The following is a 57,378-nucleotide window of genomic DNA, read 5'->3' on the forward strand; positions in this document are numbered from 1 at the left end:
TTTTCAATTATTCCCAAAGCTTCCTCAAAGTTCACTACTTTTTTATGCCTTTCTAAATCATCAACCACAATAATACAATGTCCTTCAAATTTTTGGATTATCGTTTTCAGTAAATCCCGTTCTGAAAAATGACTTTCCAAAATAGTATTTATATTTTTTATCTTTTCATTGAAATTTCCAAAAATCTTAGTTATATCCTTACACCACTCAACTAATTTTCCACCATTCTCTGTATGAAGAAGCAGTTGATATAAAATATCATGATATATTTGCTGAGCACTTTCCAGCCCAAACAGCGATACATAAAAAGCCTTATCTTTCTTGTCCTCTAAGGCTTTTCTTACCATATAGGACTTTCCAATGCCCCAAGTACCATCAACCAAGATGCACTTATAGGTATAAGACTTCTCATCAATATTTCGAATGATATTTTCAACATAGTCAGCATTCATTGATTCTACCTCACACGAAAAGAAACTACTTTTATATCATTGTTGCAGTATGCTTCTTTAGCCCATTTCGCCGCCGCATTCGTTGCAGAAAGCAGCCGTGATCTCAAAAGTATATTCCTTTTCCCGGATGGTCTGGTTGATTTTGATTTTCTTCAGGGTGTAGTTCGTTTCTCTGCGGCATTCTGTGCAGAAGTCCCTCTGATTTTCCATGGCGGCACGCTCCCTTCCGGTTTTACATTCTTTTTTATTATTGTATCCCTACCTTTGTTTTTCGTCAACAATAAAGCCGCTGACAGTCTGCCGCTCGCAGAAACCATCAGTGGGTTTCATGAGTCTTCAAATCCCCTAGACGCAAAAAATCGGCACCCGCTTTTCAGCGAGTGCCGATTTTGTTACCCTATAGTGCGCTTTGATTTTTGGCGTAAGTGGCGTAAGTTTGGCGTAAATCCGCTTTTGCGCGCTCCAAAAATCAAGGATTCATGCGGTTTTTAGGCAATTATTAGTACATGCCGCCCATGCCGCCCATATCGCCGCCGGCAGCAGGAGCAGCCGGGGGTTCGGGCAGGTCGGCCACGAGGCTCTCGGTGGTCAGCACCATCTCAGCGACAGAAGCTGCGTTCTCCAGAGCGGAGCGGGTGACCTTGGTGGGGTCAACGATGCCTGCGGCGATCATATCCTCCACGTAGACCTCATTCTGGGCGTCGAAGCCGTAGTTGGGCTTGTTGGCAGAGACGATCTTGTCGATGATGACGCTGCCCTCGAGGCCGGCGTTCTTGGCGATCTGGCGCAGAGGAGCCTCCAGAGCCTTCAGGACGATCTTTGCGCCGGTGCGCTCGTCGCCTTCCAGCGTGTCGCACAGCTCACGGACTGCGGGGATGGCGTTGATGGGGGCAGTGCCGCCGCCAGCGACGACGCCCTCCTGAACAGCTGCCTTGGTGGCGTTCAGAGCGTCCTCGATGCGGAGCTTCTTGTCCTTCATCTCGACCTCAGTGGCAGCGCCGACCTTGATGACGGCCACGCCGCCCGCCAGCTTTGCCAGACGCTCCTGCAGCTTCTCGCGGTCAAAGTCGCTGGTAGCAGCCTCGATCTGGTTGCGGATCTGTGCGATGCGGGATGCGATGGCGTCCTTGTCGCCTGCGCCGCCCACGATGGTGGTGTTCTCCTTGGTGACCTTGACCTGACGGGCGTGGCCCAGCATATCGACGGTAGTGTCCTTCAGCTCGTAGCCGAGGTCAGCAGACACGACGGTGCCGCCGGTCAGGATGGCGATGTCCTGCAGCATCTCCTTGCGGCGGTCGCCGAAGCCGGGGGCCTTGACGGCGCAGACGTTCAGGGTGCCGCGCAGGCGGTTGACGATCAGGGTGGACAGAGCCTCGCCCTCGATGTCCTCTGCCACGATCAGCAGCTTCATGCCGTTCTGCATCACCTGCTCCAGCAGGGGGACGAGATCCTGAATGACGCTGATCTTCTTATCGGTGATGAGGATGGCGGCGTTGTCCAGCACAGCCTCCATCTTGTCGGTATCCGTGACCATATAGGGGGTCAGGTAGCCGCGGTCGAACTGCATACCTTCGACGATCTCGTTGTAGGTCTCAGCCGTGGTCTTGTTCTCCTCGATGGTGATGACGCCGTCGGAGGTGACCTTCTCCATGGCCTCTGCGATGAGGCGGCCGATCTCGGGATCACCGGCAGAAATGGTGCCGACGCGGGCGATGTCATTGGAGTCCTTGACCTTCTGGCTGTGGGCCTTGATGGTCTCGACAGCCTTGGTGACAGCCTTGCTCATGCCGCGGCGGATGTCCATCGGGTTTGCACCGGCGGTGACATTCTTCATGCCCTCGGTGACCATTGCCTGTGCCAGAACGGTAGCGGTGGTGGTGCCGTCGCCTGCGGCGTCGTTGGTCTTGGTGGCGACCTCACGCACCAGCTGTGCGCCCATGTTCTCAAACTCGTCCTTCAGCTCGATCTCCTTGGCGATGGTGACACCATCGTTGGTGATGACGGGGGCGCCGAACTTCTTGCTCAGCACCACGTTGCGGCCCTTGGGGCCGAGGGTGATCTTAACGGTATCTGCCAGAGTGTCGATGCCGGCACACAGTGCCTTGCGGGCTTCCTCGCCCTGCTTGATCTGCTTAGCCATATTCTTATCGCTCCTTTATAAAAGCTTGATGATCCAGTGATGAGGGAAAGACGCTTACTCCACGATGGCCAGGATGTCGGCCTGACGCACGATGGTGCACTCTTCGCCGTCCACCTTGACCTCGGTGCCGGAGTATTTGCTGGTGAGCACCTTATCGCCCACCTTGACGGTCATCTTGACTTCCTTGCCGTCCACGACACCGCCGGGGCCGACGGCCACGACCTGTGCCACCTGCGGCTTCTCCTTGGCGCTGCCGGTCAGGATGAGGCCGCCCTTGGTGGTCTCCTCGACCTCAACAGTCTTGATAACAACACGGTCTGCAAGAGGAATGATCTTCATCGTTCTTGCCCTCCTATTATAAAAAATAAAAGTGAAACTTTTTCATGGCCCGGGGCTTCTCCCTCCGGGTGTTTAGCACTCCATTTCCCTGAGTGCTAAGTGTATTGTACTCATCTCCGGCAGAAAAATCAAGGGTTTTTGCAAATTTCTTTGTTAATATTTTATGACAGCAAAAAAGCGCCCCCGGCAGGGCGCTTCGCAGTCTTTCCGTTTATACGCTGGCACGCTGAGCCATGAACCGCTCGTAGGCGGGCTTTGGCAGCAGGACGTGCCCCGCCAGCGGCCTGAGCCGGGCGGTGATGGCCTCGCAGGGGGCGCACTCGCCGTCCGCCGTCGCCACGATGGGGCCTCGCCCATCCGCAGGGCGCAGGGAGACGCACTTGGCCCGGCGGTAGAGGAAGTAGGGCTTCGCCTGCTCGGTCAGCGCACCGTCCCGGAAGTGCTTCCCGCCCTTGTACATCCCCAGCAGCCGGGCGATGGTCAGTCGGCCCACCCTGCGGATGATAAAGACGTCCAGCCAGCCGTCGTCGGGCCGGGCCTCCGGCGCGGCGTAGAAGCCGCCGCCGTAGGTGCGGCCATTGCAGACCGCGCACATCAGGCAGTCCACCGTCAGCTCCTCGCCGTCGATGGTGAACGCCACCTTCCGGCCGATGTGGCCGCAGAGCTGCCGGACGATGGAGAGGGCGTAGGCCATCTCGCCGCCGCAGAAGGGGATGCGCCGGAACTGGGGGATGCCGTAGGCCACCTGTGCGTCCAGCCCGGCGGCGCAGATGGTGGCCGAGAGGCCGAGGTCGGTCTCCATCAAATCAATGTCCACCGCCCCGCCCGCGAATTGCGCGTCAAGGTCGCCGAACTCCTCCCTCGTGCCGTAGGTGCGGAGGAAATCGTTGCCGCTGCCGAAGGGCAGACACCCCACGGCGGCAAGGGCGCACCCATTGGCACCCGTCAGCGCCTCATTGAAGGTGCCGTCGCCGCCCGCCGTCCAGATGCGCACCGGCTCGCCCTCGGCCTCGGCGGTGCGCGCCGCCTCCGCAGCCAGTGCACGGGCATGGCCCGCGTACTGGGTCACGACGACCTGCAGCTTCTCCGGCGGGATGCCCGCCCGTCCGGCGGCGGCATGGATGGCCGGGGTCAGCCCGGTGGTGCAGTCCCGCTTGCCTGCGGCGGGGTTGAGCAAAAACAGATAGCGCATTCGGTTTCCTCCTCTGGTGATTCCTGCCCTCTATCATAGCGGAAAACCAGAGCAGATGCAAGAGCTTTTCACCCGACGCCCGCCGTCTGCGTCTCCTCCACCACGATGGTGCCGTCGGCGGTGCAGTCTGCCGTCCAGCGCTGGCCGAGGCTCACGCTGCCGGAGGCGATCTGGTCGGCGAAGGCCTGCTCCACGGCACGGTCCACCTGTCGGCGCAGCTCCCGCGCCCCGTAGGGCGAGCGGGCCTTTGCGGCCAGCGCCGGGCCGACCCGGGCCGTGTGGGTGAGCTGGTAGCCGCTGCGGGCCGCACGCTCTTCCAGCTGGCCCAGCAGCTTTTCGGCGATGGAGCAGAGGCTCTGCTCCTCCAGCGGGCGGAAGACGATCAGCTCATCCAGCCGCCCCACCAGCTCGGGCCGGAACCACTTTTTCGCCTCGGCGACGGCGGCCTCCGACTGCTTTTCAAAGGCGGCCTCGCTGCCCGCCCCAAAGCCCAGCGGTGCGCTCTGCCCCGCAAGGAACCGTGCCCCGAGGTTGGACGTCAGCAGGACGATGGTGTTCCGGAAATCGGCCTTCCGGCCCATGGAGTCGGTGAGCTGGCCGTCCTCCAGCATCTGCAGCAGGATGTTCTGGATGTCGGGGTGGGCCTTTTCGATCTCGTCGAAGAGGACGACGCTGTAGGGGCGGCGGCGGACGGCCTCGGTGAGCTGTCCGCCCTCGTCGTGGCCCAGATAGCCCGGAGGCGCACCCAGCAGACGGGCCACCGTGTGCTGCTCCTGATACTCTGACATATCGAACTTGAGCAGGGCTTTCTCGCTGCCGAACCAGCTCTCGGCCAGCGCCTTTGCCAGCGCCGTCTTGCCCACACCGGTCGGCCCGAGGAAGAGCAGCGCCCCGATGGGCCTGCCCGGCTCGCCCAGCCCCGTTCGGCTGCGCCGGATGGCTCCGGCCACCGCAGCCACGGCCCGGCTCTGCCCCACCACCTCGGCGTTCAGCCGCTCCTCGAGGCGGGCCAGACGCTCCCGCTCCTTTTCGCTCACCCGCTCGGCGGGCACGCCGCTGGCCTGCGCCACCACCCGGGCGATCTCCTTCCGGCTCAGGACGGGGTCCTTCTCCCCCTCCCGCTCGGCCCGGATGCGCACCGCTGCGCAGGCCTCGTCCACAAGGTCGATGGCCTTGTCCGGCAGGCAGCGCCCCGGCAGGTACCGCACCGAAAGCTCCACCGCCTCCCGCAGGGCCTCATTGGGCAGGCGGACGCCGTGGTAGCGCTCGTAGCGGGGGGCCAGCCCTTCCAGAATGTCCACCGCCTGCTTCGGGGTCGGCTCCTCAATTTGCACCCGCCCGAAGCGGCGCTCGAGGGCGGCGTCCTTCTGGATGTGGGTGCGGAACTCCTGATTCGTCGTCGCGCCGATGAGCTGCAGCTCGCCCCGGGCCAGCACCGGCTTTAAGATGCTGGCTGCGTCGATGGCCCCCTCTGCCGCGCCTGCGCCCACGATGGTGTGGAACTCATCCACAAAGAGGATGGCGCTGCCGTCCCGGACAAGCTCTTCCAGCAGGTTCTTGAACCGCTCCTCGAAGTCGCCCCGGTACTTGGTGCCCGCCACGAGGCTGGCCATATCCAGCGCCAGCAGCCGCCGGCCCTGCAGCATCCGGGGCACCTGCTTGTCGGCGATGCGCTGGGCCAGACCCTCGGCCAGCGCGGTCTTGCCCACGCCCGGTTCCCCCACGAGACAGGGGTTATTTTTCTGGCGGCGGCATAATATCTCTACCATCCGGTCCAGCTCCTTTTCCCGGCAGAACACCGGGTCCAGCTCCCCGTCCGCCGCCCGGCGGGTCAGGTCGCGGCAGTATTTGTCGCTGGCCCGGCTCCCTCGCGGCAGAGGCGGGGACGTCCGGGGCTGGATGGGCAGGATGAACTGCCCCGAGAGCTGGCGGCACTCCCGCACCGCCTCGGTGAGCTGGACGCCCATCGAAGCCAGCATGACCCCGGCGGCGCAGTCGGCGTCTTCCAGCATAGCGCAGAGCAGGTGTTCCGGCTCGGCCCGGCTCAGGTGGGCGTTCTGTGCCCCGATGACGGCGTAGTCCATCGCCCGGCGCAGGTCTGCCGCCATGTCGCCCCGGGCCAGCCGGAGGGCCGTGCCGCTCCGCCCGGCGGAAAGCTGCCGCCGCACCTCCAGCTCCGAGATGTTCTTCCCGGCCAGAAAACGGGCCGCCGGGCCGCCGTCCGATTGCAGCATCGCCCACAGCAGATGGCCGGTGTCCGCCTTTTTGCAGCCCAGCCCTCCGGCCAGCTCCACCGCCTTGTCCAGCAGCTGCCCCGCCTCCCGGGAAAAGCCCTTGTACCGTCCTTTGCCGAATGCATCCCAAATGCTCATTTGCGTGGCTCCTATCTTCTGCATGGCTCCTATCTTCCGTATTGCCCTGTTGCATCAAAGAACAGTATAGCCCCGCCCGCCGGAAAAAAATCAGAAGTTTGTGTCACACCGGCCCAAAAGCAAAGCAAAAAAGCCATCTGAGCGAATCAGATGGCTTCTTGGTTGGGGATGAGAGAATCGAACTCCCACAAGTAGAGTCAGAGTCTACCGCACTACCACTATGCAAATCCCCAATATTCTGTTGTGTTTCGCGGCGGTGAGCCGGTCAACGTGTGCTATTATACCCGCCTCCGGGCGCTTTGTCAAGCGGAAATCTAAAAAAATTTGCGGATTTTTGGAAACAGACGCACTTCCGAGATAATTTTTCGGCCTTTGCACCCAGAGGTGGCGGTCTCTTTTTGCGTCATCCAGAATCTGGCATTTTCTGCGTCCTCTGCACCATATAATAAAGTAAACTATGTTATTCTGCCCTTATTTTATGGTACACAAACTTCAAAAGGAGGACGCCTTATGCTGCAAGCCCACCCCAAGACCGCCCAGACGCTGCTTTCGCCCCGCATTCCCCGCGACAACGAGCACGAGCGCTATGACCCCGAGCTGGAAGAAGAGCTGAAAGAGTGCCTGTTCTGCCTGCAGCGAAACGCGATGATGTTCGACCTCGAGGTGGACTCCGACCTCATCGAACAGCGCATCTACGAGCGGCAGGCCCTTTTGTGCCGCTACCGCTACCTGCTGGCCCGCGCCCGGGAGCTGGGGCTGCACACCATCCTGAAAAAGTATCAGCCTCTGGGCTAAAAAAACGCCGCGCGGAATCTTGACAGAATCCCCACATCGTGTTATCATACATAAAGATAACACTGTATACAGAGCGCTGTATGCAAAACTTTGGAGCTTAGAGAGGTTTTCAATTATGGAACGTATTAAGACTATCGCTACTCGTGACCTGACCAAGAGCGTCGTGACCGGCGGCTGCGGCGAGTGCCAGACTTCCTGCCAGTCTGCCTGCAAGACCTCCTGCGGCGTCGCAAACCAGCAGTGCGAGAACAGCAATAAGTAATCATTGCAGACCCTATGCCGCCTTTGCAGGGCGGCATTTTTTTATGGCAACAATAGATTGGAGAATGAAATGGTACACCAGTATCAACTGAACGGATATAACATCGTGCTGGACACCTGCAGCGGCTCGGTGCACGTCGTGGACGACGTGGCCTACGACGTCATTGCGATGTACAAAGAGCACTCTGCCGACGAGATCGTGGCCGCTCTGCTGGCCAAGTACGGCTCCCGCCCCGACGTCACCGAGGCCGACCTGCGCCAGTGCCTCGAGGATGTGGCCTCTCTGGAGTCCGCAGGCAAGCTGTGGGCACCCGACGTCTACGAGAACATGGCCTTCGACTTCAAGAACCGCCAGACGGTGGTGAAGGCCCTCTGCCTCCACGTCGCCCACACCTGCAACCTCAACTGCTCCTACTGCTTCGCCTCGCAGGGCCGCTATCAGGGCGACCGCGCCCTGATGAGCTTCGAGGTGGGCAAGCGGGCCATGGACTTCCTCATCGAGAACTCCGGCACCCGCCGCAACCTCGAGGTCGATTTCTTCGGCGGCGAGCCGCTGATGAACTTCGACATGGTGAAAAAGCTGGTGGCCTACTGCCGCGAGCAGGAGAAAATTCATAATAAGAACTTCCGCTTCACCATGACCACCAACGGCGTGCTCATCGACGACGACGTCATCGACTTCTGCAACAAGGAGTGCCACAACGTCGTCCTGAGCCTCGACGGCCGCAAGGAGGTCCACGACCGCTTCCGCAAGGACTACGCCGGCCATGGCAGCTATGACACCATCGTCCCGAAATTTCAGGAGTTCGTGAAGAAGCGCGGCGACAAGAACTACTATATGCGCGGCACCTACACCCACTACAACACCGACTTCACCAACGACATCTTCCACATGGCCGACCTCGGCTTCACCGAGCTGAGCATGGAGCCTGTGGTCTCGAAGCCCACCGACCCCAGCGCCCTCACCGCTGAGGATCTGCCCATCCTGAAGGAGCAGTACGAGATCCTGGCCAAAGAGATGATCAAGCGCGACCGCGAGGGCCGGGGCTTCACCTTCTACCACTACATGATCGACCTCACCGGCGGCCCCTGCATCTACAAGCGCATCTCCGGCTGCGGCTCCGGCACCGAGTACATGGCCGTTACCCCGTGGGGCGACCTCTACCCCTGCCACCAGTTCGTCGGCGACCCCAAGTACCTGATGGGCGACATCTGGAAGGGCGTCACCAACACCGCCGTGCGGGATGAGTTCAAGCACTGCAACGCTTACGCCCGCCCGGAGTGCAAGGACTGCTGGGCCAAGCTCTACTGCTCCGGCGGCTGCGCGGCCAACGCCTACCACGCCACCGGCAGCATCACCGGCGTCTACGAGTACGGCTGTGAGCTGTTCAAAAAGCGCATCGAGTGCGCCATCATGATCAAGGTCGCCGAAAATCAGGAGCTTGCCGCGCAGGGCATCGAGGTGCCCATCGAGCTGGGCACCACCTGCAACGCCTGCGCAGACGGCGAAGCCTGCGAATAAGCGCCCATGGACACTCCCATCGTTGATTTTGTCCGCCGCTACGCCCAGCAGCGCACCACCCGGATGCATATGCCGGGCCACAAGGGCTGCGGCCCGCTGGGCTGTGAGGCGCTGGACATCACCGAAATTGCGGGCGCGGATGAGCTGTACGAGGCCGAGGGCATCATCGCCCGGAGCGAGGCCAACGCCGCGCAGCTCTTCGGCACCGCCCGCACCTATTACAGCACCGAGGGCAGCAGCCAGTGCATCCGGGCCATGCTCCACCTTGCGCTCCAGATGCAGCCTGCGGGTGCATCCCGCCCCGTCCTGCTGGCGGCGCGGAACGCCCACAAGGCCCTGCTCTACGCAGCCGCCCTGCTGGACTTCGACATCCGGTGGCTCTGGCCCGCACCGGACGCCGCCGGGGCGCTCTGCACCTGCCCTGTGGAGCCGGAGGCCCTCGCCTGCGCATTGGACGGGCTGACCGCCGAGGGCCGTACCCCCTTCGGCGTCTACCTCACCAGCCCGGACTATCTGGGCTTCGTGCAGGACATCGCCGTGCTGGCGGCGGTCTGCCACGCCCACGGCGTCTCCCTTCTGGTGGACAACGCCCACGGGGCCTACCTCCACTTTCTGAAGGAGGGCAGCCGCCACCCCATCCAGCTGGGTGCCGACCTCTGCTGTGACTCGGCCCACAAGACCCTGCCCGTCCTCACCGGCGGGGCCTATCTCCACCTCGGGCCGTCGGTGCAGGCCGACGAAGCTGCTGTGCGCAATGCGCTGGCCCTCTTCGGCTCCACCAGCCCCTCCTACCTCATCTTACAGTCGCTGGACGCCGCCAATGCGCGGCTGGCAGACGACTTCCGGGAGAAGCTGGCCCTCTGCCGCTGGCGTCTGGGGATGCTCTGCCGGGAGCTGGATGCCTTCCGGCCCGGGCTGGCCCTCCCCCTCACCGGGGCGCACCGTGAGCCGCTCAAGCTGACGCTGGATGCCGCCGTGCTGGGCCTCTCGGGCCAGCAGCTGGCGCAGGCTTTGCGGGAGCAGGGCGTGGAGTGCGAGTATGCCGACCCCCGCTATCTGGTGCTGATGCCCTCCCCTGAGAGTTCCGCCGAGGACTTCGCCCGTCTCCAGAAAGCGCTCCACGCTCTCTGTGCCGAAGCATCTTCCGCTGCGCCCGCCTCGGGCGGCGACGCCGCCGCCTTTGCGGCTCTGGCTGAGGCGCTTCAGGCGCAGCCCCGCTCCGCCGCCATCCGGGAGGCCGTCCTCGCCCCACAGGAGATGGTGCCCGCTGCCGAGGCTGTGGGCCGCATCTGCGCCGCACCGGCGGTCTCCTGTCCGCCCGCTGTCCCCATCGTGGTCAGCGGCGAGGTCATCCCGGCGCAGGCTCTCCCCCTCTTTGCCCGCTATGGCATCGGGCGGGTGGCCGTCGTAAAAGATTGACTCCAAAAGGCCGGGCGGCTGTCTGCCCGGCCTTTTGTGTCCCCCAAGTGTTAAAAATCGGCTAAGAACCCCGCATTTTCCTTGACAATCCTCTCCGGTTCTGGTTTAATAATCTGGATAAAAGGGAGTAAAGGGCATCCCGCCTTATGGGGTGCTGCATGACAGCGTCAGCACGGCAGAAATGCCCGGTGTCATGCGTTCGCTTGAGACTTTTGTCACAGTATCTGGTGCTGTGGCCGAAGTCTCTTTTTTCGTCATTGCACCACAAATTTCAAAGGAGGCAATGACATGGAATTCTGGAATGCATTCGCCAGTCTGTTCTCTAATTTCGGGAACCTGACGTGGCAGATGGTGGTGATGTGGGGCATCGGCGCGCTCCTCATCTACCTTGCCATCGCAAAAAAAATGGAGCCGAGCCTGCTTCTTCCGATGGGCTTCGGCGCCATCCTCGTCAACCTGCCCTTGTCGGGCGCGATCACACAGGGCGACACCGTCGGCCCCATCTCGGCTCTGTTTGAGGCAGGAATGTCCAACGAGCTGTTTCCCCTGCTGCTCTTCATCGGCATCGGCGCGATGATCGATTTCGGCCCGCTGCTGGAAAAGCCGTGGCTGATGCTCTTCGGCGCGGCGGCACAGTTCGGCATCTTCTTTACCCTCTTCCTCGCAGGCTTCTTCTTCGATTTGAAGGACGCAGCCTCCATCGCCGTCATCGGTGCGGCAGACGGCCCTACGGCCATCTTTGTGGCAAATACCCTCAACTCCCAGTACCTCGGCGCCATCATGGTGGCGGCCTACAGCTACATGGCGCTGGTGCCCATCGTTCAGCCGCCGGTCATCAAGCTGCTGACCACCCAGAAGGAGCGCCGCATCCGGATGCCCTACCAGAAGGGCAGCGTCAGCCAGCTGACCAAGATCCTCTTCCCCATCGTCGTGACCATCATCGCAGGGCTTGTGGCCCCGGCCAGTGTGGCGCTGGTGGGCTTTTTGATGTTCGGCAACCTGCTGCGGGAGTGCGGCGTGCTGAACGCCCTGAGCGAGACGGCCCAGAACATCCTCGCCAACCTCATCACCATCGTGCTGGGCCTGACCGTGGCCGGGCAGATGACGGCAGACAAGTTCGTCCGGCCCGACACCCTGCTCATCCTTGCGCTGGGCCTCGTGGCCTTCGTCTTTGACACCGCCGGCGGCGTCCTCTTCGCCAAGCTGATCAACCTCTTCCTCCCGGCAGACAAGAAGCTCAACCCCATGATCGGCGCAGCGGGCATCTCGGCCTTCCCCATGAGCGGCCGCGTCGTCAACCGCATGGGCCTCGAGGAGGACAACCAGAATTTCCTGCTGATGTACTCCATCAGCGTCAACGTCTCGGGCCAGATCGCCTCCGTCATCGCAGGCGGACTGATCCTGACCCTGATGAGCTAAAGGAGGGACTGAAATGCTTCATCTTACTTCTTGGATGACCACCCTGCCCATCATGGTCATCGGAATGCTGGGCATCGTGCTCGTCATCGGCGTCATCGTTCTGGCCGTGATGCTGCTGAACCGGCTGACCGGGCGGAAATGACCCCCCATCCCTGATGCGATAACGCAAAAAGCCTCCGGCTGCACCCAGTGTGCAGAGCCGGAGGCTTTTTTCGTTCTTACTCTTCTTCGTCCTTCGCCCAGTGGTAGGCGCAGCGGACGGCCTTGTTCCAGCCCTTGATCCGCTTCGCCCGCTCCTCCTCGGAGATGGCCGGCTGGAACACGCGGTCCACCGACCAGTTGCGGGTGATGTCCTCGGTGGACTGCCAGTAGCCCACGGCAAGGCCCGCCAGATAAGCCGCGCCCAGCGCCGTCGTCTCCACGCAGCAGGGCCGCTTGACCTCGAGGTCGCTGAGGTCGGCCATCGTCTGCATGAGGTAGTCGTTGGCCGACGCGCCGCCGTCCACCCGGAGGGACTTCATGGCGATGCCGGAGTCCGCCGCCATGGCGTGGAGGACATCGTTGACCTGATAGCAGATGCTGTCCAGCGTGGCCCGGATGATGTGGTACTTGTTGCAGCCCCGGGTCAGGCCCACGATGGTGCCCCGGGCGTACTGGTCCCAGTGGGGCGCGCCGAGGCCGGTGAAGGCCGGCACGACGTAACAGCCGTTGGTGTCCCGGACCTTCCGGGCCATGTACTCCGAGTCCCGGGACTCTTCCAGCAGGCGCAGCTCATCGCGGAGCCACTGGATGGCTGCACCGGCCACGAAGATCGAACCTTCCAGCGCGTAATCCACCCTGCCGTCGAGGCCCCACGCGATGGTGGTCACGAGGCCGTTCCGGGAGGTGACGGGCGTCTCGCCGGTGTTCATGAGCAGAAATCCGCCGGTGCCGAAGGTGTTCTTGGCTTCGCCGGAGGCAAAGCAGGTCTGGCCGAAGAGGGCCGCCTGCTGGTCGCCCGCCGCACCGGCGATCTTGATCTCGCCGCCGAAGTGCATCGGGTCGGCGTACTCATAAAAGCCGCTGGACGGCATCGGCTTGGGGAGCATCTGCTTGGGGATGTTCAGCTCCTGCAAGATTTCGTCGTCCCATTCCAGCGTGTGGATGTTGAACATCATGGTGCGGCTGGCGTTGGAGTAGTCGGTGATGTGCGCCTTTCCGCAGGTCAGCTTCCAGATGAGCCACGTTTCCACGGTGCCGAAGAGCAGCTGGCCCGCCTCGGCCTTTTCCCGTGCACCGGGGACGTTATCGAGGATCCACTTGAGCTTGGTCGCCGAGAAATAGGCGTCGAGGATGAGTCCGGTCTTGGCCCGGAACTTTTCCGTCAGCCCTCTGGCCTTCAGCTCGTCGCAGTATTCGCTGGTGCGGCGGCACTGCCAGACGATGGCGTGGCAGATCGGTTCGCCCGTCTCCTTATCCCAGACGATGGTCGTCTCCCGCTGGTTGGCGATGCCGATGGCGGCGATGTCCTCCGCCCGGGCACCGATCTTGTTCATGGCCGAGAGGGCCACGCCCAGCTGGGTGGCCCAGATCTCGTTGGCATCGTGCTCCACCCAGCCCGGCTTCGGGTAATACTGGGCAAACTCCTTCTGCGCGACGCTGCAGATCTCGCCTGCCTTATTGAACAGGATGCAGCGGTTGGAGGTGGTTCCGGCGTCCAGCGCCATGATGTACGACATAGGCTCTTTTCTCCTTTTCCTGCTCTTGGTTTCTGGTTCAGAACGCCAGCGCGGGGCTGACCTCGTTCCGCCGCTGGGTCTGGACGATGCACTCCCTGTCCGGCACGACGCCCGCCGCACCAAGGGTGGAAAAAACGGTCTGCAAGGCCAGCGCGGGGGTGTTGTTCTCCTGCGAGAGGTGGCAGAGCGCGAACTTCTTGCAGCCCCCCTGAATGAGTTCCAGCAGCTTGGCTGCGCACTCGTCGTTGGAGAGGTGCCCTCTCACCGACTCGATGCGGGCGCGCAGATAGTAGGGGTACGGCCCGCTGCGGAGCATATGCAGGTCGTAGTTGCTCTCCAGCGCCACGAGGTCGCAGTCCGAGAGGGCTTCATGTACGACGGGGGTCAGCACACCGAGGTCGGTGGCGATGGTCATGGTCTTTTCGTCGGGGGTATGGATGCGGTAGCCCACGCAGGGCACATCGTGGCTGGTGGGGAAGGCTTTGACCCCGAATCCCCCAATCTCTGCTTCCCGGCCCGGCGTCAGGGCCGTCATGTCGCAGGAGGGGGGGACGACATGGTTCTCCTCCAGAAACCCCAGCGTCTCCTCCGCGCCGTACACCGGCAGCGGATGCTTTTTCAGGAAGGTGGAAAGTCCCTTCACATGGTCGCTGTGCTCGTGGGTGACAAGGATGCCGTCGCAGTCGGCGGGGTCCAGCTCCGCCGCCTTGAGGGCCGCGCCGGTGGTCCGGACGCCCTTACCCATATCCACGATGAGATACCGCTGCCCGCAGCGCACCACGCTGCTGTTGCCGGACGAACCGGAGTAAAGCGAGATAAATTCAGACATGATAAACCTCAACAAACAAAACCTCTCCGTCTGCTTTACGTCCGTTGATGCAGCGTCTCCCCCTTGTCCGGGGAGGCGGCATCGCGCAAACGATGACGGAGAGGTTTTTCTCAATTACATAGCCTGTTCCAGTGCAGCGGGCACCCGCTCCACCTTCTCGATGTCTGCGCCAAGGCCGCGCAGCTTCTCGACGATGTTCTCATAGCCGCGCTCGATGTGGCCGATCTCCTCAATCTCGCTGGTGCCGTCGGCCATCAGGGCCGCGACCACCATCGCTGCACCGGCACGCAGGTCGGAGGCGCGCAGCGGGGCGGGAGAAAGCTTCTCGACGCCCTCAAACACGGCCACCTGACCGTCCACCTGCACGTTCGCGCCCATCTTGCGCAGCTCGTCCACATAGCGGAAACGGTTGTCCCAGACGCTCTCGGTGACGGTGGAAGTCCCCTTCGCCACGCTGAGCAGGACGCCCATCAGGGGCTGCATATCGGTGGGAAAACCCGGGTGGGGCATGGTGTTGATCTTGAGGGGCAGGATGTCGCCGGTGCGGCGGACCCGCACAGCATCGTCAAATTCCTCCACCTCGACCCCCGCACGCCGGAGCTTTGCGGTGATCGGCTCGAGGTGCTTGGGGGTGACGTTCTTCACCAGCACATCGCCGGCGGTGGCTGCGGCGGCCACCATATAGCTGCCGGCCTCGATCTGGTCGGGGATGATGCTGTAGGTGCAGCCGTGCATCCGCTCGACACCGCGCACCTTGATGACGTCGGTGCCTGCGCCGCGCACGTCTGCACCGCACATATTCAGGAAGTTGGCCAGATCGACGACGTGGGGCTCCTTGGCGCAGTTCTCAAGGATGGTCTGGCCCTTTGCCATCACGGCAGAGAGCATCCCGTTCATGGTCGCGCCGACGCTCACCTTATCGAAGAAGATGTGTGCGCCGTTCAGCTCCTCGGCGTGGACGGTGATCATGCCGTAGTCCACGCTGTCGTCTGCGCCCAGTGCGCTGAACACCTTGAGGTGCTGGTCGATGGGGCGGGGGCCGAGGTTGCAGCCGCCGGGCATGGCCACCTGTGCCTTGCCGAACCGGGACAGCAGCGCACCGAGGAAGTAATAGCTGGCGCGCATCTGGCGGGACAGGTCATCCGGGACGTTGGTGCCGGTCAGGTGGGTGGTGTCGATCTCGTAGGTGTTCTTGTTCAGCATCCGCACCTTCGCGCCCAGCACGCTCAGGATCTTCAGGCTCACCGCCACATCGCTGATGTCCGGCAGATTCTCGATGACGCAGACGTCTGCTGCCAAGATCGTAGCGGGCAGGATGCCCACAGCCGCATTCTTCGCGCCGGAGATGATGACTTCGCCGTGCAGGGGCTTACCGCCCGTAATAACAAACTTTTCCAATTTTATGATCTCCTTGTCACAAGCCCGCTCCCCGCAGGCCCCAAAGATGAATTACTCAAGGTGCTTATTCCTTCTCGCTGTACAAAGCTCACAACCAATCGGTATACTTACAGCTATCTTATTATACACAACTTCCAGCAAAAAGCAAAGCCCCAATGCACGCTCATCGATTATTTTCTGTTTTGCCCAGTTTCTTTTCGAATATCCTCCGATTTTGTCTCTTTTTAAGGAAAATTTTACAAAAGCGCCGCTCACCACACGCTGTCGTCGCAGCGGGTCTCCTTGATCCAGCCCAGCTGATAGGCCCGAACCAGCTGCTTGAGGTCGTGGACCTTCTCCCGCAGCACCTCGCCCTCGTCCGTCTCCTCCACGAGGATGCGGTGGTTCTCCGTCTCGAGGATGTTCTTCTGGGAAAGGATGTCGAGGTTCTCATTCACGGCCTTTTCGGCACTCTCGAAGGGCTGGTGGGTACGCAGGGACATGGTGCGGCTGGAATAGACCAGCGTGTAGCCCGCAATGCCGGTCTTCTCGTGGTAGGCGCGGCAGAAGCCGCCGTCGATGACCACGAGGCGTCCGCCGCCCTTGATGGGGCTTTCGCCCTTCTTCTCCTGCACGGGGACATGGCCGTTGACGATGTGGCTGGTGCCGGGCAGTCCGAACTCCGCGAGGATGCTGCGGCAGACGGCCTCTTCGTTGTACCATGTATAATAGGGGTCCTTCACCTCGGTGTGGGTCGAAGGGTCGGAGACGTACAGCCTCTCGAAGGTGGTCATGGCGCTGCGGCCGTACAGGGGCGAGAGCTTGCCGCACCACAGATACCACAGGAAATCCTGTCCGCTCTGGCGGGCGGCGCTGCCCTCGGGGGCGAAATAGCCCCGGCGGGCGCGCTCGTCGCAGTAGTCCATGAGGGCGCGGCCCGAGTAGGCATGGCCCTCGAACCGCTCCACGGCGAACGTCCCCTTCTTGGTCATGGGCACCGCGCCGTGGTAGAGCAGGTTGCCGTTCTCGATGTGGTAGACGCTGCCCTTGGCATAGAGGAACTCGACGTGCTGCTGCAATTTCTCACTCTGACGGAAGGACTGCACCAGCTTCTGGAGCACCACCTTCTCATCGCTGTTGAGGGCGGTGGGGTCGGCAGGGTCTACCGTGGGGAAGGAGGTGTCCCGCAGGGGGTACTCCCTGCCTCCCACCACGACGGTGCCCTTCTCCCAGTCGATGCGGCGCAAATAGTCGCGGTCCGCCATCTTGAAGTCGGGGTTGCGGTCGATGACCTGACACTCCAGCTTGAGCATCAGGATGGTGATGGCCTTGTGCATGACGGCGCAGCGGTGGAGCATCCCGGGGGTGTAGGGGCCGCGGGCGGCGTCGGTGTGGGGCATCCAGATGGACAGGTCATCCTCGCCGTAGAACTGCTCCGCCATCCGCTGCAGATGGCGGAGGTTGATGCCGTAGCAGTCCTCCACCATGCCGTGATTGTGGTAGGAGAGGGTCGTTTTCAGGACGGTGCAGATGCAGATGGGGCTGCCCGCCGCAGCGCCCATCCAGACCACATCGTGGTTGCCCCACTGGATGTCCACATCGTGGTGGCGCATCAGCAGGTCGAGGATGACGTCCGGCCGGGGGCCGCGGTCGAACAGGTCGCCCACGATGTGGAGCTTGTCCACCGCCAGCCGCTTGATCAGCTCGCAGAGGCGGACGATGAACTTATCGGCGCGGCCATTCTCGATGATGCTGCCGACGATCTGGCCATAGTAGAGATCCTTGTCGTGGTCCTCGAAGTGGGCGTGGAGCAGCTCATCCAGAATGTAGCCGCAGCTGGAGGGCAGGCAGGCCCGGACGTGCTCCCGGGTGTGTTTGGAGGAGACGAGACGGCAGATGTTGATGAGGCGGAGCAGGGTCTCGCTGTACCACTGTTCCAGCGCCTCCTCGTCGGCGCAGCGCTGCTTGAGCTGGGGCAGCTTCTCGTTCGGGTAATAAATGAGGGTCGCCAGCTCGGCGCGGGTATCCTCCGGCACCGCATCCCCCAGCACGATGTCCACCTTCTCCCGGATGACGCCGGAGGCGGAGTTCAGGATATGTACGAACGCCTCGTTCTCGCCGTGCAGGTCACTCATGAAGTGTTCGGTGCCCTTGGGCAGCTTGAGCAGCGCCTGCGTGCTGATGATCTCGCTGGCAGCCGCTGCCTGCGAGGGATAGTCCCGGGCCAGAAGGCTCAGATATTTCAGGTTGTCCCGGATCTCTTCGTTTTCTGTGCGCATGGTTTCCTCCAGATCATGTAGTATTCTTGCATGACATGCAATATTCATTCTTAGTATACCACTTTCGGGGGCAAAAATGATATAATAGCCCCGGATAATTTATTATGATTCTTTCTCATAGGAGTTGGACGATATGCCTAAAATTCTTTCCGTGACGCCTCCGGCCTCCTGCACCCTCTGCCCCCGCCGCTGCCGCGCCGACCGCGCAGCCGGGCAGGTGGGCTTCTGCGGGGCGGGCCGCACCCTGAAAGCCGCCCGCGCGGCCCTGCATTTCTGGGAGGAGCCGTGCATCAGCGGCACCCGGGGCAGCGGCACGGTGTTTTTCTCGGGCTGCACCCTCAAGTGCTGCTTCTGCCAGAATTACCCCATCAGCGCCGAGGGGCTGGGCAGGGAGATCACGCCCGAGCATCTGGCCGAGATCTTTCTCGATCTGCAGCGGCAGGGCGCACACAACATCAACCTCGTCACCCCCGGCCAGTGGCGGCCGTGGATCATCGCCGCGCTGGACCTCGCCCGGGCCGGGGGGCTGCATCTGCCCATCGTCTGCAACACCGGCGGCTACGAGACGGTGGAGAGCGTGGAGGCGTGGCGCGGCTCCATCGACATCTGGCTGGCCGACCTGAAATACGTATCCTCTTCCCTCTCCGCCGAGCTTTCCGCTGCGCCGGACTACTTCGCACAGGCCAAGCCCGCCATCGAGGCCATGATGGCGCAGGCGGGCCGCCCGGTGTTCGACGGCGAGGGCATCTTGCAGAAAGGCGTCATCCTCCGCCATCTGGCCCTGCCCGGCCACATCGACGACAGCTTCGCCGTCCTCGACCAGATGGCCGCGTGGAATCAGGCCGACCCCGGCTGCTTCATCCCCAGCGTCATGAGCCAGTACACCCCCTTCTACAAGGCCGCAGACCACGGCATCGGGCGGCGCATCACCACCTACGAGTACCGCCGGGTGGTCAACCGGGCCATGGACTTGGGGCTGACGGACGGCTATATGCAGCAGAAGAGCAGCGCCCGGGAGGAGTATACCCCGAGTTTTGACCTGACGGGCATTTGATTTCGTCATGATACACAAAAATCCCGCCAAATTTTCTCTCGCGGTGTCTTTCTTTTCCTTGCAAAACGCTCCCGAAAGCACTATAATGGATACAACGATGTGCGTCATTCAGGGTCTGGCTGCCCTGCTGAGCGCCAAACGTCCCCCGCCTCGAAATGGTATAGGCGAGGCCGGGGGCCAATGCCCGAGAAGAGCAACAGGAGGATCGTTATGGAACATTTCAACCCCATTCTGGGCCATGAGACCACCGGACAGAAGTTTATCACCTGCGGCGAGATCATGCTGCGTCTGACCCCGCCGAACTACGAAAAGCTCCGCATGGCGTCGAATTTCGAGGCCAGCTACGGCGGCAGTGAGGCCAACATCGCCCTTGCGCTGGCAAACCTCGGCGTGGACAGCACCTTCTTCAGCGTCGTGCCGAACAACAGCCTCGGCAAGAGCGCCGTGCGTTGGCTGCGCTCCAACGACGTCCACTGCACCCCCATGATCCTCACCGAGCCGAATGAGACCCCCTCCAACCGTCTGGGTACTTACTACCTCGAGACCGGCTACGGCATCCGCCCCTCCAAGGTCATCTACGACCGCAAGCACAGCGCCATCACCGAGTACGATTTCTCTCAGGTCGATCTGGACGCCCTGCTGGAGGGCTTCGACTGGCTGCACCTGAGCGGCATCACCCCGGCTCTGGCCCCCAACTGCCGCGGCCTCATCATCGATATGCTCAAGGTCGCCAAGAAGAAGGGCCTGACCGTCAGCTTCGACGGCAACTTCCGCTCCACCCTCTGGACGTGGGACGAGGCCCGCGATTTCTGCACCGAGTGCCTGCCCTATGTGGACGTGCTGCTGGGCATCGAGCCGTACCACCTCTGGAAGGACGAGAACGACCACTCCAAGGGCGACTGGAAGGACGGCGTGCCCCTGCAGCCCAGCTATGAGCAGCAGGACGAGATCTTCCAGCACTTCATCGAGCGCTACCCCAACCTCACCTGCATCGCCCGCCACGTCCGCTACGCCCACAGCGGCAGCGAGAACAGCCTGAAGGCCTTTATGTGGTACGACGGCCACACCTTCGAGAGCAAGCTGTTCACCTTCAACATCCTCGACCGGGTGGGCGGCGGCGACGCCTTTGCCAGCGGCCTCATCTACGCCATGCTCCACGACTACAAGGCCATGGACATGATCAACTTTGCGGTGGCCAGCAGTGCCATCAAGCACACCATCCACGGCGATGCCAACATCACCGACGATGTCAGCACCATCCGCAACCTCATGAACATGAACTACGACATCAAGCGCTGACGCCCCGGCGCAGGATGGCTGCAAAACGGCTCTGGTACGCCCAAAAAGCGTATCAGGGCCGTTTTTTGCTGCATCAGCACTCTCTGCCGGGATGTGATAAGTATGACTTATCCGAAATATTTCCCGGCTCTTCCTGCCAGAACATTGACAAATCTTTTTCTCCATGATAAAATACAGACGATTTTGAGAGACGAAGCGTGTCGAAGTCTTTTGAAAGCAATTAACCTTGGACCGCCCATGGGGGCTAGGTGCACCGGAAGAGCCGACTTTTCCGCTGCGCCCTAAGGCCATACGGACAGCCGGGTCCACTGCCGACCGGCGGCGTGAGCTGCCATTATTGATTGAGTTACTGCGCTCCCGCAGATCACTGCGTCGGAGCGCCTGCCGCAGAGCAGATCTTATCCTGCGGCTAAGCTCTAAATTTTATAAGTTGGTTCCTTTACAACCATGAAATTGCGCAAAAAGCGTGCGCAGACTTGTGAAACGGTCAATAAGAGTAGTAAAAGTGTAATTGCTATATAGACTCTCGTCATCCCGTCCTTTTGAATCATGCTGTGATACTGCTCCGGTGTTCTGCCCGGGGAATTTATCCGCGCGTTCAAACGGTTTTTCAAAGCGCAAGTCTGCACTCCGCGTGCAGGGCTTGCGCTTTTTTGTTTGTCCGCATGGGGGTAACAGGAATCAGGGACGGAGGAAAAAACATGAGTGAGAACCGTACAAGGTTCCGGCTGGACCAGCGCCGCGCACCCATCTACGAGGCGCTGGAACAGTTCCGACAGATGCGGGTGGTGCCCTTCGACGTGCCCGGCCACAAGCGCGGGCGAGGCAACCCCGAGCTGACGGCCTTTCTGGGCCAGCAGTGCGTGGGCGTGGACGTCAACAGCATGAAACCGCTGGACAATCTCTGCCACCCGGTATCGGTCATCCGGGAGGCGGAGGAGCTGGCCGCCGACGCTTTCGGCGCGGCCCACGCCTTCCTGATGGTGGGCGGCACCACCAGCTCGGTGCAGAGCATGGTGCTGACAGTCTGCAAGCGGGGCGATGAGATCATCCTGCCCCGCAACGTCCACCGCAGCGTGCTGAACGCTCTGGTGCTCTGCGGCGCGGTGCCGGTCTACGTCAACCCCGAGGTGGACAAGCGCCTCGGCATCTCGCTGGGCATGAAGCGGGAGCAGGTGGAAAAGGCCATCAAGGAGCATCCGAATGCCGTGGCTGTGCTGGTGAACAACCCCACCTACTACGGCATCTGCTCCGACCTGCGCGCCATCGTCAAGATGGCCCACGACGCCGGGATGCTCTGCCTCGCCGACGAGGCCCACGGCACCCACTTCTACTTCGGCGGCGGCAGCCTGCCTGTCTCTGCCATGGCGGCGGGCGCGGACATGGCCTCCGTCTCGATGCACAAGAGCGGCGGCAGCCTGACCCAGTCGAGCCTGCTGCTCATCGGCCCCAACGTCCACCCCGGCTATGTGCGCCAGATCATCAACCTGACCCAGACCACCTCCGGCAGCTATCTGCTGATGTCCAGCCTTGACATCTCCCGCCGCAACCTCGCGCTGCGGGGCCGTCAGGTGTTCCATCAGGTGGCCGACATGGCCGAGTACGCCCGGGAGGAGATCAACGCTGTGGGCGGCTACTATGCCTTCGGCAAGGAGCTTTGCAACGGCAACTCGGTCTTCGACTTCGACACCACCAAGCTCAGCGTCCACACGCTGGACATCGGCCTTGCCGGCATCGAGGTCTACGACATCCTGCGGGATGAGTATGACATCCAGATCGAGTTCGGCGACATCGGCAACATCCTCGCCTACCTCTCCATCGGCGACCGCCCGCAGGAGATCGAGCGTCTGGTGAGTGCGCTGGCCGAGATCAAGCGCCGCTACCACACCGACGGCGCGGGCCTGCTGAGTCAGGAGTACATCGACCCCGTGGTCGCCGCCAGCCCGCAGGAGGCCTTCTACGCCCCCAAAAAGAGCCTGCCCCTCCGGGAGACCGAGGGGATGGTGTGCAGCGAGTTCGTCATGTGCTATCCCCCGGGAATCCCCATCCTTGCCCCCGGCGAACGCATCACCAAGGAGATACTGAACTATATCGAGTACGCCAAGGCCAAAGGCTGCAGCATGACCGGCCCGGAAGACCCGGACATCCTGCACCTGAATGTTCTGGCATAAGGAGAAGCAGATGGAGTTTTGGTTTTCGGAATTTCACACCCCGGACGTCAAGCACAGCATCCGGGTCAACAAACAGCTCTACTCCAAGCAGAGCGACTACCAGCGCATCGATATTTTTGAGACGCCCGAGTTTGGCCGGGTGCTGACGCTGGACGGCAACGTCATGCTCACCGAGCGGGACGAGTTCATCTACGACGAGATGATCGTCCACGTCCCGATGGCCGTCCACCGGGAGGCCAAGGACATCCTCGTCATCGGCGCCGGCGACGGCGGCGTGGTGCGGGAGCTGACCCGCTACGACCGGGTCGAGCGCATCGACCTCGTGGAGATGGACCCGCAGGTCGTGGAGGCCTGCCGCGCCTATCTGCCCGGCAACGCCTGCCGGATGGATGACCGCCGGGTGCACATCTACTTCGAGAACGCCCTGAAGTACATCCGCCGCTGCGAGGCTGAATACGACCTCATCATCGTGGACTCCTCCGACCCCTTCGGCCCCTCTGAGGGCCTGTTCACCCGGGAGTTCTACGGCAGCTGCTTCAATGCCCTGCGAGAGGACGGCATCATGGTCAACCAGCAGGGCAGCCCCTTCTACACCGAGGACGCCAGCGCCATGCAGCGCAGCCACAAGCGCATCGCGTCCACCTTCCCGGTCAGCCGGGTCTATCAGGCCCATATCCCGACCTTCGCCGCCGGTTACTGGCTCTTCGGCTTTGCCAGCAAGAAGTACCACCCCATCGACGACCTCGACGCCGACGCATGGAAGGCGCTGAACCTGCGCACCCGCTACTACACTACCCGGCTCCACGTCGGAGCCTTCTATCTGCCAGCATTCCTCGAGGAGATGCTGCGCGAAGTGGAGGAACCCAAATGATCTCACCCAATGTTGAAACCTTCATCGGCTGCGACAGCAGCTACCGCGCCGCCGACATCGTGCTCTACGGCGCCCCCTTCGACTCCACCACCAGCTACCGCCCCGGCGCACGGTTCGGCCCGTCGGCCATCCGGCACGAGAGCTTCGGCCTCGAGACCTACAGCCCCTACCAGAACGCCGACCTCACCGACTTCGACGTCTTCGACAGCGGCGACCTCGAGCTTTGCTTCGGCTCCAGCGAGGCAGCCCTCGCCGACATCGAGGCCCGGGCGGCGGAGATCCTGAAGGACGGCAAGCTGCCCCTCCTGCTGGGCGGCGAGCATCTGGTGACGCTGGGCGCTGTGCGGGCTGTAGCGCAGAAATACCCCGGCCTCCACATCATCCACTTCGACGCCCACGCCGACCTGCGGGATGACTACCTCGGCGCAAAGCTGAGCCACGCCTGCGTCCTCCGCCGCTGCCACGAGCTGGTGGGCGACGGACACATCCACCAGTTCTGCATCCGCAGCGGCGAGCGGGCCGAGTTCGAGTTCGCCGCCCAGCACACCGAGATGCACAAGTTCGACTTCACCGGCCTTGCCGAGCTGACCGAGCAGCTCTGCGCCACCAAAGAGCCGGTCTACCTCACCATCGACCTCGACTGTCTCGACCCCTCCTGCTTCCCCGGCACCGGCACCCCCGAGGCCGGCGGCGTGAGCTTCCTGCAGCTGCTGGACGCCATCCGCACCGTGGCCAAGGCCAACATCGTAGGCGCAGACCTCAACGAGCTGGCCCCCATGCTGGACATCTCCGGCGTCTCCACGGCCACGGCCTGCAAGGTGCTGCGGGAGCTGCTCATCGCGCTGGACAAGGGCTGGCCCGGCTTCCAGACCTGACGAAGGAATGAATATTTTGACATAAAGGAGAAACCATCATGAGCAAAGTTCTGATCATCGGCTGCGGCGGCGTGGCCTCCGTCGCCATCCACAAATGCTGCCAGGTGCCCGAGGTGTTCACCGACATCTGCATCGCCAGCCGCACCAAGTCCAAGTGCGACAAGCTGGCCGCCGAGCTTGCCCCCAAGACCACGACCCGCATCACCACCGCGCAGGTGGACGCCGACCATGTGGACGAGGTCATCGCCCTCATCAAGAGCTACCAGCCCGACCTCGTGATGAACATCGCCCTGCCCTATCAGGACCTGACCATCATGGACGCCTGCCTCGCCTGCGGCGTCAACTACATGGACACCGCCAACTACGAGCCGGAGAACACCGACGACCCGGCATGGCGCGCCGCCTACGAGAAGCGCTGCAAGGAGGCAGGCTTCTCCGCCTACTTCGACTACAGCTGGCAGTGGGCCTACGCCAAGAAGTTTGAGGAGGCCGGCCTCACCGCCCTGCTGGGCAGCGGCTTCGACCCGGGCGTGACGCAGGCTTACTGCGCCTACGCCAAGAAGCACGAGTTCGACACCATCGACACCATCGACATCCTCGACTGCAACGGCGGCGACCACGGCTATGCCTTCGCCACCAACTTCAACCCCGAGATCAACCTGCGTGAGGTGTCTGCCCCCGGCAGCTACTGGGAGGACGGCCACTGGGTGGAAATTCCGGCTATGAGCATCAAGCGGGAGTACGACTTCGACAAGGTGGGCCAGAAGGATATGTACCTGCTCCACCACGAGGAGATCGAGTCCCTCGCCAAGAACATCCCGGAGGCAAAGCGCATCCGCTTCTTCATGACCTTCGGCCAGAGCTATCTCGACCATATGCGCTGCCTCGAGGACGTGGGGATGCTCTCCACCACGCCCATCCAGTTCAACGGTCAGGAGATCGTGCCCATCCAGTTCCTCAAGGCCCTCCTGCCCGACCCTGCCAGCCTCGGCCCCCGCACCAAGGGCAAGACCAACATCGGCTGCATCTTCACCGGCAAAAAGGACGGCAAGGAAAAGACCTACTACATCTACAACGTCTGCGACCATCAGGAGTGCTACAAAGAGGTCGGCTCGCAGGCCATCAGCTACACCACCGGCGTGCCCGCCATGTGCGGCGCCCTGATGCTGCTGACCGGCAAGTGGACCACCAAGGGCGTCCACACGGTCGAGGAGTTCGATCCGGACCCCTATCTGGACGCTCTGGACAAGTACGGCCTGCCCCGCTCTGAGAGCCACAGCCCGGCTCTGGTGGACTGATGCGGGTGCTCGATACACGCCCGCCCTTCGCCGGGCTGGCAAACCTCTCCGAAGCGGCCCTCGCTTCCCTGCCCACCCCCTGCTATCTGCTGGACGAGGCCCAGCTGCGCCGCAACGGCGAGATCCTGCTGGGCGTCCAGCAGCGGACGGGCTGCAAGATGCTGCTGGCCCAGAAGGCCTTCTCCAACTTCGACCTCTACCCCCTCCTCGCGCCCTATCTGGCGGGCACGGAGGCCAGCGGCCTCTACGAGAGCCGTCTGGGCAGGGAGGAGCTGCCCCAGAAGGAGAACCACGTCTTCTGCGCCGCCTACCGGGTGGACGAGTTCGCAGAGCTGCTCCACTACGCCGACCACATCGTCTTCAACTCCCCCGCCCAGCTGGCAAAGTTCGGCCCGGCGGCAAAGGCTGCGGGCAAGAGCGTGGGCCTGCGCATCAACCCCGAGTGCTCGACGCAGGAGGGCCACGCCATCTATGACCCCTGCGCCCCGGGCAGCCGCCTCGGCACCACCCGCGCCCAGTGGGATGCCGCGCTGGAAAAGCAGCCGGGCCTCTCTTCCCTGCTGGACGGCCTCCACTTCCACACCCTCTGTGAGCAGGACGCCGACGCGCTGGCCCTGACGCTGGACGCGGTCGAGGCGAAGTTCGGCAGCCTGCTGCCGGGCCTGAAGTGGCTCAACTTTGGCGGCGGACACCACATCACCCGCCCGGGCTATGCCCTTCCGACGCTGGAAGCCTGCATCACCCGGATGCAGGAGAAGTACGGTGTACAGGTCTATCTCGAGCCGGGCGAGGCGTGGGCGCTGAACGCGGGCTATCTCGTCACCACGGTGCTGGATACCCTGCACAACGGCAGCACCAGCCTCGCCATCCTCGATATGTCCGCCGCCTGCCACACCCCGGACGTCATCGAGATGCCCTACCGCCCGCCTCTGCTGGGCGCAGGGGAGCCGGGCGAAAAGAGCGTCACCGTCCGCCTCGGCGGGCCGACCTGCCTCGCAGGCGATGTCGTGGGAGACTACAGCTTCGACGCCCCCCTGACCGAGGGCGACAGGCTCCTTTTCGGCGACATGGCCATCTACACCACCTGCAAGAACAATACCTTCAACGGGATGCCTCTGCCCCCCATCTGGACGCTGACCGAGGACGGCACCTGCCGGGAGCTGGTGCGGTTCGGCTACAACGACTTCAAGATGCGGCTGGGACACCGCGCATAAAACGAAAGCCATCGGCTGTCTGGGCCGATGGCTTTTTTAGTTACTTGAGCTTCTTTTTTGCTTCGTACTCCCGCAGGGCGGTCAGGGCCTCGCCGGACAGGGGGTAGAGGGCCAGCATATTGAAGATGGTCATGAGGCCGATGCCCACATCGCCGAGGTCCCACACCACGGTGTAGGCCTCCATGCCGCCCACCACCAGCATCACCAGCGCCAGCACCTTGTAGGCCGTCTGCCAGAGCCAGCGGTCGCCGAAGAGGTAGGCCACATTGCAGCGGGCGTAGTAGAGGATGCCGAGGAAGGTGGAGAAGCTGAACAGTGCCAGTGTCACCGCGATGAACACCACGCCGAAGCCGCCCAGATGATACTCCATGGCCGCCTGCAAAAGGTCCATGCCCTGCCGCCCGCCGGTGACGCTCTCGGGGGCCAGCAGCATGACGAAGGCCGTGCAGCTGCAGATGACGATGGTGTCGATGAGGACGCCCAGCGCCTGCACGAGGCCCATCTTCACCGGGTCATCACACTCTGCGGCTGCGGCGGCACAGGGGGCCGAGCCGGAGCCGGCCTCGTTGGAGAAGAGGCCCCGCTTGATGCCGTTCATCACCACTGCACCGAAGCCGCCGCCCACGGCCTGCCGCAGGCCAAAGGCCTCCGAGAAGATGCGGGCAAAAACGCCGGGCAGCTGGGGCAGGTGGGTGAGGATGATCCAGAGGGTCATGACGAAGTAGCAGCCCGCCATGATGGGGACGATGACGTCAAGGCTCCTGACGGTGGCCTCCTTCCGCAGGACGATGACCGCCGCCAGCGCCGTCAGCACCAGCGTCGTCGTCAGGGGCGGGATGGCGAAGGCGTTCTGAAACGCCTCGCTCACCGAGTTACTGACGACCTGACTGATGCCGCACCAGCAGATGAGTCCCGACACCGCGAACAGGCAGGCCGTCACCGAGCGGCGGAGCTTTTTCCCCCGCCTGCGCTCGGCGAGGGTGTGGATGTAGTAGGCCGGGCCGCCCCGCCAGCCGCCGTAGAGGGGGTCGGGCTGCTTATATTTCTGGGCCAGCGCAGACTCCACGAAGGAGGTGGACGCCCCCAGCAGGGCCGTCACCCACATCCAGAACACCGCGCCTGCGCCGCCCACAGACACCGCCGCCACGACGCCCACCAGATTGCCCATGCCCACCCGGGTGGCCGTGGACACCACCAGCGTCTGGAAGGACGAGAGGCCCTTGCCCTTGTCGTTCTTTTCGCAGACCGCCGCCAGCATATCCCGGAACAAACGCACCGGCAGCAGACGGGTGCGGAGGGTGAAGAACACCCCTGCCGTCAGCAGCAGGATGACCATAAAGGAGAGCGTGAGGGTCACGCTCCCCAGATGCAGGGTGAGCAGGTCGCCCCACAGCAGGCGGTAGACGCCCTCGATGAGTTGAATCAGCACAGCATTTCCTCCCAGTGCTTCCTATTGTGAAATTGTCGCCTCCCTATTATAGTATATTTTGTTCGATTTGTAAATCACTGTCATGAAGTTCAGGAGAAAAAAGCAAGTCACTCTTCCCCGTCCAGAAGCCTCTCCCTTTGGGAGCAACGACGACGACCGCCGCCAGCGGCGGAAACAGGGAGGAGTTGTTGGGGCCGCGGCCAGCAGGATGCGAGGCCCGCACCAAGGGCCGAAGCAGACGCTGGGAGCCGCAACCCGGGTTCCTTATAAAATCAAAAAGCTCCCCCTTGCGGAGGAGCTTGGTGTGCAGCTTATCAGGACAGGATCATCCGGTCGTTGGCGAACTCTCCGCCGCTGGCGATCTGGAACTTTGCCAGCAGGTCGGAGACCTGCAGATCCTTCTTCTCGTCGCCCGAGACGTCGTAGATGATGTGGCCCTCGTGCATCATGATGAGGCGGTTGCCGTACTTGATGGCATCCTTCATGTTGTGGGTGATCATCATGGTGGTCAGGTGGTTCTCCTCGACGATCTTGGCCGAGAGAGTCAGCACCTTCAGGGCCGTCTTGGGGTCGAGGGCGGCGGTGTGCTCGTCCAGCAGCAGGAGCTTGGGCTTGTTCATCGTCGCCATCAGGAGGGTCAGCGCCTGACGCTGGCCGCCGGACAGCAGGCCCACGCGGGCGGTCAGCCGGTTCTCAAGGCCCAGATCGAGGCTCTTCAGCAGCTCGCGGTACTGCTCCCGCTCGGCCTTGGTGATGCCGATGCGGAGGGTGCGGGGCTTGCCGCGGCGGGCCGCAAGGGCGAGGTTCTCCTCGATCTGCATGGTGGCGGCAGTGCCGGTCATGGGGTCCTGAAAGACGCGGCCGATGTAGGCGGCGCGCTGATGCTCGCTCAGGCGGGTGACGTCTACGCCGTCGATGATGATCTTGCCGCAGTCCACGGGCCAGACACCGGCCACGGCGTTCAGCATGGTGGACTTGCCCGCGCCGTTGCCGCCGATGACGGTGACGAAGTCGCCCTCGTTCAGCTTCAGGTTCAGGCCGTTCAGGGCCGTCTTCTGATTGACCGTGCCCGCATTGAAGGTCTTGGAAACATTCTGGATCTCAAGCATTTTTTGCGCCCTCCTTGTTTGCCTTCTTGGCCGCAGGCTTCGAGAAATACTTGCCCTTCCAGTACGGCACAGCGAGGAAGATGGCCACGACGGATGCGCTCAGGAGCTTCAGCAGGTTTGCGTCGAAGCCGAGGGTCAGCACCAGCTGGATGACGATGTAGTAGATGATGGCACCCAGCGAGACGGACATCATCTTGAGGGCAAAGTTGTGGAAGATGCGGCCAAACACCGCCTCGCCGATGATGACGGCGGCCAGACCGATGACGATGGCGCCGCGGCCCATGCCGACATCGGCAAAGCCCTGATACTGGCTCAGGAGAGCGCCGGACAGGGCCACCAGCGCATTGGAGACGGCCAGACCCAGCACGATGTTGAAGTTGGTGTTGATGCCCTGTGCACGGGACATGGCGGGGTTGGAGCCGGTGGCGCGGATGGCGCAGCCCAGCTCGGTGCCGAAGAACCAGTACAGCACGCCGATGACCACAGCCGTCACGAGGATGACCATGATGATGGGGTTGTGGAGGGCAAACTCCTTGACCCAGCGCAGGGAGATGAGCAGGCCGTACTTGTCCACGTTGATGGACTGGTTGGCCTTGCCCATGATCTTCAGGTTGATGGAGTAGAGGGCCAGCTGGGTCAGGATGCCGGAAAGGATGGCCGGGATGCCCATGAAGGTGTGGAGCAGGCCGGTGACGAGGCCGGTGGCAAGGCCCGCCAGCACAGCCACGAGGAGCGACACCCAGACGTTCTGCCCCGACAGCAGGCACATGACGCAGACTGCGCCGCCGGTGCCGAAGGAGCCGTCCACGGTCAGGTCGGCCACATCAAGGATGCGGTAGGTGAGGTAAACGCCGATGGCCATGATGCCCCAGATCAGGCCCTGTGCGCACGCACCCGGCAGAGCGCCGGGCAGGTTCGCCAGTCTTGCAAGCAGTTCCAAAATGATTCCTCCTGTAAATTACACTTTTTTTATTTTCCCGCTTGATACGGGAAAGCGGAGAAAGGCGGGAAAATGCCCTTCTCCGCTATATTTTTAATGGTTCAACCTCTCAGCCCTCGATCTCCTCGTATCCCTCGGGGGCGGTCAGGCCCAGATCGTCGCAGACGGCCTTGTTGTACTTCTTGGTCACGTCGGTGTACTCGATGGGCATGGTGGAGATGTCGGCCTCGCCCTTCAGGATCTTGACGGCCATCTCGCCGGTGGTGTAGCCCAGATCGTAGTAGCTGATGGACAGGGTCGCCACGCCGCAGCCGGCGCAGATGCCCTCCTCACCGGCGAAGACGGGCTTCTTGGCGGGGCGGCAGATGCCGTCCACGATGCCGGTGTTGGCGGCGACGGTGTTGTCGGTGGGGACATACAGGGCATCGTTCTCGTCAGCGGCCTTCTGGCAGACGGAGGACAGGTCGTTGGAGTCGGAGAAGGCGTACTGGGTCGCGGTGACGCCCTTGGCCTCCAGATACTTCTGGACCTCATCCACCTGATACTGGCTGTTGGCCTCTGCGGAGCAGTACAGCAGGCCCACCTTCTTGGCCTCGGGCATCCACTCCACGATCATATCGGCCTGCTGGTCCAGCGGGGCGAGGTCGGAGGTGCCGGAGATGTTGCCGCCCACCGTGCCGGAGAAGTCGCTCAGGCCCAGCGCCACGCCATACTCGGTGACGGAGGTGCCCAGCACGGGGATCTCGTTGGTGGCAGACTGTGCCGCCTGCAGGGCGGGGGTGGCGTTTGCCATGATGAGGTCCACGCCTGCGGAGACGAAGCCGTTGGCGATGGTGGCGCAGGTAGCGGAATCACCCTGTGCGTTCTGGAAGTCGAACTTCACATTGTCGCCGAACTCTGCGGTCAGAGCGTCCTCAAAGCCCTGCGTTGCAGCGTCCAGCGCGGCGTGCTGCACCAGCTGGCAGATGCCGACGGTGTAGCTGTCGCCGGAAGCGGCAGCAGAGCCTGCTGCGGCAGAGCTTGCCACAGAGGAAGCCGCTGCGGAGGAGGCAGAAGAGCCGCCGCAGGCGGTCATGGCAGCAGCAGCGCCGCAGACAGCGGCGGCAGCCAGAAACGAACGACGAGTGATTTTACGCATAATGATTACTCCCTCATTTTTCGCTCACGCGGCCACAGGATGCCGCGCAAACACGCATTTCAATGTCCAGCAGAGCGATCTCTGCTTTACACTCGTGAAGTATAGCACGATTTCCCTCCGTTGGCAACGCTCTTTCGGCCCTAATTATCGATTAGAGTGCATCTATCCATCACTTTTTTCGATAGGTATTTCTTCTCTGCTGATACTCCGTCAGTTTTTGCAGTGCTTCGTCCAGCCAGACGAGGTTTGCTTCCAGCTGCGGCAGGTAGGCCCGCCCGTAGTCGAACCGGAAATAGAGGGCCTGCCAGAGCTTCGCCTGCATCCGGCGGCGCAGCGGCGGCTCGAGGGCAGCGTCCAGCGGCTCCACCACGTCCTCCAGCTCCATGCAGGTCTGCGCCCAGCGGACGTCGGTCTTTTCCCGGGCGGGCACATCGTAGCGGGCCAGATAGTCCTCCACCCGCGCCGCAAAGACCGTTCCCCCGCAGCCGGTGGGCTGCAAAAAGTAGCGCACCTCCCCTTCCCGGCTGATCTCCTGCGCCAGCGGGTAGAGGGCGCAGACCAGCGGCTCGGCGTCGTGGATGGCGCAGTGGTCTTCGGTGAGGAAGGGGCAGTTGTTCCGCTCCTCCTTCACGGGGGCCAGCCGCAGCACCGGCAGATGGCTCACCGGCCCGATGGACGCCCGGCAGAAGGCCCGGGCCACGGTCTGGGGCGGCAGGCGGAGGCGGGCCGCGATGCGCCAGAGGTCGAAGCCCGACAGCACGATGTCCTCCCGCCCCCGGCAGCAGTCGCCGCAGCCTGCGCAGGCGAAGGAAAACGCCTCGTCCCGCCCCAGCAGCGGGGCCGTGCGGGCAAAATCGACCCGTCCGCAGAGGTCGAGCTGTGAATCCTTGAGCATATGATCTCTCCTGTATACTGTGGTGAATTATATGGCCAAGTGGCCATTTAATAATATAGATACGTTATATTTCCCCAGTTGGTCAGTTTGGCCAAGTGACATGGATTGGCCAAGTGACCCACTTGGTCAGCTATGCTCATTTGGTCCCCTTGGCCAAGTGGATATTTCGACATAGCAGCGATGGAAAAGCGTCACTTGGTCAGATAACCTGCGTGGCTCGGAGGGGCTTTCGCCCTCACTCAAACCTCTTCGCCGGTATCACGATAGCCCCGAACAGCGAGGCGATATACACCACCAGCACCGCGACCCACACCTGCCAGCCGGTAGCGTGCTCGAGCAGGACAGCCCCCGCCGTGCAGGGCGGCACCAGCACCAGCGACGCCATCGACCAGACCCGGAACGCCCGCAGGATATGCTTCCAGTTGCGGTTGTTGTAGTACACCCCCGGGATGTGGATGTGGAACGCACCCTGTGCAAAGTTGCAGATGCGGTTCTCGTCGTAGTAGCGGGGCAGGGTCTCGGCCATCCAGAACATGGTATATGCCCCGTAGACGACGCCGAACACCACACCGATGATGAGCAGAGCCAGCGCTCCCTCGATGTCGGCCAGCCCTGCGGCCCAGACGGCCAGCGCTCCGGCGACGCCCAGCACGCAGCAGATGACATACACCGGCAGATACTTCCTCGTCCGCGCCTGACGGCGCTCCGGCGGCTCTGCCGAAAAGGTCAGCGCCTTGCGGATAAGCTCCTCCGTCTCCTCGCGGGTGAAGCGCCGCTCCTCCTCTACTCTGCGGCCCTGCAAAAGCTCGGCCACCGTCGCGTTCAGCTGCTCGGCCAGCGGCACCAGCAGCGAGATGTCGGGCACGCTCTGCCCCCGCTCCCACTTGCTGACGGCCTTGTCGGACACATACAGCGTCGCGGCAAGCTCCTTCTGGGTCATCCCCTTTTCCCTGCGCAGCTGAGCCAGAAAGCGGCCAAATGCGGCTTTGTCCAGTTCGTACATATCTTCTGCCTCCTTGCGGGCGTCTGCCGCCCTTTTCTGGTCCTATTGTACCGGGCCGCATCCTCCTGCGCAACCGACGGGCGGTAGAATCATCGCTCCTCCGTCTCTTTTACAAAGAAAAAACGCCGCACGGTCTCCCGCGCAGCGCTTCGTATCGTATCGCTTCCCGCCGCAGCCGCCCGAAAGGCCGAGCAACTCGGTAAAATAGCCTTTCAGGCCCGGACAAGCGGCCTGCTCGATCAGGCACGCCCGCCGGGACGGCGCGGGAGCGTCTTATATTCAGGCTTCGAAGACCTTCCTGACCGAAGGGCTGGCCTCGATGATGCGGACCAGCAGGACGCCCAGCACGGTGCAGCTGATCAGCTCGCCGATGCCCACGGAGATGCCGTTGGTGATGCAGGCCAGCCAGAGGGGTGCGCTGGAAGTGGGGTCCGGGAACATCACCGCGATCTCGATGCCGATGATGACGGCATTGAAGACCACCGGGGGCAGCGAGGCTGCGACAGCCAGACCCTTGAAGCGGATGTTCCGCAGCTTGTAGGTCACGAGGCAGGCCAGCAGGGTAGCCAGCGTGCCGAAGATGACGTCCACGATGGTGGAGCCGAGCAGGTTTGCGAGGAAGCAGCCCAGCACCACGCCGAAGATGTACTCTGCGCCGAACACCGGCAGCAGGCAGAGGGCCTCGGCCACACGCACCTGCACCGCGCCGTAAGAGAACGGCTGCAGCGCCATGCAGAGCACGACGTAGAGGGCTGCGACCATGCCGCAGCGGGCCAGTTTACGGACAGAAAGATTCTGATTCTTCATACTATAACTCCAGCGGTTTGATTTTGACCGCGCAGGGACCGCCAGCCCCTGTGGGTTTGGCCCGGCATGGTTCGAGACACGCCGGGGAGCCTAAAATCCTAAGTTGCTCTTTGAGACACCGTGCCCGCAGGCACAACTCAAGTAATTATATCATAGTTTGGGCCGGGATGCAACGGCTGCACGAAAAAAGACTGCCGCACAGCAGCAGTCTTCCAGCGGGGTTCAGCCCCGGGGCTTGCCCACATAGACCAGCGCAAGGGTGTCGGGGCCGGTGTTGGCCGAGACGACGCCGCCCAGATTAAAGGTGGTGAGGGGGGCTTTGCCGAACGCCCTGCGGCAGGCCTTTTCCAGCTCCACGGCCTGCGGGATGGAGGTGTGGCCGATCATATAGTCGAAGTCCTCCACGCCCTCGGTGCGCTTTTTGCACAGGTCGATCATGGCGGGAACGACCTTGTCGTCGCCGCGCACCTTGCTCTCCACCTTGGTCTTGCCGTCGATGAGGGTGATGATGGGGCGGATGCCCATCAGCTCGCCCATGACGGCGGCAGCGGCGGAGATGCGGCCGCTCTTCTTCATCTGCTTGAGGCTGTAGGGTCCGAGGATGACCTCCATCTTGTTCATCTGTGCCTCAAACTCGCCGATGACGTGGCGGAGCTCTGCGCCGTTCTGCAGCTTGCGGGCCATCTCGCAGACATACCAGCCGAACACCATCGAGTAGGTGTGGGGGTCCAGCAGGTGGATGTTCAGGTGGTGCTCCGGGCGCTCCTCCCGCAGCATCCCCTGCGCCATGACGGCGTTGTTGTAGGTGGAGGAGCCGGAGCGGTTGATGGGCACATGGATGACGTCGGTGTAGCCCTCGTCCACATACTGGCAGTATTTTTCACAGAACTGGATGGGGGTGATGGCAGCCGTGGAGGGGATGCCCTTAGCGGCCCGCATCTTGTCGTAGAACTCCTCGGGGGTGTATTTCTCGCGCTCCACAATATCCTCGTCGTCCAGCAGGATATGGAAGCCCATGATGTCGATGCCGTATTTTTCGGCCAGCTCCTGCGGGATGTCGCAGGAGGAGTCGGTCAGAATCGCAATTTTGCTCATAGTATCCCTCATTTCCATTCATAGTCTCGCAGATGGCCGTGGTCCAGCAGCTCCGGAAAATCCCACTGGCGCAGCACCTCGTACACACCCACAGCGACGCTGTTGGACAGGTTCAGGCTGCGGCAGGTGTCCCGCATGGGCATCCGGATGCAGTGCTCCTGATTGGCTGCCAGCAGCGCTTCCGGCAGCCCGGCGTCCTCCCGGCCAAACACGAGGTAGGCCCCGTCCGGGTAGGCGACGTCGGTGTAGCGCTGGGGCGCTTTGGTCGTAAAGTAGTAGAACGGCCCGGCGTTCCGGGCGAAGAAGTCGTCCAGACCATCATAATAGCTGATGTCCAGATAGTGCCAGTAGTCCAGCCCGGCGTGCTTGAGCTTCCGGTCGTCGATGGCAAAGCCCATCGGCCCCACCAGATGGAGGCGGCAGGCCGTGCAGGCGCAGGTGCGGGCCACGTTGCCGGTGTTCTGCGGGATGCGCGGCTCCACCAGCACGATGTTCAGGGTCGGTTTATCGCTCATATCCGCCGCCTCACTCTTCCCGCAGCGGGCACAGCCGGGGCAGCAGAGGCTCGAACCAGACGCCGAAGCGGGTGTCCTGATCATAGGGCGTCTTCTGGATGGCCAGCGCCACAAATTCCGCTGCATTGTCTGCCGCCGCGCTCAGGGCGTTGCCCTGAATGAGCGAGCCGATGAGCACCGCGCCGTAGAGGTCGCCCGTGCCGGGGAAATTGCGGGCGATGTGCAGCTTTTTGACCACGAAGCGTTCGCGGCCCGCACCGGCGCAGGCAATGTACTTGTCCAGCTGTAAGCCCGTGACCACCACGTTGGGGGCCAGCGCCGCCGCCAGCTCGTCGGCCAGCGCCTGTGCGCCCGCCTCGTCCAGCGGGTCGGGCAGGGGCTTTTCCAGCAGCAGCCCGGCCTCGGTGGCGTTGGGCAGAATAAGGTCAGCCCGGCGGCAGAGCTGCCGCATCCGGTCGATGAAGGCCGGGGTGACGGTGGTGTAGGCCCTGCCGTTATCCCCCATCACGGGGTCTACCACCTTGTAGGCCGAGGGCCAGAGGTCGAAGGCCTTCTCAGCCAGCGCGGCCTGCGCCTCGCCCCCGAGGTAGCCGGTGTAGATGCAGTCAAAGCTCAGCCCCAGCTCCCGGTAATGCTCCAGCGCGGCCTCCCCGTAGGCGCAGCCGTCCAGACGAGCCGGAGCGCCAAAGCCGCCGGTGTGGGTGGAGAGCATCACCGTGGGCAGGGCCACCGGCTGGATGCCCATGACGCTGAGCACCGGCAGGATGACCGCCAGACTACAGCGCCCCACGCCGGAAAGGTCGTGGATACAGAGAACTTTTTTCGGTTCTGTTATCTTCAGCAAAAAAGAAACCTCCTTCGCAGGATATGCCTTTTCCCATAAGCCGGGCCAGCCCACAGCCAGCCCAGTTTATCAGAATATGATACAGTATACCACATTTTCCTGCACAAAAAAAGCGTATAGTGAATCCTTTGGCGGAAATACTAGCCTCACCGCCCAAAATTTCCGATTCGAAAGGAGTTTCTCCCATGAAAAACGAACACGCAAGCTCCACCGCCCCGCTCCTGCTCGGTATGGCCGCCGGGGCCGCACTGGGTGCTGCCGGCGTCATGGCCACCAACACCAGCCAGCGCCAGATGCGCCGCACCGCCCGCAAGCTGGCGAAGGGCGCCGAGCACGCCGTGAGCCAGCTGGACAAGATGGTGGATGATTTCGTCGAGCGCCGGATGGACGGCTGACCGGGCCGATACAACAGCACCCCGGCTTTCCCTTTTTAAGGGAGGCCGGGGTGCTGCTGTCTGTCGGGGCAGAAGGCTTTGCGCCGTACCGCCGATTTTATTTCAGGTATGCTTCCGCGCTCTTGGCGATCTCTGCCTCCACCTTCTCGGCGGCTTCCTTATTCTCCGCACTGACCGAGATATAGGTCTTGAGCTTCGGCTCGGTGCCCGAGGGGCGCACCACGATGGAGCAGTTGTCTTCCAGCAGGAACTTGAGCACGTCGGACTTGGGCAGGCCGTCCAGACCCGGTGCGTAGTCCAGCAGCTTCACGACCTTCCTGCCACCGAACTCCTTGATGCCGCCCCGGAATGCCTGCATGATGCTCTGCATCTTGGCAAAACCGGCGCTGCCGTCGAACTCATAGCTGTGCAGGGTGTTCAGGCAGTAGCCGTAGGTCTTGTACAGCTCCTCCAGCTTGTCCAGCAGGCTGATGCCCTTGGTGGCATAGTAGCTGAACATCTCGCAGATCATGTACGCGCCGTCCACGCCGTCCTTGTCCCGGACGTAGGAGCCGGTCAGGTAGCCATAGCTCTCCTCAAAGCCGAACACATAGCTGTCTGCCTTTCCCTGCTGTTCCAGCTTGCCGATCTGCTCCCCGATGAACTTGAAACCGGTCAGCACGTTGATGGTGCGCAGGCCGTAATGGGCAGCAATTTGCTCGCCCATGTCCATGGTGACGATGGTCTTGACCATGACCGGGTCAGCAGGCATCTTACCGTGCTTGACGCGCTGGCTGCAAACGTAGTCCAGCAGCAGTATACCCGTCTGGTTGCCGGTCAGCAGCTCGTACTCCCCTGCCTTGTTCTTGACGGCGATACCCACACGGTCACAGTCGGGGTCAGTCGCCAGCAGCAGGTCGGCGTTGCACTTTTTGGCATACTCCATGCCCAGTGCCATGGCTTCCTTAATCTCCGGGTTGGGGTACGGGCAGGTCGGGAATTTCCCGTCCGGCTGCTCCTGCTCCTTGACCACCGTGATGTTGGTGTAGCCCATCTCCTTCAGGGTGCGGGTCACAGGCTTCAGACCGGTGCCGTTCAGCGGGCTGTACACGATGGCGACATCCTTATTGACGGTCTCGCCGAACAGAACAGACTGGCTCTTGACCTGCTCCACGAAGGCGGTGTAGACCTCATCCGGGATGTACTGGATGCTGCCGTCTGCCACACCTGCTTCAAAATCACCGGTCTTGACGTCGGCAAAGATGTCCAGCTTCTCGATCTCAGCCAGAATTTCTGCTGCGGCCTCGGTGGTGATCTGGCAGCCGTCCGCGCCGTAGACCTTATAGCCGTTGTACTTGCTGGGGTTGTGGGACGCCGTCACCATGACACCGGCAGAAGTGTGCAGATAGCGGGTCGCAAAAGATACTGTTGGCACCGGCATCAGGACAGGCCAGATGTTGACCTTGACGCCGTTGGCCGCGAACACACCCGCAGCCACCTTTGCAAACACATCGCTCTTGATGCGGCTGTCGTAACCGATGGCCACAGACGGCGTTTCAAAATTCTTCTTCAAATAGTCCGCCAGACCCTGAGAGGCCTTTGCCACGGTATAGACGTTCATCCGGTTGGTGCCTGCGCCGATGACGCCGCGCAGACCGCCCGTGCCAAAGGCGAGGTCACGATAGAATGCGTCTTCGATTTTGGCATCGTCCAGCGTTTTCAGCTCTGCCACTACGTCGGCATCGGCGGTGGCATTCGCCAGCCAGCGTTCGTATTCCTTTTTCATATCCATATCGTTTACCCTCTCACATCCAGAAATTGTGCCTGCCCGTGGATGGTCAGCACCTCGGAATCCGCCGGGACAAAGATGCAGTCTCCCTTATAGAACGGAAGATTGCCGCCCTCATAGGAGATCGTGCCGCAGCCGTTGACGCAGAGCAGCACCCGGAAGGCGATCTCATCTGCCCGGTAGTGCACCTTCTGCCGCCGCTCGGTGTTGACGATCATCCGGTACACTTCAAAATACTTGCAGCGGGTCAGCAGCTCAGAGGCAATGCCCTGCCGGTATTTCAGCACCCGAAGGGGCTGCTTCGGCTCTGCGCTGCTCTTCAGGTTCGCTACATCCAGCGCCTTGTCGATGTGCAGTTCCCGCTTTTTGCCGTCCTTGCCCACACGGTCATAATCGTACAGGCGGTAGGTCAGGTTGGAGTTTTCCTGAATTTCGGCCACCAATGCACCCGCACCGATGGCATGGATAGTACCTGCTTCAATAAAAAACAGGTCGTCCTTCTTGACCGGAACCCACTGCAAGTCCTTCATCAGGGTTCCTTTGGCGATAGCGTCCCGCATCTGCTGTTCGGTACGTTCCCGTTTCAGGCCATACACGAGCTTTGCGTCCTTGCTGGCGTCCAGCACATACCACATCTCGGTCTTGCCCAGCTGGCCGTTTTCGTGCTCCTGTGCGTAGGCATCGGTGGGATGCACCTGCACCGACAAATCTTTCTTGGCATCGATGAATTTGATGAGGATCGGCAGCGTGTTCTCGCCCTTGTGGCGCTCCCCCAGATACTCCGGGTGCGCTCTCAGCACCTCTGCCAGCTCCTGCCCATCAAAGGCGCCGCCCACCACATAGCTGGGGCCATCGGGGTGGGTGGAGCACTCCCACGTCTCTGCCAGCGGGGTCAGGTCGATGTTTTTTTCAAATTCATCGTTCAAACGACTGCCGCCCCAGAGATAATCCTTGCCGGACGGTCGGAGCAAAAGAGGCTTGTTCTTGTTTTGCATAACTGCCTCCTGCGATGTCTCAATATTCCAGCTCGAACTTTTGCTTGTCGTGGACATCGATGGCTTCACCCAGCTGCACTTCGATGAGCTTCAGCTCAGTCTCGGCAATCACGGTATGGCGGCAGCCTGCGGACATGGTGATGACGTCGCCCGCCTTCACATTCTGCTCCATGCCGTCCACAATGGTCTTGCCCTTGCCTGCAATGACCGTCCAGACCTCATCCCGGTGCTGGTGGCTGTGGTAGTTCATCTGATGGCCTGCATTCAAAGTCACCTTGATGGTCATGGAAGCCTTGTCGATGTCGATGACCTTAAAGCTGCCCCACGATTTCTCGGCGAACATGACACGATGGTCAAGCGTGTTGACGTAGGGCTTGATGTAGCTGGACTGCTCCTTATCCGAGACCAGAATGCCTTCCGGGCTGGCAGAGACTACCACATCCTTCAGACCCATGCAGAGGATGGGCACATCCAGCTCGTTGACCACATGGACATTCTCGCACTTCTCGTTAAACAGTGCCTCGCCCACCGCGTGGCTGTCCATTGCCTCGGTCAGAGTATTCCAAGTGCCAAGGTCTTTCCAAGTGCCTGCAAAGCGCATGACCTCGATCTCCGGCTCGTGCTCCACCACAGCATAGTCGAAGCTGATCTTGTTCAGGGTATCGTATTTATTGAACAGGTCCTCATAGTCCACGAAATCGATCAGCTCATGGGCACGGTTCAGCACATAGCCCAGCTTGAAGGCGAACACGCCGCCGTTCCAGAGCGCACCCTTTGCAATGTAGGCCTTTGCCACTTCCTGCGTCGGCTTTTCCTTGAACATGGACACCTTGCTGACCCGCTCTTTGCCGATGGGGATGATGTAGCCGTATTTCTCGCTGGGGTAGGTCGGCTCAATGCCCATCAGGACCAGATTTGCGCTGCTGACAGCGGCACGGTCGCCCAGTGCTTTCAGCGCCTCAAAGTAGTCGTTCTCCACATAGGGGTCTACCGGGCAGACGACCACAGATTCTTCCTCGCCGACGCCCTGCACATCCTTCAGGTAAGCTGCGGCCAGAGCGATGGCCGGGAAGGTATCCCGGCGGCAAGGCTCCACGCTGATGCCCACTTCCTCGCCCAGCTGATTGTGGATGGCCGAAACCTGCGATTTGGAGGTAGCAATGGTGACGGTTGCATCGGTATCGACCGCCTTGATCTGACGGTAGACACGCTGCACCATGGATTCCAGTTCGCCGTCTTCCCGATGGAAGATTTTGATGAACTGCTTGGAACGAATATCATTGGAAAGCGGCCACAGACGCTGGCCGGAACCGCCGGACAATAACACCAGATTCATATTTTTCTCCTGTCATCTAGCAAAAAAGGCCGTGGCCCTGCACGGACACACGACCTTTTCAAATCGTTTCTTTAAGATTCAGCGTTTAGCGCTCTGCACGCATCGGGTTGTTCAGGAAGTCCTCATAGGACAGGCGCAGGCCGTCTTCCAGCTCGGTCTTGTAGGTCCAGCCCAGATTGGTGGCCTTGGACACATCCAGCAGCTTGCGGGGCGTGCCGTTGGGCTTGGTGGTATCCCACTTGATCTCGCCGGTGTAGCCCACGACCTTAGCGACCAGCTCGGTCAGCTCCTTGATGGTCAGCTCCTTGCCGGTGCCAGCGTTGACGGTCTCGTTGCCGGAGTAGTTGTTCATCAGGAAAACGCACAGGTTTGCCAGATCGTCCACATACAGGAACTCACGCAGCGGAGAGCCATCGCCCCAGCAGGTAACACTGGGCAGATTCTGCTCCTTGGCCTCGTGGAAGCGGCGGATCAGTGCCGGGACCACATGGCTGTGGGTGGGGTGGTAGTTGTCGTTGGGGCCATAGAGGTTGGTGGGCATGACGCTGATGTAGTCAGTGCCGTACTGACGGTTCAGGAACTCGCAGTACTTCAGACCGGAGATCTTCGCCAGTGCATAGGCCTCGTTGGTCTTTTCCAGCTCGCTGGTCAGCAGGCAGTTTTCCTTCATGGGCTGCGGTGCCATGCGGGGGTAGATGCAGGAGGAGCCGAGGAACTCCAGCTTCTTGCAGCCGTTCTTCCAAGCCGAGTGGATGGCGTTCATCTCCAGCGTCATGTTGTCATACATAAAATCAGCCAGTGCTTCCTGATTGGCTACGATGCCGCCGACCTTGGCAGCAGCGAGGAACACATACTCCGGCTTCTCCTGTGCGAAGAACTCTTCCACAGCATCCTGACGGGTCAGGTCCAGCTCCTTGTGGGTGCGGGTGATGATATTGGTGTAGCCCTGACGCTGCAACTCACGAACGATTGCAGAGCCCACCATGCCGCGATGACCTGCGACATAAATCTTAGCATTCTTTTCCATCATAACAGAATTGCCTTCTTTCCAAATTACAGAACTGCCTTGAGTGCCTTTTCGCGCTTTGCACGCTCACGGTCGTGCTTGGCCATGATCTCCACCAGCTGCTCGTAAGTCGTGGACTGCGGATTCCAGCCCAGAACGGTCTTTGCCTTGGTGGGGTCGCCCCACAGGTTGTCCACATCGGTGGGGCGGAACCACTGAGGATTCACGCAGACCAGCATCTTACCGGTAGCTGCATCATAGCCCTTCTCGTCGATGCCGGTGCCCTCCCAGCGGATGGTGATGCCGTTGGCTGCGAAAGCCTTCTCAGTGAAGTCGCGGACGGTGTGCTGCACGCCGGTAGCAATGACGAAGTCGTCCGGTTTCTCCTGCTGCATGATCAGCCACATGCACTCGACATAATCCTTGGCGTAGCCCCAGTCACGCAGAGAATCCATGTTGCCCAGCTCCAGATGATCCTGCAGACCCTCGGCGATACGACCGGCTGCCAGCGTGATCTTACGGGTGACAAAGTTCTCGCCACGGCGCTCAGACTCATGGTTGAACAGGATGCCGTTGACAGCGAACATCCCGTAAGCATCGCGGTACTCCTTGACCATCCAAAAGCCGTACTGCTTGGCCACAGCATACGGAGAATAGGGATGGAACGGGGTGGTCTCGCGCTGGGGGACTTCCTCGACCTTGCCGTACAGCTCGGAGGTGGAAGCCTGATACACCTTGCAGGTCTTGGTCAGGCCGCAGACGCGGACAGCCTCCAGCACGCGCAGAACGCCCAGTGCGTCCACATCGCCGGAGTACTCAGGAGCATCAAAGGAGACCTGAACATGGCTCTGTGCAGCCAGATTGTAGATCTCATCGGGCTTGATCTCGCCCACCAGACGGATCAGGCCGGAGGAATCGGACAGGTCGCCGTCGTGCAGAGTGATAGCGTTCTTCTCGATCAAATGGTCGATACGAGCGGTGTTGGAGATGGAAGCGCGGCGGACAATGCCGTGGACCTCATAGCCCTTCTCCAGCAGAAACTCTGCCAGATAGGAACCGTCCTGACCGGTGATGCCAGTAATCAGTGCTTTTTTCATGTGTTTTATTCCTCTCTAAGAAACGATTTATCTTTTGATGTATTGAGTATATTTTATCGTATAATTATATTTTATGGATTTTGGCAGCTTACCTAAAGTGCTGAAGCAGTGTTCTATTAGCACAATATTGGTTTTTGTTGGTCAACTGGTCGGATCGCTTCTTGGCTCGTCCTGTTTCACTGGCACCTCGATCAGACCAAACCTATTAAACATCCCATAAATATAGGACACGCCACGGATATCTCCCAGTGCCTTTGGCCGCTTTACCAGCGGCTTTCCTTGGCTCCACACTATCCGGTGTTGATGGAAACCCACCTCAGAGCTTTAGAAACAGCATTCCAAGCACCACGCCGCCCACCATAAGCGCAGCAGCGGCCAAGTCGTACCAGTGCACCCGGGGCACTGTATAATAGGTACGCGGTGCCTCCCCGCAGAAGCCCTTGGACTCCATGGCCATGGCGATGGACTCCGACCATCGGACGCTGTTGACCAGCATCGTGAAGACCGGCTTCATGGAGAGCGGCCCCATTTTCAGACCACGCACCGCAAAAGCAGTGCGCACCTGCGCATACTCCCGCGCCATTCCCGGCATCAGGTGGAACGCCGCCAAGATGCCATAGGCAAACTTAGGCGGGAGGTGGCACTGGTGGAGCAGGCTCGCAATAAAGAAATCGCCCTCGGTGGAAAGCGCGAACAGGATGCCCAGCCCCGCATAGGCCAGCAGACGGGTCGCCAGCTGCAATGCCGTATACAGGTTCTGGGACATTGCCGCACGCACGCTGTAAGGCATGGCCGACAGACTGCTCATATCTACGGTCTGCGTGCTGCCGCCCCGGGCATAGTAAAGACCCATTACAAACAAGCCAAATGCCGCGACGCAGGCAGGAAGCAGGATGACACCGATCTTTTTCAGGCTTACCCGGGAGCAGAACACCAACAGCAGCAGGCAGACGGCCAGTACCAGCAGGTTCAGGCTGACCAGATACTCGAATGAGAGCAGAATGACACAGACCAGCACCGTAAATGCTTTTACGGTAGGATTCCAGCGTTCCAGCATTTACAGCACCTCCCCGGCGGTTTTTTCCACCAGCATGGTGTCTTCCAGCCGGTAGATTTTATCGGCCCAAGCCGCAGCCAGCTCGGTATCGTGGGTGATGAAGATCACCGTCAGTCCCTCCAGCTCCACTTTCTCCCGCAGATGCTCCATGATCGCGTTCACCGAGCGGGAATCCTGACCATAGGTAGGTTCATCCAGTAAGAGCAGCTCCTGTCCGCCTGCCAACACCGAGAGGACAGCCAGCCGCCGCTGCTGGCCCTGACTGAGCATATAGGGCGAATAGCGCCGCTGCCGTTTCAGGCCGTAGCGGTCCAGCAGTTCCTCGGCACGCTGGCGGCAGGCTTCGTCGGAGAGGCCCGGCTCCCAGAGTCGCAGCCCCACACAGACCTCGTCCTCCACATTCTGGGTGACGAATTGGTTCGCAGGGTTCTGGAAAACGATGCCAATATGGCGATACAGCTCTTTGAGCTTCATTTTTTCAATGTCCCGCCCCTGAAACAAGATCTGTCCCGTGTAGGGGTGCTGCCTGAGCACCGAGAGAAACGTGGTGGTCTTTCCGGTGCCGCTGGGGCCAAGAACAGCGGTCATACAGCCCGCCGGGAAATCCGCATCCGTATTCTGCACCAAAAAGGGAGCATCGTACACCGGTCGGCCCCACTTGCGCCGGATGGGCAGCCCCTTGCGGATGCTGACTCCCCGGAACTGCAGCAGCGGTTTGCCCTCTGCCGGGCGGGCCACAGTCCGTTCCGACCGGGAACCCGGGTAAAACAGGCCAAGCCGCTCAAAATCTGCGCGGTGCTCCGGCAGATTCTTGCAGTTGATGCTCCGGGCGGCCACTCTGCCGCCCTCTTCCAGCAGGATGATCTCATCCGCAGCCTCCAGCCAGAGGTCTGCCCTATGGTCAATGGCCAGAATGGTCCGGCCGGAGGCTTTCATTCTGAGCAGCATCTCCAGCAGCTGGATCGCCGCCTCGTGGTCCAGATTTGCAAAGCTTTCGTCCAGCAGGATGCAGCGGCTCTCCATGACATAGAGGCAGGAGAGGGCCGCTTTCTGTTTTTCGCCGCCGGACAGGGTCGAAAGGGGCTGATCCAGCAGCGGCACGATGCCAAGCTCTGCGGCGGCCTGTTCGATTCGTTCATCCATCTTCCCGGCAGGGATACAGATGTTTTCCAGACAGAAGCGCATCTCCTCCCGCAGGGTATTCATGCAGAACTGCAAGTCGGGATTCTGGAACAGCACCGTCAGGTAGGCGGCGCGCTTCTGGGGATCCAGTGTCTTTAGATCCTGCCCGTACAGCCGGATGATGCCGCTTTCCAAAAAGCCGCCGTTCTCAGGGTAGAGTCCTGCGGCCACCGCAGCCAGCGTGCTTTTTCCGCAGCCGCTGCCGCCCATCAGGACTGTAAGCGTCCCAGCCGGAATGGTCAGGCTGGTATGATCCAGAATGTTGCGCCTGCCTTTTTCCTGATAGCGGAACACGACATCTTCCAGCTCCAGCGCGAGATCAGCCGACATTCCTTAGTCCTCCAGATCCATGTCCTGCCCCTGTGCCACAGCATAGCCCTTCAGGACGCCTGCCTTGACGAGGCCATCGGCCAGCATCGGGGTGATGAAGCCATCAAAGACGATGGCGCTGATGATCCGCACCACCAGCATGATGGCCAGCACGGGAACCGCGATCTTGCTGTAGCCGCTGATGAACAGGTTGTAGATCAGGGTGAGGACAGAGCAGATGACTGCGCCTTGGATCATGGTCATCCGGTCAAACTTTTTGTAGCGTTTCAGCGCAATGATAAGCTCAAAGCCAAGGCCCTGTACCAGACCGGACAGGATGATGATGGGTCCGAAATAGTTGCCGTACAGGCACTCCAGCACAGCCGCCAGCAGCTCCGCGATGAGGCCGGTGCCGGGTTTGCGCATGACATAGATGCCGAATGCACCTGCCATGAAGTAGATGCCGTAGAACGGCTCATAGCCCAGAGAGGCCATGCCGAACGGGGTCAGCATCCCGTACAGGACGCCGCCGATGTAGGTGCAGCCAAGGTAGACCACGCCAAACAACACGGCGCTGATGGCGATCAACAGAACATCTTTCAGTTTCCAATTCTTCGTATTCATTTTAGTTTTCCTCCGTCGGGCTGTTGCAGTTCATGGTAAAGTGCAGGACATAGTGGTGGACTGCCGGGGCATTCTCCATCCGCTCACACACATGGGTCAGGTAGGTGAACACATCCTGCACGTCGCCGTCAATGCGGGTAGCGTAGTGAATGGTCTTGGGGTTCAGGCCCTCCTCCTGTGCCATATACCACACCTTGGCGATCTCGTCGATATACTGGGCATCGCCCAGCGGATACAGAGCCAGCTTGCAGTGGACCGGGAAGTGGATGTCCTTCACCAGCTCTGCATTGGGGGCTTCGCCCTCACGATTCAGCACCGTATCCCCGGACACGTCCCCCGGGCAGCCCTTGGAGAACTGTCCTTCCAGCGCCATGTGGACGCCGGGGCGGTAAGCGTTCAGGAACAGGGCCTGTACAGCGTCTGCCACATAGGGCAGCTTGCCGCGGTAGACCGTCGAAAGGGCATCCGTCTCGCTCCACACGGCGGAGGTGTCCGTCTTTTCCAGCGCGCCCAGAATGATCTCGATGTATTTATCCGACATCGGGTACAGGGTAAAGCGGCAGCCTGCAATGGGCAGTTCCGTGCCACGGCCTGCCCAGGGCAGGTCCGGACGGTTGCAGCCGGTACAGCAGTTTTCAGTTTTCATAGTCTTTCCTTCTTTTTTGTTTGTGCAAAATAAAAGGGATGCTTTTCGTCCGGAAAGCATCCCCCTTGCCAGCGAGTCCAACGGCCCACTGTATCAAGCAGCAGAAATGCATTTCCTACGCCGGTATTATCCGGATCAGGTGCAGGGAGTCGGGTGTGAACCCTCTCAGCATAAGGCCCCTCCAGCATTCTGATGATTCTCTTTTTATTGCCACTGCATAGCATACCGCAGCCGTGCAGAAATGTCAAATATTTGTTGCACTTTGATGAAGGGTGGCGGCTTCCACTGTGATCATGGAGACGTTCATGGGCTTCTGGCGATGTCTATCGGTTCACGAAATTCAGCGCCAGCACAAGCACCAGCATGTGCACAGGGTAAAAGGCATAGCAGGCATACTGGAATGGTTTGCTGTGGCAGCCCTGCCGCCCGCGATACAGCCAGATGGGCACCAGCGCCAGCAGCGCAAACCCCTGCTGGCAAAGCTCAAACTCCATGCCGAACAGCCGGATGGGGTACATCAACCCGCCCAGAAGCTCCACATTGATCCAGTACAGGGTCAACGCCTGTCCCAGCAGGCACCACCATTTCCGGCCCCGGAAGAGGTAGAAGGCGAACACCGTCAGCACGCCAGCGCCGTAGTAATCCGTCATACCCAGCGTTCCCAGCAGCGCTCCCGCTGCCACTACTACGGCACACACCGGCAGTGAGACCCAGAGCTTTTGCTTTTTGCGCACCGTTTCCATCAGATGCACACCCAAAAGCCCCAGCAGCAGCGTCCAGATCACGTTCTGGTGCACCGGGTAGAACCATGTCCCGCCATACATCAGGTCAAAGGGCACTTCCGAAAGCAGTGCAAACAGCAGCAGCCGCAGGGCATAACGCTTCAGGTTTCGGGTGTAAAAGTAGCCTTCTACCGCCATAAATGCAAAGATGGGAAACGCCAGCCGCCCGGCACAGGTCAGCCAGTCCTGCGCCGGCAGAAGGGTCGCCCAGAGGTGATCCATCAGCATCAATGCCATGGCAATGATATGAAGTGCTGCTGCGCTAAGCTCAAAGCGGCTGACAGCAGAAGGTCTGCGGCTGTATGTCTGCATTCTGTTCTCCTCTTTCTCTTGTCGGGATCCTGTCTCTTATCGTGTTTCCGTGCACAGCTCCTTCCAGCGCTGCGCCGGGATCACCGGCTCGGTGATAAACGCCTCCGGGGCAGGGGCAAGGACGTGCCGTGTCACTCGGAAAAGCTCGTTCGCGTCGCACAAGATGCACGCCGCGTCGCCAAATTTTGTGTTTTTCGCTGCGCCACAGTCCAGATACGCCTGCTCCAGCTTGACGAAATCCTCCGAGATGTGGGGCTGCTGCGCATTGTAGTGGCGGCGCATATAAACGGCGTGCTCTGCCCCGGCTTCATCCACCACAGTGAGCTGCAAGGGCTTGTCGGTAAGCCGGTTGGGGACGTTCAGCACCTCCTCCACGCTGTGAAGGAAGGTGTTCCGGGCATGGCTGACGCCCAGCAGCAGGATCTTTCCGCCGACCGCCCGTAGACGGTCGTAGCAGCCACCGGGGGTGCAGGGGGTGTTGTTTTCCAGTTCCCCTGCCAGATATTCTGCTGCGCCCCTGCCGCAGGCCGCGATGCTGTGCGTAGGATGAAGAGAACGCACTACCCCGGGCCGCTGCCGGAACAGTTCCGGCAGGATGCCCACGCAGCAGGGACTGCGGCGGACATCGAACACCGGGTGGTCCTGATCGATGAACTGCCATGTGTGGGTGGGCAGCAACAGCAGACCCTCCGCAAAGAACTCCATCAGCGCGTCCAGAACCGTGTCTGCACCGCCCTCGACAGCACCAATGGACTTCATGGAGGAGTGGATGAGAATGGTCTCAGTGCCAGTCAGCCCCATGGCAGCAAGATCCTGCTGGAGGGTCTGTTTTGTGTATGTCATGCGGTTTCTCCTTTTTCACATCGCGTTTTTGCTCTCACCCGATTCACAGGATGTACTCCATCTGCCGTTCCTTTGTTTTCATGCCCATCTTTTCGTAGAAGTGCTCTGCCGGGGTATTTCCTGCCCAGACGTTCAGAGTCACTTCATAGCAGCCCAGTTCTTTTGCCTGCTGCTTCACATATTCAAACAGACTTTCACCGATATGCTGCCCCCGTGCCTGCCGGTCAACGCAAAGGTCATCAATAAACAACGACTTGAAGGGCACCATGTTGGTGGAAAAAGGCTGCTCCTGCATCTGACAGAAGGCATAGCCTCTGCACACATCATCCTCGTCTACGGCAACGTAGATGGGTTTCTCCTCCTGCTTCAGAAGCTCTGCCAGTTCACAGACGGTGTATTTGGTGGTGTCGGGAATAAAAATATCCGGGCGGATCTCTGCATGGATCTGCAATACCTGCCCCAGCAGGGCAAGGAGTTTTGGAATATCTTTTTCCTCTGCTTTCCGAATCTTCATTTCACTTTCCCTCAAAGCTTTTTCAAAGCTGCCCGTTTTCCGCGGTGGTTCCTATGTCGGCATCCACCGGCAGCCCATCCTTAAACATTCTCTTTATCAGACTGGAATTGAAACAGGTTCAGCCCGGTAACAGGGTCATACGCACGGTCTACCGTTCCGTCCAGAACATCGACCACCATCTCGCAGGTGGCGCTGACCACTGCCCGGTTCAGATGTCCGCCGAACACCTCGCCCTTGTCGTTCCCGGCGCTCATGTGCAGGTGGGTGTAAAATTCACCGTTCATGGTGTTGATGGTGCCGGTCAGGGAAACGATCTCAAAGCTGCCGCTGAAGGTGTTGGCGTAGTATTTCTTTTCCGCCACATTGTACACGCCCACCGTAAAGCTGTTGGTGGCGCCCAGTGCCTGAACGGCGGCGAGGCGGATGTTTTCCTTCAGCGCAAGCTCCTTTACTTTTTCAAGGATCTCCTCGTCCTTATCGATGCGGACAATGATCTTACTGCCAAAGCGTTTGAATTCCATCGTAAAGCGTCTCCTTTTATGTATTTTTATGATCTGCCTCTTGTCAGGAACAAGTGCGCAAACTGGAATTTTCAAATTAGTCTTTGCAAATAACCTTTGAACCTTCACCATCAATTACAATTCCCTGACGGTTGTTAATTGGGCATAGATTCAAATCCGAAAACTCAGTCATTATTTTCTCGGTAACTTTCTTAAATGGTGCTGTAAGATAATGCGGAAGAACATAGAAATCAATCAAATCAAGCCCTGCATCATCTTCTTGTGAGTAGTCCTCCGGCTTTTCATCCATTTGCTCGATATATTGGATGCTTGGAGCGCATATAATCGCACCTGCCGATTCACCAATCATCAGTTTTCCCTTTGCCAATTCTTTCTTCAACAGCTCATCCGTTCCCGTTTTACGGAGCTGGTCTATAAGGAAAAAAGAATTTCCGCCGGTAAAATATATCACATCCGCATCTTCAAAAACAGACTGTATCGTTGAATAAGCCTCCGTTGAAATATCAATTTCAGTTACGGCTGCTCCCAGTTTATTGAATAGCTTTCGAGCCGAGCCGACATAACCGGTATAGCCTTCACGCAGCGAAGCTGTGGGAATAAATGCGACTTTCTTGTTATCAATTTCTTCCTTTATCAGACTTCCTACACTTGAAAAGTGCGAACATAAAAACAGTTTCATCAATATTCTCCTTTATATATAAATTCTGAGTTGTTGCGTTCAGTATACCACATTGAACTACATTGTAAAGAAGAAACTGTCCGGACGAGCATTTCTCCCCTGCCCGGATTCGGGGGTCAAAATTGTGGTCAAATGAACCTGACAAATGACCTTTCTCCCCCGGCTAAGTTACATCGCGCAATTTCGATTTTCATCAATCGAAGTTGCGCTTTTTGTTTGCACGAATTATCTATAAGGAGGATTTGTTAGCCATGTCAATGAATCATCGTTGTTTTTTCATTCTTGACGGAATTGTATGACCCTTGACTATTTTTACGGACAGGCCGGAGAACTCTTTTCGTTCTTCCGCATTCCAAAGGCTCTTTTTCAGGAGCAGCGGTTTCAAGATCTGTCAACCGATGCCAAAACTCTGTACGGCATCCTTCTTGACCGTATGAGCCTTTCTGTTAAAAACGAATGGTTTGACAAAAAAGGGCGAGTGTTCATCATCTTCACGATTGAGGATGTCAAGAGGACTTTGCGTTGCGCAGACAACAAAGCGACCCGACTGCTCCGGGAGCTTGAAAAATTTGGTTTGATTGAACGAAAACGTCGAGGGCAAGGAAAGCCATGTTTGGTGTATGTGAAAAACTTTTCGGCAGAATCTTCAAAGGAGAGTGTCAAGAATCGTGATAATGACGATTCTTGTGGCTCTAAAATCGCTTGTCAAGACCCGGTAAAATCACGAAGTATTAAGAAGAAAGAGAATAAAACAGAGATGAATAATACGAATCTTATCCTTTCCGACGAATCGGAGAAGATGAAGAATCGCGAACTGCTCGAAGAATATTTTTCACATTCTTTGGAGGTGGACCTTCTGCTCCGGCTCTGCCCGGACGATGAGGATACTATCTATCAGATCGTAGATTTGCTGGTGGACACCTGTGCCACCAACCGCAAACTGCTGCACATTGCCGGAGACGACAAACCCGCCGAGGTGGTACGCAGCCGTTTTATGAAGCTAAACGTCGACCATATCCGCTTTGTGCTGAAGTGCCTTGCAGAGAACAGCAATCCGATCCGTAATATGAAACAATATCTGCTTGCTGGCACTGCGTACCGTAAAACTCCCGTTTCAATCTTCACGAGTGATTTTTCTTGGAAGAAGCCCCGCCGAAGAACATCTGCCCGGCATTATACAAGCGAAAGAATGTATGAAAAAGAAGAAGCACATCTCAGAAGAGCAGCATTATCTCTGTGAAATCGGTCTGGAAAAGATGCCCTATCGGTCTTCCTGGCTCTACAAATCTTATACCGAGGAAAGCCTCACGCACATCACGATTACAGCCGCTCCATGCAAAGTTCCTGCTCTGCCATGATGGATTCATCTGTTGGGTCGTAGACTTGTTGGCTGTGGATCGCATTTTTTATCGGCATGGTTCTACTCTCCTTATTTATAAGGAATCTTTCTCATTTTTCAGTAGATTCTTCCAGATTCTTTCGGTACTGTGCCGGACTGACACCATACTCTTTCTTGAATACCCGGCTAAAATAGAGTGGGTTATCATACCCTACGATCTCTGCAATTTCTCCAATATTGTATTCGGTGTTCTCCAATAAGCTCTGGGCATTTACCATCCGAAGGGACAGGATGTATTGTGCAGGGCTTATTTTCATGTACTGCTTAAAATTACGGATAAACCAGTTCGTACTGATATGCAGCGATTCTGCGTAATCGTCCACACTGACCTTTGTATTATAATTCTCGTTGAAGTAGGCAACGGCGGCTTCGATTTCTTCGGGGATGCTTGTAGTTGTTTTCTCGCTTTCCTGTTGTTGCCTGCTTACTAAAAGCAGAATGATGTTGAAGAGAGAAGCAATATAGTCTTCATAGCCATATTCACATTGTTGCAGTTCCCGGATGATCTTTCGGAACAGCATTTTGTAATCCGGCAGTGTGCCGCTGTAAAAAACGTGCTTGTCCAAGGGTATTCCGTGATAGTTCAGGATGTTTTTGACATCATATCCTGTAAAGTGAATCCAGAACACCTCTGGATGATCTTCTACATAGTAGACATACTTCTGGATTTCTTTCGGCTGATAAAGCACCATGTGTCCAGAAGTCACCACTTCCTCAACACCATCGAACCAGAAGTGTGCTTTACCAGATGCCACATAGAGGATTTGATAGTCTCTGCGACCCTTTGCCCAAAAAGTAGGTAGCTTAGGGCGTTTTTTCAAGCGATAAGTGCCGCAGCTGCCTACGACCAGCGGCTTTGAGTAGTCTTTGAAATCCAAACGGGAGTTGTTCAAATATCCTGAGTTGAAATACATCCCTGCGTCCTCCTCATCTTCAGAGATTTTACAGTGATTTGGGAAATGTTCTATCAAAAAATCACAAACTCTTTGATTTTGTGCATATTTTGTTCCATCTTGTCTATATCTTTTCGTTCCATTAGATTCTATAATATTTTCAGACGAAACGCAAGAGATTTGGGCAACTTGCGTAATGAGAATTCCAGTCTGAAGTGCGCAGCAGATTGGTCGCGCCCACACAAAACAAGCAAGATGGGAGAAAGCACAATGACTGAGAAGCGTTATCTAAAGTGGTATAATAAAGTCGGCTATGGTTCAGGCGATATTGCGGGCAACGTGGTGTATGCATTCCTGTCCTCCTTCGCCATGATCTATCTGACCAACACCGTTGGCCTGAACCCCGGTATTGTCGGCACTCTGATTGCAGTTTCCAAACTGCTGGACGGTGTGACGGACATTTTCTTTGGTTCTTTGATTGACAAAACGCATTCTAAGATGGGCAAAGCCCGTCCTTGGATGCTGTACGGCTACATTGGCTGTGCCATTACGCTGGTGGCAATTTTCGCCATCCCGACCAATCTGGGACAGTTTGCACAGTACGCATGGTTCCTGATCGCATATACTCTGCTGAACGCTGTATTCTACACTGCCAACAACATTGCTTACTCTGCACTGACTGCTCTCGTCACGAAGAACAGTGCCGAACAGGTCGAGATGGGTTCTTGGCGTTTTATGTTCGCCTTTGCCACCAGCCTGCTCATCCAGTCCATCACGCTGGGTGCTGTTACGGCATTGGGCGGTGGTGCTGCCGGTTGGCGCACTGTTGCAATCATCTACGCCATCATCGGTCTGCTTGTCAACACCCTCTCCGTTTTCTCCGTGAAGGAACTGCCGGAAGGCGAATTGGTGGATACCACCGACAAAAAGGAAATCGAGCAGGACGAAAAGTACAATCTGGTTCAGGCTGCAAAGCTGCTTGCTGGTAACAAATATTATATGATGATTTGCGTCACCTACATTTTGCAGCAGATCTACGGTGCCATGATCAGCATGGGCACCTACTATGCAACCTACATTCTCGGCAACCAGAATCTGTTTGGCGTGTTCTCTTGGGCAGTCAATATTCCTCTGATCATCGCTCTGGTATTCACCCCGACGCTGGTTGCCAAATGGAGCGGAATGTACAAGCTGAACGTCATGAGCTATACTCTGGCAACCGTTGCCCGTGCACTGGTCGCTGTGGCAGGTTATATGGGCAGCGGTAATGTTCCCCTGATGCTGCTCTTTACTGCAATCGCAGCTCTTGGTCAGGGTCCTTGGCAGGGCGATATGAACGCTGTGATTGCTGCTTGCTCTGAATATACTTGGCTGACGAATCATAAGCGCGTGGATGGCACGATGTACTCCTGCACTTCTCTGGGCGTAAAACTTGGCGGCGGTCTGGGTACTGCCATCACCGGCTGGCTGCTGGCAGCAAGCCATTTCGATAGTGCGCTGGCTGTCCAGCCCGAATCCTGCATCTCGATGCTGAAGATCATGTATCTTGTGATTCCGTTTGCTCTGGATGCCATCATCACCTTCATTCTCTCTCGTATGAAGGTCGAAGAAGCAAATGAAAAGCTGCGTGCAGCAGTCTGATAACAAGCCATTATCATTTCTCCTTCATCTGCTGTTCCCCGGAGGAATCCAGCGATTCCTCCGGGGAGGCTGGAGAAATATTATAAAATTATAAAAGGTAAATGAGGAAATACTATGGCTGCATTTGATTTTGCAAAAGTAAAAGATCCCACCTTTTTCAAGGAAAACGTGCTGAATGCTCATGCAAGTTTCCGTACTTACGCTTCCCGCGAAGAATATCGGACAGGCTCATCTTCTTTGGCGCTGAAGCTGGACGGTATCTGGAAATTCGCCTACGCAAAGAACTACACCAGTGCCATTCCCGGCTTTGAAGAGACGGATTACGATTGCAGCGGCTGGGATGACATTCATGTTCCGGCACACATCCAGATGGAGGGCTACGACATTCCCCAGTACGCGAATGTTCAGTATCCGTGGGATGGCCGTGAAGAAGTACAGCCGGGCGAGATCCCGCAGTGGTTCAATCCGGTGGCAAGCTACGTAAAATACTTCGAGCTGCCGGAATCCATGCAGGGCAAGCCCGTCCACATCGAGTTCGAGGGTGTGGAAAGCGGCATGGCTCTTTGGCTGAACGGGTCTTATGTGGGTTACACCGAGGACAGCTTCTCCGCACACGCATTCGATCTGACTCCCTATCTCCAGCCGGGCGTGAACAAACTTGCCGTGCAGGTGTTCAAGTGGACTTCCTCCAGCTGGTGCGAAGATCAGGACTTCTTCCGCTTCTCCGGCATCTTCCGCAGCGTGTGGCTGTACGCCATCCCCACCGTGCATCTGGAAGATATATCCGTCAAAACGCTGTTTGCCGGGGATGATTTTACTCATTCCACGCTGGAAGTTGCATTGCAGGTGGAGGGTAAGGGCGCAGCCCGTCTGACCCTGCGCCGCAGTGAGCTGGAAGTGTTCTCCGAAAAAATCGCACTGAACGGCGGCTCTGCGTTGTTCAGCCATGCGGTGGAGAACCCCCACCTGTGGAGTGCAGAGGACCCGGCTCTGTATGAACTGGAAATCGAGCTGCTGGACGATGCAGGCCATCTGGTAGAGGTGACTGGGCAGAAAGTCGGTTTCCGCAAGTTCGAACTGAAGAACAATCGGATGCTGCTCAACGGCAAGCGCATCGTGTTCAAGGGTGCCAACCGTCATGAGTTCAGCTCCATTACGGGTCGTGCTGTGGGCGTACACACCCATGAGGAACTGCTTCGGGATATCATCACCATGAAGCAGAACAACATCAATGCCATCCGCACCAGCCATTACCAGAATCAGGATGCACTGTACGACCTGTGCGACGAGTATGGTCTGTATCTGATCGCAGAGAACAATCTGGAATCCCATGGCACATGGGACATCCATCAGGCTGGCATTCGCGGCATCGAGGGCGTTTTGCCCAATGATAAGCCGGAGTGGAAAGCTGTCTTGTTTGACCGCATGAATTCCACTTACCAGCGTGACAAAAACCATCCTGCTGTTCTGATCTGGTCTCTGGGCAACGAATCGTTTGGTGGTGAGACCCTGCTCCAGATGGCAGAGATGGTCCGCCGCTTTGATGACACCCGTCTGGTGCATTACGAAGGTGTGGTCAATGATCCCCGCTTCCTCGAAACCACCGATATTGAGAGCCATATGTACAGCACGGTCAAGGACATTAAAGAGTATCTGGCACAGGGCGATAAGCGGCCTTATATCGAGTGCGAATACTCTCATGCTATGGGCAACTCCAACGGTGCTTTGCACAAGTACACGGAACTTGCCGACCAGAAGGACTGCGGCTATCAGGGCGGCTTTATCTGGGATTACATCGACCAGTCCATCTGGAAAAAAGACCGCTACGGCAAGTGGTTCCAAGCCTACGGCGGCGACTTCGGTGAGCGTCCTACCGACTATAATTTCAGCGGAAACGGCATTGCCTACGGTGGTGACCGTGCTCCTTCTCCCAAGATGCAGGAGGTCAAGTTCTGCTATCAGAACATCGCCATTTCCATCGACAACTCTGGCTTCGAAGTCTGGAATAAGAACCTGTTCACCTCTACGGATGCTTTCGACTGCGTTGCACTGCTGCATCGTGATGGAAAGTTGTATCAGCAACAGGAACTGACCAATATTGATGTTGCTCCCGAAGAGCGTTCCAGCTTCCCGCTGCCGTTTATGGTCCCTGCGCTCCCCGGTGAATATGCAGTGACCATCAGCTTCCGTTTGAAGGAGGACACCAGCTGGGCAAAGAAGGGTCATGAAGTCGCCTTTGGACAGGGTGTGATCGCTGTGGTCCGTTCCATTCCCAGCAAGAAGGTCACGCCGTTTACCGTTACACACGGTACACACAACATCGGTGTCCGGGGCGAGAATTTCGATGTTTTGTTCTCCGATCTGAATGGCGGCCTGACTTCCTACCGCTATGCTGGCAAGGAGATGATTCAGGAGATCCCCCGTCCCAACTTCTGGCGCGCTCCCACCGACAACGACTGCGGCAACAACATGGGCGGCGTTCGCGGTCAGTGGAAGCTGGCAAGTCTGTACGCTACCACCAAGGGCATCGGCAAGGAGATTCCATCTGTTCATGGCGGCACAATCCTCCAGAACCCCACCTGCGAGGTGGAAGCCGACAGCGTGGTCGTGACCTATCTCTATAACCTCCAGACCAGCCCCGCAGCAGAGTGCAGCCTGCAGTACCGTGTGTTCGGTGATGGCCGCATCCAGACCACCCTGCACTATGA

At 59.4% G+C, this 57,378-nt stretch carries 52 protein-coding genes, 1 tRNA gene and 2 riboswitches (1 of these 55 only partly in view); of the genes, 17 read left to right on the forward strand and 36 right to left on the reverse strand.

Features of this window, described 5'->3' with window-relative positions; translation table 11 throughout:
- The 7 genes from ACT8X9_RS02325 to ACT8X9_RS02355 all read right to left on the reverse strand — a co-directional run.
- The coding region (locus ACT8X9_RS02325) for an AAA family ATPase (RefSeq protein ID WP_444267990.1) at positions 1–452 on the reverse strand (452 nt) is incomplete at its 3' end.
- Between the two features lie 57 nt (positions 453–509).
- Entirely contained in the window at positions 510–662 is a 153-nt protein-coding gene (locus ACT8X9_RS02330; RefSeq protein ID WP_444267991.1) for a hypothetical protein, read from the reverse strand.
- Positions 663–951: 289 nt separating this feature from the next.
- A complete protein-coding gene (gene groL, locus ACT8X9_RS02335; RefSeq protein ID WP_444267992.1) occupies positions 952–2,592 on the reverse strand; it encodes a chaperonin GroEL in 1,641 nt (546 codons plus the stop codon).
- Positions 2,593–2,646: 54 nt separating this feature from the next.
- Positions 2,647–2,931: a co-chaperone GroES gene (locus ACT8X9_RS02340; RefSeq protein ID WP_015563875.1), complete on the reverse strand. Its 285-nt coding sequence runs from the start codon at positions 2,929–2,931 to the stop codon at positions 2,647–2,649.
- Positions 2,932–3,142: 211 nt separating this feature from the next.
- On the reverse strand, positions 3,143–4,123 hold the full coding sequence (locus tag ACT8X9_RS02345; RefSeq protein WP_444267993.1) for a diacylglycerol/lipid kinase family protein: 981 nt from the start codon (positions 4,121–4,123) through the stop codon (positions 3,143–3,145).
- Between the two features lie 68 nt (positions 4,124–4,191).
- Positions 4,192–6,495 (reverse strand): ATP-dependent Clp protease ATP-binding subunit, encoded by a 2,304-nt coding sequence (locus ACT8X9_RS02350; RefSeq protein ID WP_444267994.1) that lies wholly within the window; start codon positions 6,493–6,495, stop codon positions 4,192–4,194.
- Positions 6,496–6,654: 159 nt separating this feature from the next.
- A tRNA-Gln gene (locus ACT8X9_RS02355) sits at positions 6,655–6,728 on the reverse strand.
- A 277-nt stretch (positions 6,729–7,005) separates the two neighbouring features.
- Here ACT8X9_RS02355 and ACT8X9_RS02360 point away from each other — a divergent pair.
- The 6 genes from ACT8X9_RS02360 to ACT8X9_RS02385 all read left to right on the forward strand — a co-directional run bounded on the left by ACT8X9_RS02360 (position 7,006) and on the right by ACT8X9_RS02385 (position 12,053).
- Positions 7,006–7,290, forward strand: a complete 285-nt coding sequence (locus ACT8X9_RS02360; protein ID WP_444267995.1) for a DUF2508 family protein — start codon at positions 7,006–7,008, stop codon at positions 7,288–7,290.
- Between the two features lie 115 nt (positions 7,291–7,405).
- Entirely contained in the window at positions 7,406–7,552 is a 147-nt protein-coding gene (gene scfA / locus ACT8X9_RS02365) for a six-cysteine ranthipeptide SCIFF (RefSeq protein WP_227621278.1), read from the forward strand.
- A gap of 69 nt (positions 7,553–7,621) precedes the next feature.
- Positions 7,622–9,073 (forward strand): thioether cross-link-forming SCIFF peptide maturase, encoded by a 1,452-nt coding sequence (gene scfB / locus ACT8X9_RS02370; protein ID WP_249233164.1) that lies wholly within the window; start codon positions 7,622–7,624, stop codon positions 9,071–9,073.
- A 6-nt stretch (positions 9,074–9,079) separates the two neighbouring features.
- A complete protein-coding gene (locus tag ACT8X9_RS02375) occupies positions 9,080–10,492 on the forward strand; it encodes an amino acid decarboxylase (RefSeq protein ID WP_444267996.1) in 1,413 nt (470 codons plus the stop codon).
- Between the two features lie 288 nt (positions 10,493–10,780).
- Positions 10,781–11,911, forward strand: a complete 1,131-nt coding sequence (locus ACT8X9_RS02380; RefSeq protein ID WP_444267997.1) for a sodium ion-translocating decarboxylase subunit beta — start codon at positions 10,781–10,783, stop codon at positions 11,909–11,911.
- Between the two features lie 13 nt (positions 11,912–11,924).
- A complete protein-coding gene (locus ACT8X9_RS02385) occupies positions 11,925–12,053 on the forward strand; it encodes an oxaloacetate decarboxylase (protein WP_227621282.1) in 129 nt (42 codons plus the stop codon).
- 76 nt (positions 12,054–12,129) lie between these two features.
- Here the strand turns inward: ACT8X9_RS02385 and glpK are convergent, their stop codons facing one another.
- From glpK to ACT8X9_RS02405, 4 genes are all read right to left on the reverse strand, one after another.
- Positions 12,130–13,629 (reverse strand): glycerol kinase GlpK, encoded by a 1,500-nt coding sequence (glpK, locus tag ACT8X9_RS02390; protein WP_444267998.1) that lies wholly within the window; start codon positions 13,627–13,629, stop codon positions 12,130–12,132.
- Positions 13,630–13,666: 37 nt separating this feature from the next.
- Complete coding sequence (locus tag ACT8X9_RS02395) at positions 13,667–14,458, reverse strand: MBL fold metallo-hydrolase (RefSeq protein WP_444267999.1); 792 nt, start codon at positions 14,456–14,458, stop codon at positions 13,667–13,669.
- A gap of 114 nt (positions 14,459–14,572) precedes the next feature.
- A complete protein-coding gene (locus ACT8X9_RS02400) occupies positions 14,573–15,856 on the reverse strand; it encodes a UDP-N-acetylglucosamine 1-carboxyvinyltransferase (protein ID WP_227621285.1) in 1,284 nt (427 codons plus the stop codon).
- A gap of 251 nt (positions 15,857–16,107) precedes the next feature.
- On the reverse strand, positions 16,108–18,114 hold the full coding sequence (locus ACT8X9_RS02405; protein WP_444268000.1) for a fructose-1,6-bisphosphatase: 2,007 nt from the start codon (positions 18,112–18,114) through the stop codon (positions 16,108–16,110).
- A gap of 133 nt (positions 18,115–18,247) precedes the next feature.
- Between ACT8X9_RS02405 and ACT8X9_RS02410 the strand changes: the two genes are divergently transcribed.
- The 7 genes from ACT8X9_RS02410 (at position 18,248) to ACT8X9_RS02440 (ending at position 26,896) form a co-directional block, all read left to right on the forward strand.
- A complete protein-coding gene (locus tag ACT8X9_RS02410; protein WP_227621287.1) occupies positions 18,248–19,168 on the forward strand; it encodes a radical SAM protein in 921 nt (306 codons plus the stop codon).
- A gap of 210 nt (positions 19,169–19,378) precedes the next feature.
- On the forward strand, positions 19,379–20,467 hold the full coding sequence (locus ACT8X9_RS02415) for a sugar kinase (protein WP_227621288.1): 1,089 nt from the start codon (positions 19,379–19,381) through the stop codon (positions 20,465–20,467).
- Between the two features lie 701 nt (positions 20,468–21,168).
- On the forward strand, positions 21,169–22,638 hold the full coding sequence (locus tag ACT8X9_RS02420; RefSeq protein ID WP_227621289.1) for an aminotransferase class I/II-fold pyridoxal phosphate-dependent enzyme: 1,470 nt from the start codon (positions 21,169–21,171) through the stop codon (positions 22,636–22,638).
- A gap of 10 nt (positions 22,639–22,648) precedes the next feature.
- On the forward strand, positions 22,649–23,509 hold the full coding sequence (gene speE, locus ACT8X9_RS02425; RefSeq protein WP_444268001.1) for a polyamine aminopropyltransferase: 861 nt from the start codon (positions 22,649–22,651) through the stop codon (positions 23,507–23,509).
- Positions 23,506–24,384: an agmatinase gene (gene speB, locus ACT8X9_RS02430; protein ID WP_227621291.1), complete on the forward strand. Its 879-nt coding sequence runs from the start codon at positions 23,506–23,508 to the stop codon at positions 24,382–24,384. The genes speE and speB overlap by 4 nt, the downstream gene beginning before the upstream one ends.
- A gap of 38 nt (positions 24,385–24,422) precedes the next feature.
- Positions 24,423–25,682, forward strand: a complete 1,260-nt coding sequence (locus ACT8X9_RS02435) for a saccharopine dehydrogenase C-terminal domain-containing protein (protein WP_444268002.1) — start codon at positions 24,423–24,425, stop codon at positions 25,680–25,682.
- Positions 25,682–26,896 (forward strand): carboxynorspermidine decarboxylase, encoded by a 1,215-nt coding sequence (locus ACT8X9_RS02440; RefSeq protein ID WP_249233172.1) that lies wholly within the window; start codon positions 25,682–25,684, stop codon positions 26,894–26,896. The genes ACT8X9_RS02435 and ACT8X9_RS02440 overlap by 1 nt, the downstream gene beginning before the upstream one ends.
- A gap of 40 nt (positions 26,897–26,936) precedes the next feature.
- Here ACT8X9_RS02440 and ACT8X9_RS02445 read toward each other — a convergent pair whose 3' ends face one another.
- The 10 genes from ACT8X9_RS02445 to ACT8X9_RS02490 all read right to left on the reverse strand — a co-directional run bounded on the left by ACT8X9_RS02445 (position 26,937) and on the right by ACT8X9_RS02490 (position 36,671).
- Positions 26,937–28,325, reverse strand: a complete 1,389-nt coding sequence (locus ACT8X9_RS02445) for an alanine/glycine:cation symporter family protein (RefSeq protein WP_249233173.1) — start codon at positions 28,323–28,325, stop codon at positions 26,937–26,939.
- 314 nt (positions 28,326–28,639) lie between these two features.
- The gene (locus ACT8X9_RS02450; protein ID WP_444268003.1) at positions 28,640–29,434 is read right to left on the reverse strand and encodes an ABC transporter ATP-binding protein; all 795 of its coding nucleotides are present in this window, start codon (positions 29,432–29,434) and stop codon (positions 28,640–28,642) included.
- Positions 29,427–30,374: an ABC transporter permease gene (locus tag ACT8X9_RS02455; protein WP_227621296.1), complete on the reverse strand. Its 948-nt coding sequence runs from the start codon at positions 30,372–30,374 to the stop codon at positions 29,427–29,429. Before ACT8X9_RS02455 ends, ACT8X9_RS02450 begins: the two co-directional genes overlap by 8 nt.
- A gap of 109 nt (positions 30,375–30,483) precedes the next feature.
- Positions 30,484–31,512, reverse strand: coding sequence for an ABC transporter substrate-binding protein (locus tag ACT8X9_RS02460; protein WP_444268004.1), 1,029 nt, complete (start codon positions 31,510–31,512; stop codon positions 30,484–30,486).
- Between the two features lie 169 nt (positions 31,513–31,681).
- Positions 31,682–32,407, reverse strand: coding sequence for a YkgJ family cysteine cluster protein (locus ACT8X9_RS02465; protein ID WP_444268005.1), 726 nt, complete (start codon positions 32,405–32,407; stop codon positions 31,682–31,684).
- Positions 32,408–32,642: 235 nt separating this feature from the next.
- The gene (locus tag ACT8X9_RS02470) at positions 32,643–33,410 is read right to left on the reverse strand and encodes a helix-turn-helix domain-containing protein (RefSeq protein ID WP_444268006.1); all 768 of its coding nucleotides are present in this window, start codon (positions 33,408–33,410) and stop codon (positions 32,643–32,645) included.
- Positions 33,411–33,689: 279 nt separating this feature from the next.
- Positions 33,690–34,217, reverse strand: a complete 528-nt coding sequence (locus ACT8X9_RS02475; protein WP_444268007.1) for a QueT transporter family protein — start codon at positions 34,215–34,217, stop codon at positions 33,690–33,692.
- A 7-nt stretch (positions 34,218–34,224) separates the two neighbouring features.
- Positions 34,225–34,326, reverse strand: a riboswitch (PreQ1-III riboswitch).
- Positions 34,327–34,439: 113 nt separating this feature from the next.
- The gene (locus ACT8X9_RS02480) at positions 34,440–35,330 is read right to left on the reverse strand and encodes a DegV family protein (RefSeq protein ID WP_444268008.1); all 891 of its coding nucleotides are present in this window, start codon (positions 35,328–35,330) and stop codon (positions 34,440–34,442) included.
- Positions 35,321–35,827 carry a tRNA (cytidine(34)-2'-O)-methyltransferase gene (locus ACT8X9_RS02485; protein ID WP_444268009.1) on the reverse strand — a complete coding sequence of 169 codons (507 nt, stop codon included), beginning with the start codon at positions 35,825–35,827 and terminating at the stop codon, positions 35,321–35,323. Before ACT8X9_RS02485 ends, ACT8X9_RS02480 begins: the two co-directional genes overlap by 10 nt.
- A gap of 10 nt (positions 35,828–35,837) precedes the next feature.
- Complete coding sequence (locus tag ACT8X9_RS02490) at positions 35,838–36,671, reverse strand: PfkB family carbohydrate kinase (RefSeq protein ID WP_227620977.1); 834 nt, start codon at positions 36,669–36,671, stop codon at positions 35,838–35,840.
- Positions 36,672–36,856: 185 nt separating this feature from the next.
- On the opposite strand from ACT8X9_RS02490, the gene ACT8X9_RS02495 reads away from it, so the two are divergent.
- Positions 36,857–37,066, forward strand: coding sequence for a hypothetical protein (locus ACT8X9_RS02495; protein ID WP_227620976.1), 210 nt, complete (start codon positions 36,857–36,859; stop codon positions 37,064–37,066).
- Between the two features lie 97 nt (positions 37,067–37,163).
- Here ACT8X9_RS02495 and ACT8X9_RS02500 read toward each other — a convergent pair whose 3' ends face one another.
- The 14 genes from ACT8X9_RS02500 to ACT8X9_RS02565 form a co-directional block, all read right to left on the reverse strand.
- Positions 37,164–38,837 carry a phospho-sugar mutase gene (locus ACT8X9_RS02500; RefSeq protein ID WP_444268010.1) on the reverse strand — a complete coding sequence of 558 codons (1,674 nt, stop codon included), beginning with the start codon at positions 38,835–38,837 and terminating at the stop codon, positions 37,164–37,166.
- Between the two features lie 5 nt (positions 38,838–38,842).
- Positions 38,843–39,829, reverse strand: a complete 987-nt coding sequence (locus tag ACT8X9_RS02505; protein ID WP_412589839.1) for a type I phosphomannose isomerase catalytic subunit — start codon at positions 39,827–39,829, stop codon at positions 38,843–38,845.
- 19 nt (positions 39,830–39,848) lie between these two features.
- Positions 39,849–41,165, reverse strand: a complete 1,317-nt coding sequence (locus ACT8X9_RS02510; RefSeq protein ID WP_444268011.1) for a sugar phosphate nucleotidyltransferase — start codon at positions 41,163–41,165, stop codon at positions 39,849–39,851.
- Between the two features lie 85 nt (positions 41,166–41,250).
- Positions 41,251–42,195: a GDP-L-fucose synthase family protein gene (locus ACT8X9_RS02515; RefSeq protein ID WP_156065654.1), complete on the reverse strand. Its 945-nt coding sequence runs from the start codon at positions 42,193–42,195 to the stop codon at positions 41,251–41,253.
- A gap of 23 nt (positions 42,196–42,218) precedes the next feature.
- A complete protein-coding gene (gene gmd, locus ACT8X9_RS02520; RefSeq protein WP_444268012.1) occupies positions 42,219–43,268 on the reverse strand; it encodes a GDP-mannose 4,6-dehydratase in 1,050 nt (349 codons plus the stop codon).
- Between the two features lie 316 nt (positions 43,269–43,584).
- Positions 43,585–44,325 (reverse strand): energy-coupling factor transporter transmembrane component T family protein, encoded by a 741-nt coding sequence (locus ACT8X9_RS02525; protein ID WP_412589704.1) that lies wholly within the window; start codon positions 44,323–44,325, stop codon positions 43,585–43,587.
- A complete protein-coding gene (locus ACT8X9_RS02530) occupies positions 44,326–45,837 on the reverse strand; it encodes an ABC transporter ATP-binding protein (protein ID WP_444268013.1) in 1,512 nt (503 codons plus the stop codon).
- Positions 45,838–45,840: 3 nt separating this feature from the next.
- Positions 45,841–46,440 carry an ECF transporter S component gene (locus tag ACT8X9_RS02535; RefSeq protein ID WP_444268014.1) on the reverse strand — a complete coding sequence of 200 codons (600 nt, stop codon included), beginning with the start codon at positions 46,438–46,440 and terminating at the stop codon, positions 45,841–45,843.
- A 1-nt stretch (position 46,441) separates the two neighbouring features.
- A complete protein-coding gene (locus ACT8X9_RS02540; protein ID WP_227620972.1) occupies positions 46,442–47,086 on the reverse strand; it encodes a Ykof family thiamine-binding protein in 645 nt (214 codons plus the stop codon).
- 94 nt (positions 47,087–47,180) lie between these two features.
- Positions 47,181–47,279, reverse strand: a riboswitch (TPP riboswitch).
- Between the two features lie 130 nt (positions 47,280–47,409).
- Positions 47,410–48,180: a TraX family protein gene (locus ACT8X9_RS02545; RefSeq protein WP_227620971.1), complete on the reverse strand. Its 771-nt coding sequence runs from the start codon at positions 48,178–48,180 to the stop codon at positions 47,410–47,412.
- Positions 48,181–48,216: 36 nt separating this feature from the next.
- Complete coding sequence (locus ACT8X9_RS02550) at positions 48,217–49,023, reverse strand: AAC(3) family N-acetyltransferase (RefSeq protein WP_444268015.1); 807 nt, start codon at positions 49,021–49,023, stop codon at positions 48,217–48,219.
- 43 nt (positions 49,024–49,066) lie between these two features.
- Positions 49,067–49,537, reverse strand: coding sequence for a GNAT family N-acetyltransferase (locus ACT8X9_RS02555; RefSeq protein WP_444268016.1), 471 nt, complete (start codon positions 49,535–49,537; stop codon positions 49,067–49,069).
- Positions 49,538–49,617: 80 nt separating this feature from the next.
- Positions 49,618–50,058: a PPC domain-containing DNA-binding protein gene (locus ACT8X9_RS02560; protein WP_444268017.1), complete on the reverse strand. Its 441-nt coding sequence runs from the start codon at positions 50,056–50,058 to the stop codon at positions 49,618–49,620.
- Positions 50,059–50,134: 76 nt separating this feature from the next.
- Positions 50,135–50,737, reverse strand: coding sequence for a Type 1 glutamine amidotransferase-like domain-containing protein (locus ACT8X9_RS02565; protein ID WP_444268018.1), 603 nt, complete (start codon positions 50,735–50,737; stop codon positions 50,135–50,137).
- Between the two features lie 295 nt (positions 50,738–51,032).
- Here ACT8X9_RS02565 and ACT8X9_RS02570 point away from each other — a divergent pair, with 295 nt between their 5' ends.
- The gene (locus tag ACT8X9_RS02570; RefSeq protein ID WP_444268019.1) at positions 51,033–51,977 is read left to right on the forward strand and encodes a DUF6017 domain-containing protein; all 945 of its coding nucleotides are present in this window, start codon (positions 51,033–51,035) and stop codon (positions 51,975–51,977) included.
- A 209-nt stretch (positions 51,978–52,186) separates the two neighbouring features.
- On the opposite strand, the gene ACT8X9_RS02575 is transcribed toward ACT8X9_RS02570, so the two are convergent.
- Positions 52,187–53,050, reverse strand: coding sequence for a helix-turn-helix domain-containing protein (locus ACT8X9_RS02575; RefSeq protein ID WP_098924928.1), 864 nt, complete (start codon positions 53,048–53,050; stop codon positions 52,187–52,189).
- A 249-nt stretch (positions 53,051–53,299) separates the two neighbouring features.
- Here ACT8X9_RS02575 and ACT8X9_RS02580 point away from each other — a divergent pair, with 249 nt between their 5' ends.
- The gene (locus ACT8X9_RS02580; protein WP_444268020.1) at positions 53,300–54,670 is read left to right on the forward strand and encodes an MFS transporter; all 1,371 of its coding nucleotides are present in this window, start codon (positions 53,300–53,302) and stop codon (positions 54,668–54,670) included.
- Between the two features lie 114 nt (positions 54,671–54,784).
- Positions 54,785–57,378, forward strand: the 5' portion of a protein-coding gene (locus ACT8X9_RS02585) for a glycoside hydrolase family 2 TIM barrel-domain containing protein (protein WP_444268021.1). 490 nt of this gene lie beyond the right edge of the window; only the first 2,594 of its 3,084 coding nucleotides appear in the window; it begins with the start codon at positions 54,785–54,787; the stop codon falls past the right edge of the window.

The sequence above is a fragment of the Faecalibacterium sp. genome, from assembly GCF_052358865.1.
Lineage (GTDB): Bacteria > Bacillota > Clostridia > Oscillospirales > Ruminococcaceae > Faecalibacterium > Faecalibacterium butyricigenerans.

Excerpts from the sequence above, each read along its gene's own strand:
- ACT8X9_RS02330 (WP_444267991.1), bottom strand. The coding sequence starts at position 662 with ATGGAAAATCAGAGGGACTTCTGCACAGAATGCCGCAGAGAAACGAAC.
- groL (WP_444267992.1), bottom strand. The coding sequence starts at position 2,592 with ATGGCTAAGCAGATCAAGCAGGGCGAGGAAGCCCGCAAGGCACTGTGT.
- ACT8X9_RS02340 (WP_015563875.1), bottom strand. The coding sequence starts at position 2,931 with ATGAAGATCATTCCTCTTGCAGACCGTGTTGTTATCAAGACTGTTGAG.
- ACT8X9_RS02345 (WP_444267993.1), bottom strand. The coding sequence starts at position 4,123 with ATGCGCTATCTGTTTTTGCTCAACCCCGCCGCAGGCAAGCGGGACTGC.
- ACT8X9_RS02350 (WP_444267994.1), bottom strand. The coding sequence starts at position 6,495 with ATGAGCATTTGGGATGCATTCGGCAAAGGACGGTACAAGGGCTTTTCC.
- ACT8X9_RS02360 (WP_444267995.1), top strand. The coding sequence starts at position 7,006 with ATGCTGCAAGCCCACCCCAAGACCGCCCAGACGCTGCTTTCGCCCCGC.
- scfA (WP_227621278.1), top strand. The coding sequence starts at position 7,406 with ATGGAACGTATTAAGACTATCGCTACTCGTGACCTGACCAAGAGCGTC.
- scfB (WP_249233164.1), top strand. The coding sequence starts at position 7,622 with ATGGTACACCAGTATCAACTGAACGGATATAACATCGTGCTGGACACC.
- ACT8X9_RS02375 (WP_444267996.1), top strand. The coding sequence starts at position 9,080 with ATGGACACTCCCATCGTTGATTTTGTCCGCCGCTACGCCCAGCAGCGC.
- ACT8X9_RS02380 (WP_444267997.1), top strand. The coding sequence starts at position 10,781 with ATGGAATTCTGGAATGCATTCGCCAGTCTGTTCTCTAATTTCGGGAAC.
- ACT8X9_RS02385 (WP_227621282.1), top strand. The coding sequence starts at position 11,925 with ATGCTTCATCTTACTTCTTGGATGACCACCCTGCCCATCATGGTCATC.
- glpK (WP_444267998.1), bottom strand. The coding sequence starts at position 13,629 with ATGTCGTACATCATGGCGCTGGACGCCGGAACCACCTCCAACCGCTGC.
- ACT8X9_RS02395 (WP_444267999.1), bottom strand. The coding sequence starts at position 14,458 with ATGTCTGAATTTATCTCGCTTTACTCCGGTTCGTCCGGCAACAGCAGC.
- ACT8X9_RS02405 (WP_444268000.1), bottom strand. The coding sequence starts at position 18,114 with ATGCGCACAGAAAACGAAGAGATCCGGGACAACCTGAAATATCTGAGC.
- ACT8X9_RS02410 (WP_227621287.1), top strand. The coding sequence starts at position 18,248 with ATGCCTAAAATTCTTTCCGTGACGCCTCCGGCCTCCTGCACCCTCTGC.
- ACT8X9_RS02415 (WP_227621288.1), top strand. The coding sequence starts at position 19,379 with ATGGAACATTTCAACCCCATTCTGGGCCATGAGACCACCGGACAGAAG.
- ACT8X9_RS02420 (WP_227621289.1), top strand. The coding sequence starts at position 21,169 with ATGAGTGAGAACCGTACAAGGTTCCGGCTGGACCAGCGCCGCGCACCC.
- speE (WP_444268001.1), top strand. The coding sequence starts at position 22,649 with ATGGAGTTTTGGTTTTCGGAATTTCACACCCCGGACGTCAAGCACAGC.
- speB (WP_227621291.1), top strand. The coding sequence starts at position 23,506 with ATGATCTCACCCAATGTTGAAACCTTCATCGGCTGCGACAGCAGCTAC.
- ACT8X9_RS02435 (WP_444268002.1), top strand. The coding sequence starts at position 24,423 with ATGAGCAAAGTTCTGATCATCGGCTGCGGCGGCGTGGCCTCCGTCGCC.
- ACT8X9_RS02440 (WP_249233172.1), top strand. The coding sequence starts at position 25,682 with ATGCGGGTGCTCGATACACGCCCGCCCTTCGCCGGGCTGGCAAACCTC.
- ACT8X9_RS02450 (WP_444268003.1), bottom strand. The coding sequence starts at position 29,434 with ATGCTTGAGATCCAGAATGTTTCCAAGACCTTCAATGCGGGCACGGTC.
- ACT8X9_RS02460 (WP_444268004.1), bottom strand. The coding sequence starts at position 31,512 with ATGCGTAAAATCACTCGTCGTTCGTTTCTGGCTGCCGCCGCTGTCTGC.
- ACT8X9_RS02465 (WP_444268005.1), bottom strand. The coding sequence starts at position 32,407 with ATGCTCAAGGATTCACAGCTCGACCTCTGCGGACGGGTCGATTTTGCC.
- ACT8X9_RS02470 (WP_444268006.1), bottom strand. The coding sequence starts at position 33,410 with ATGTACGAACTGGACAAAGCCGCATTTGGCCGCTTTCTGGCTCAGCTG.
- ACT8X9_RS02475 (WP_444268007.1), bottom strand. The coding sequence starts at position 34,217 with ATGAAGAATCAGAATCTTTCTGTCCGTAAACTGGCCCGCTGCGGCATG.
- ACT8X9_RS02480 (WP_444268008.1), bottom strand. The coding sequence starts at position 35,330 with ATGGAAATGAGGGATACTATGAGCAAAATTGCGATTCTGACCGACTCC.
- ACT8X9_RS02485 (WP_444268009.1), bottom strand. The coding sequence starts at position 35,827 with ATGAGCGATAAACCGACCCTGAACATCGTGCTGGTGGAGCCGCGCATC.
- ACT8X9_RS02495 (WP_227620976.1), top strand. The coding sequence starts at position 36,857 with ATGAAAAACGAACACGCAAGCTCCACCGCCCCGCTCCTGCTCGGTATG.
- ACT8X9_RS02500 (WP_444268010.1), bottom strand. The coding sequence starts at position 38,837 with ATGGATATGAAAAAGGAATACGAACGCTGGCTGGCGAATGCCACCGCC.
- ACT8X9_RS02505 (WP_412589839.1), bottom strand. The coding sequence starts at position 39,829 with ATGCAAAACAAGAACAAGCCTCTTTTGCTCCGACCGTCCGGCAAGGAT.
- ACT8X9_RS02510 (WP_444268011.1), bottom strand. The coding sequence starts at position 41,165 with ATGAATCTGGTGTTATTGTCCGGCGGTTCCGGCCAGCGTCTGTGGCCG.
- ACT8X9_RS02515 (WP_156065654.1), bottom strand. The coding sequence starts at position 42,195 with ATGATGGAAAAGAATGCTAAGATTTATGTCGCAGGTCATCGCGGCATG.
- gmd (WP_444268012.1), bottom strand. The coding sequence starts at position 43,268 with ATGAAAAAAGCACTGATTACTGGCATCACCGGTCAGGACGGTTCCTAT.
- ACT8X9_RS02525 (WP_412589704.1), bottom strand. The coding sequence starts at position 44,325 with ATGCTGGAACGCTGGAATCCTACCGTAAAAGCATTTACGGTGCTGGTC.
- ACT8X9_RS02530 (WP_444268013.1), bottom strand. The coding sequence starts at position 45,837 with ATGTCGGCTGATCTCGCGCTGGAGCTGGAAGATGTCGTGTTCCGCTAT.
- ACT8X9_RS02535 (WP_444268014.1), bottom strand. The coding sequence starts at position 46,440 with ATGAATACGAAGAATTGGAAACTGAAAGATGTTCTGTTGATCGCCATC.
- ACT8X9_RS02540 (WP_227620972.1), bottom strand. The coding sequence starts at position 47,086 with ATGAAAACTGAAAACTGCTGTACCGGCTGCAACCGTCCGGACCTGCCC.
- ACT8X9_RS02545 (WP_227620971.1), bottom strand. The coding sequence starts at position 48,180 with ATGCAGACATACAGCCGCAGACCTTCTGCTGTCAGCCGCTTTGAGCTT.
- ACT8X9_RS02550 (WP_444268015.1), bottom strand. The coding sequence starts at position 49,023 with ATGACATACACAAAACAGACCCTCCAGCAGGATCTTGCTGCCATGGGG.
- ACT8X9_RS02555 (WP_444268016.1), bottom strand. The coding sequence starts at position 49,537 with ATGAAGATTCGGAAAGCAGAGGAAAAAGATATTCCAAAACTCCTTGCC.
- ACT8X9_RS02560 (WP_444268017.1), bottom strand. The coding sequence starts at position 50,058 with ATGGAATTCAAACGCTTTGGCAGTAAGATCATTGTCCGCATCGATAAG.
- ACT8X9_RS02565 (WP_444268018.1), bottom strand. The coding sequence starts at position 50,737 with ATGAAACTGTTTTTATGTTCGCACTTTTCAAGTGTAGGAAGTCTGATA.
- ACT8X9_RS02570 (WP_444268019.1), top strand. The coding sequence starts at position 51,033 with ATGACCCTTGACTATTTTTACGGACAGGCCGGAGAACTCTTTTCGTTC.
- ACT8X9_RS02575 (WP_098924928.1), bottom strand. The coding sequence starts at position 53,050 with ATGTATTTCAACTCAGGATATTTGAACAACTCCCGTTTGGATTTCAAA.
- ACT8X9_RS02580 (WP_444268020.1), top strand. The coding sequence starts at position 53,300 with ATGACTGAGAAGCGTTATCTAAAGTGGTATAATAAAGTCGGCTATGGT.